This is a genomic window from Streptomyces sp. NPDC006529, assembly GCF_040611795.1.
Lineage (GTDB): Bacteria > Actinomycetota > Actinomycetes > Streptomycetales > Streptomycetaceae > Streptomyces.
In genome coordinates this window covers 57,672-113,793 of sequence record NZ_JBEXPB010000013.1, presented here as the reverse complement: position 1 = coordinate 113,793, position 56,122 = coordinate 57,672, and the positions used below count along the sequence as shown (strand labels likewise).

The window sequence follows — 56,122 nt, the reverse complement described above, 5'->3', positions numbered from 1 at the left end:
GCAAGAACCCGGAGTTCCGTGCGCGGGCCAGGGCCGTGGGGCGCAAGATCCGCAAGCAGGTGCTCAAGGACTACGTGATCCACCCGCTGCTGTCGGGCCCGTCGTTCCTCCCCACCCTCGCCGCCACCTTCACCGCGAACCTGGTCCGCAACATCTGGACCCACTCGGTGATCATGTGCGGGCACTTCCCCGAGGGCGTTCAGGTCTTCGAGCGCGGGTCGATCAAGGGCGAGACGCGCGGCCAGTGGTACCTGCGCCAGATGATGGGCTCGGCGAACATCAGCGGCAGCAAGGCCATGCACTTCATGACCGGCAACCTGTCGCACCAGATCGAGCACCACCTCTTCCCGGACCTGCCGAGCAACCGCTACGCCGAGGTCGCGGTGAAGGTGCGTGCCCTGTTCGAGAAGTACGAGCTGGAGTACGTCACCGGCCCGCTGCCCAAGCAGGTGTACTCCGCGTGGCACAAGGTCTTCCGGCTCTCGCTGCCGAACAAGAAGCCCAAGGTGGAAGCGCCGGACCGCGAGCGGGAGCTCGTCGCCGCCTGATTCCCGGTGCCGCAGAAGGCCGGAGCCGCCCGCGCCGGCCTTCTGCGGTTGACCATTCCCGCCGACCGGATCACGCCCTAGACTGCGACCGCTCCGCAACCTGGCGATCATCAGGAGGGCGTACGAAATGAACCGAGCACTGATCAGCGGATTAGCGGCCGTGACGTTGGCCGTGTCCGGGGCAGGCGCCGCCACCGCCGCCGACGGCGCTCCGCCGCGCACCACGCACGGCCCCTGCCAGTACACGCAGACCCCGGACGAGCCGCCCGCGCGCCGCGTCCCGCTACCGCCCGATCCGCGGCGCACGCCCAGCCGCGGCACGGTCGACGTGGCCGTTCCGACCAGCCAGGGCTCCCTCCCGCTGCACCTGAACCAGGCCCAGGCGCCGTGCACGGTCCAGAGCTTCCTGCACCTGGCGCGCCACGGATTCTACGACCGCACGGTGTGCCACCGCCTGACGGCGTATCCGACGCTGAAGGTACTGCAGTGCGGTGACCCGACCGGTACGGGTGAGGGCGGGCCCGGGTACAAGTACAAGGACGAGCTCCCGGTGGACCTGCCGCCCGCACCGACCGATCCCACCGGCGCGCGCCGCCTCTACGGGCGCGGCCTGCTGGCGATGGCCAACGCCGGGCCGAACACGAACGGTTCGCAGTTCTTCGTCGTCTACGGCGACTCCGCACTGCGGCCGAACTACACGGTGTTCGGCACGGTCGGCCCCGACGGCCTGGCCACACTGGACAAGGTCGCCGCCGGAGGAATCCAGCCCACCGCGGAGAACCCGGCCCCGGTCGACGGCGCCCCGGTGCTGCGGACCGAGCTGCTGCGCGTCCGGCAGTCCAGCCGGCACTGACCCCCGCTGCCGCGGCGCCGGGCGGTCCTACGGCGCGGCGCCGCCGGTGACGCTGCGCACGTGGTCCCGGCTCGGTCCGGCGAGGACCTCGTGCAGCCGCTGGAACACCTGCCGGGCCGCGACGGCGTTCCAGTCCGCGGGCAGCAGTTCCGCGGGCAGGCCCGGGTCGAGGTAGGGCAGGCGCCGCCAAGCGGTGAGCATCGGCACGTAGTGGCGGAACGCCTCGGCGCGGTCGATGTGGCACCCCTGCCGCGCGAGGCGCCCGGCGACCGGCGCGTAGGCGTCCGTGAAGTCGGCGTACTGCTCCTGGATCGCGGGGAAGTCCCACCAGGAGCTGACCGCCCCCGGCAGGTCGCTGAAAGCGGCGTAGTCGGCCGCGGCGAAGAGGTGGACGTACTCGCTCAGCCCCAGCCGTAGCAGCATGGCCCGGGCGTCCTCCAGTACCCGGCCCGGCGCCAGCCACACGCCGGAGGCGATGTTGCCGAAGCCGAGCCAGGTCAGCCGGGTCCGCAGCTGGTAGCGGTGGGAGCGCTCGGACTCCGGTACGGAGAAGACGGCCAGGGCCCAGCCGTCCGCCAGGTCCGCGGGCTCCAGGCTGGCGAAGATGCGCCGGTCGCCGGCGTCGAAGACGGGATGGACGGCCGGGCTGAGCCGGTAACCGGTGGCGCCGCGCCGCTCCGGTTCCAGGACGCCCTTCTTCTTCAGCCGGGAGATCGCCGAGCGGACGGCCTGGCTCTCGACGTCCAGCTCCGCCATCAGGGTGATCAGGTCGGCGATGGAGATCCATCCACCGCCGCCGCGCAGGAACGCCCCGTAGACCGTGTTGATCAACGAGCTGGGCCTGAGGGGGCTGTCCGACATGATCGCCTTCCGTTGGATGCGGTGGCGATCCTACCGAGCGGCGCGGCCGGGCACCGCGCCGCAGGTCACTCCCCGCTCGCCGCCCCCCGGCCCAGGGGCGCCAGCGCGTACGCCCCGGACAGCAGGTGCCCGGCCCCCGGCGCCACCGCCGGCAGGCCGAGGGCCCGCAGCATCTGGTGCGCCGTGCAGACGGCCGCCGAGACTACCGGCTTGCCGAGCAGCTGTTCCGCCTCCTCGATGGCCCCGAGCGACGGCATCTGCACACAGGCGGAGAGGACCACCGCGTCCGCGTCCGCGTGATCGAGGGCTTGGGCCAGGCCCGGGAGCTTCGCCGGGTCGTGGGCGGCCACGTCGAGGTTGTTCGGTATCTCCAGCGCGCGGTGGTCCAGCACCTCGATGCCCTCGTGCGTGAGGTAGTCGACGACCGTCCGGGTGAGCGGGCGCATGTAGGGGGCGAGCAGCGCGACCTTCCTCGCGCCCATGGTGTGCAGCCCCTGGACCAGGGCTCCGGCGCTGGTCACCACCGGAGCGGGAGCCCCGTTCTCCACGGTGCGCGTGTGCAGGCGTGCTTCCGACGCGCGGTGGTAGCCCAGACCGGTGCTCATGATGGCCACCAGACAGGCGTAGCCGAGGACGTCGACGTGCGCGTCGGACAGCTCGACGGCGCAGCGGTCGGAGTCGGCGTCCATGGCCCTGAGCTGCTCGGGCGTCACATGGGTCATCCGCATGCGGCTGGAGTGGAAGGTGAAGCGCTCCGGCGCGACGGTTTCCCGCGCGCGCAGGATGGCCGGCACCTCCGTCTCCATCGTGACGTTCGAACTCGGCACGATCTGGCCTATGCGGTAGGTCTGCTGCGGCACGGAATCTCCTCGGTGCGGGTCGGGGGCCGGTGGCTTCGGCATCAACGGGCGTCCACGACGGGGTTGGTGAGGGTGCCGATGCCCTCCACCGCGGCCTCGACGGTGTCGCCGGGGACGAGGAACTCGGGCGGGACCATGCCGGCTCCGACGCCGGAGGGGGAGCCGGTGGCGATCACGTCGCCGGGCTCCAGGGTCACGCCGGAGCTGATGTCGGCGATGAGCCGGGCGATCGGGAACAGCATGTGGCGGGTGTTGGACTTCTGCTTGGTGACGCCGTTGACGCGCAGTTCGAGGTCCAGGGCCATCGGGTCCGCGATCTCGTCGTCCGTGACGACGACCGGGCCGAAGGGGGCGTAGGAGTCCTGGCCCTTGGAGAAGAACCACTGGCCCGAGCGGCGCTGGTCGCGGGCGCTGATGTCGTTGACGATGCTGTAGCCGAAGACATGCCGGTACGCCTCCTGTTCGCTCACGCGGAAGGCGGTCCGGCCGATGACGACAGCGAGTTCACACTCCCAGTCCAGTCGGCTGGTGAGATCCGCGTTGTGCAGGATCGGCGCTCCGGGACCGGTCACGGCGGTGGACGGCTTGCTGAACAGGACCGGGCGGGGCGGCAGTTCCTTGTCGGTGTCCAGGGTTCGGCTCGACTCCGCCACGTGTTCCACGTAGTTGAGCCCGACTCCGATGATCTTGCCGGGCCGGAGCGGGGCGCACAGCCGGACGTCTTCGAGCCGGTGGACGGCGTGGCGCGGCCTCGCGCCGTGGAGCAGGGCGCGGACGGTGTCCAGGGCGGCGGGCCCGGCCTGGACGAGCGAGAGCAGGTCCGCCGGGATCGCCGCGCCCGCGTGGTCGGCGAGCGCGGCGAGGTCGTGGACGAAGCCGTCGCTCTCGGCGCCGAGGCGCGGCGGGGAGCCGGCCGCAGGGGAAGCGGTGGTGAAGGTCAGCAGGCGCATGGGGGTGTCTCCTGGTGGTCGCAGCGGTGGGAATCCGGCGGTGTGGTGCTCAAGGGGGTTCTCAACGGGCGTTCTGGTGACCGCCGTTGTCGACGTACGCCTCTTCGCGGTGGAAGCCGAGCGAGCGCATGACGGGGAAGTCGTTGAAGGAGAAGAGGCACGCGTCCTCGGCCGGATCGAGGTTGTGGTGCTCGTGCCAGGCCCAGGACGGAACGCAGAAGATGTCGCCCTCCCGCCACGCGAAGCGCCGCCCCGCGATCACCGAGACCCCGTGGCCCTTGGCCACGGTGTAGATCACCGATCCGGTGTGCCGGTGGGCCTTGGTGGCCTGAGCCGGGCGCAGCAGTTGCATGTGGGCGCCCATGGTGGGCATCACCGGACCGCCGGTCACCGGGTTGGTGTACTCCGCGATGATCCCGTCGTAGGGGGATCCCCCGGTGGCCTTCGCGAGGCCGAGCAGCGCCTCGTACGTCGCCTCCCACGGGTAGGCCAGCAGGGGGGAGTAGGGCCGGGTCCAGCGCTCGACGCCGTAGGGAAGCAGGTTCGCCGCGTAGGTCAGCACCGAGGAGTTGATCACCTTTCCGGGCTCCTGGTGGAGTCCGGGGTGGACCTCGTAGAACCCCGCGTCGAGGGCGTTGACGAGCGGGATGTCCAGGCCGTCCTGCCAGATCACCGGGGCGTCGTCCGCGTCGTTGCCGTGCTCGTGCCAGGTGCCGTTCGGCGTGATCGCGAAGTCGCGCGGGCCGACCTTCAGCTTCTGCCCGTCGACGATCGTCCAGGCACCCGTGCCCTCGTGGACGAAGCGCAGCGCCGCGGCCTGGTGGCGGTGCGCGGTCATGGCCTCGCCGGGGCCCATGATCTGCAGGCCCGTGTACAGCAGCCCGGCCGCCGCACTGACGTCCCTGCGGCCGGGGTTGACCAGCATCACCACCCGGCGGCCCGCGTCGTCGGCCGTGACCAGCCCCAGCGCCTTGTGCACGAGCGGGCGCAGCTCCTCGTACCGCCACAGCACGGGCACGGACCTGGGCTGCGGGTACCAGGGTTCGATGTCGTTGGCGACGGTCCACAGCGCGCCCGCGTCGCGCGCTTCGAGTTCGGCGTAGTAGGCGGTGAGTTCGGGGGTGTCGAGGACCCGTGCGCGGCCGAGCGCGGTGTCGTCCTGTCCGATGGTCATGCGTCCTCCTCGGGAAGCGGCGTGGTGCGGGGGGTGGAAAACGGTGCGGTGAAGGTCACGGGTGGACGGGGCCGGTTGTCGACTTCGAGGCGGAAGACGTCGAAGCGGTTGTAGTGGCCGGTGATGTCGTGCATCTGCTTGGGCTGGATGCACCGGCCCAGGTCGATCTCCGCGTAGACGATGCCCTCGTCATCCACGAGCGGCGGCGTGACCGGGCGGCCGTCGGGGCCGAAGATCCCGGACAGGGCGCTGCGCGGGCGGCCGAACAGGGCCCGCAGCTCGGCGTCGTCCCCCGCCATCAGGTCGACGATCTCCGGCGAGACGGTGGAACAGGCCACGACGGAGAAGACCTTGCCCTCGAAGCTGTGGGCCGCCGTACGCACCGCGATGGCGTCGGCCATGTCGTAGTCGGCGGGGGCCACGGGCAGGGCGATGTAGCAGGAAGCGTGGACGAGTTCGCCCTGCGCGAGGAGGGCGAACCGGGCCAGGGTGTTGGTGTTCTCCCCGCAGGCGAGGGCGCCGAGCGGGCCGACCGGGGTCCGGTGGACGCGCAGCGAACTGCCGTCGCCCCCGGTCCAGGTGAGCTTCTCGGCCCAGGTCGGCACCAATTTGCGGTGCACGCCCAGCAGTTGCCCGTCGGGTCCGATGGTCAGCAGGGTGTTGTAGAGGACGCCGAGACTGTGCGGAGCACGTTCGTTGACCCCGATGACGAGGGTGACGCCGTACTGCCGCGCCGCCGCGCGCAGCGTGTCCACGTACGGCCCGGGAACGTCGACGGAGGCCCGCTGGAGGCGCTCGAACCAGGGCGAACCCTGCACCGGGTTCATCGTCCAGTTCCAGTACGGGTAGCCGGGGACGAACACCTCCGGGAAGACGACGAGCGCAGCGCCGTTCCCGGCGGCCTCGGCGATGAGCGCGACGGCCTTGTCGACGGTGGCTCCGGGGTCGAGGTAGACCGGGGACGCCTGCACGGCCGCCGCCGTGAAGCGGGGCAGGTCGTACGGGGGAGGGGGTTCCATGAAATCTCCTGGATCTCCGCGGGTCAGCGGGTTGCGGCGGCGGTCACGGTCGGCGCCGGGACGGCGGGGGACGCGGCGGCGTGCGGACGCCAGCGCCGGTGCACCGCGGCCTCGGCCGGCCGCAGCAGTTCGAGGCGGGGCGGTACCCGGTCCGTGCGAGCCGCCGGCGGCCGCGCACTGCCCGCCACCCAGGAGCGGGCCCACGGCGCGGCGGGCCCGCGATACCCCTGGGCCGCCGCCGCGTGCAGGGTCCACAGCGGGTCGTGGAGCTGCGCGCGGCCGAGGGCGCACAGGTCGGCGCGGCCCGCCAGGATCACCGAGTTCACGTCGTCGTAGGTGGAGAGCGCGCCCACGGCGATCGTCGCCAGCCCCGTGGCGTTACGGATCAGATCGGCGTACGGCGTCTGGTAACTGCGGCCGTAGCGGGGCCGTTCGTGGGACACGACCTCGCCCGTCGAGACGTCGATCCCGTCCGCGCCCGCCGCCCCCAGGGCCCGGGCGATCTCCACCGCCTCGCCTTCGCCCAGGCCTCCCTCCGCCCAGTCCGCGGCGGAGATCCGCACCAGGAGCGCCTTCCCGGCGGGCCACACCGCCCGTACCGCGCCCAGTACTTCGAGCGGGAAGCGCAGCCTCCCGGCCGGGCCGTCTCCGTAGGCGTCGGCGCGCCGGTTGGTCAGCGGGGAAAGGAACCCGGACAGCAAGTGGCCGTGGCCGTATTGAAGTTCCAGTACATCGAACCCGGCCCGGTCGGCGCGCTCGGCCGCCCGTACGAAGTCCCGCACGACCAGGTCCATATCCGCCCGGGTCGCCTCCCGCGGCACCGCGCTGCGCTCGTCCCAGGCCAGCGCGGAGGCGGCCAGCGGCGCCCCGTCGGCCGCGCGGCGGCCCGCGTGCGTGAGCTGGATGCCCAGACAGGCGTCCGACTGGCCGTGGACGAAGCCGGTGATCCGGCGCCAGGCCTCCTCCTGCTCGTCGGTCCACAGGCCCGGGCAGCCCGCGTCGGTCCGCCCGCCCGCGCTGACGGCGGTCATCCCGGCCAGCACCAGGGCCGGACCGCCGAGGGCCTGGGTGGCGAGGTGCACCAGGTCGAAGTCGCCAGGAACCCCCTCGCGGGCCGTCGACAGGGAGACCGGGGCCGCCACCACCCGGTTGCGCAGCCGCAGTCCGCCGAGCCGCAGCGGCCGGAACATCGGCGGTACCGGCGCCGAGGCGTTCACCGCGGTGGTGAAGCCCTCGTCCCGGGCGCGCAGCCCGTCATAGGTGACCCGGCGGCTGCGGGTCAGCAGGTTGAAGGCGAACTGGTGCGGGTCCTGGCCGGTGTACCGGTCGATGTGCTCGAACCATTCGAGGCTGGCCTGCGCCGCCCGCTGGGTGGACTCCACGACCGGCCTGCGCTCGTCCTCGTACGCTGCCAGCGCGCTGGGCGCGTCGGGGTGCTCGTGCAGGCAGGCCGCCAGTGCGAGGGCGTCCTCCATCGCGAGCTTGGTGCCCGAGCCGATCGAGAAGTGCGCGGTGTGCGCGGCGTCCCCGAGCAGCACGGTGTTGCCGTGTCGCCAGGTGCGGTTGCGCACGGTGGTGAACCGCAGCCACTTGGAGTTGTTCGGCAGCAGCCGGTGGCCGTCCAAGTGGGGGGCGAGGATCTCCTCGCAGCGGCGGATGCCCGCCTCGTCACTGGCGCCGGGCGGCAGGTCCAGGGACTCGGAGCGGTCGAAGCCGCCGCGCCGCCAGGCGTCCTCGTTCATCTCGACGATGACGGTGGACCGGGTCGCGTCGTAGGGGTAGGCGTGCACCTGGAGGGTGCCGAACTCCCGCTCCTCGACGATGAAGGTGAAGGCCTCGAAGACCTTGTCCGTGCCGAGCCACATGTAGCGGCCGGACCGTTCGTCGAGGTCGGTGGCGAAGGTGTCGGCGTGGGCGGCGCGCGTGCCCGACCGTACGCCGTCGCAGGCGACCACCAGGTCGTATGCCGAGGCCAGTTGCTCCGGCGGCGGGGCCTGGGTGCGGTAGCGGACGTCGACCTCCAGCGCGGCGCAGCGTTCCTGGAGGATCTCCAGCAGCCGGCGGCGGCCCAGGGCGGCGAAGCCGTGTCCGCCGGAGGTCAGGGTCCGGCCGCGGTGGCGGACGTCGATGTCGCTCCAGCGGGCGAACTCCGCCGACATGGCGGCGTGCACCACCGGATCGGCCTGGGCGATGCCGTCGAGGGTCTCGTCGGAGAAGACGACACCGAAACCGAAGGTGCCGTCGGGAGCGTTGCGCTCCCAGACGGTGATCTCCCAGTGCGGGGACAGCTGCTTGGCCAGGGCGGCGAAGTACAGACCGCCGGGTCCGCCTCCGATGACTGCTACGCGCACGGGGCGCCTCCTCGGACGTTCTCGATCAGTTCGGGGGCCTGCGGACCCGCCTGGGTGAGGACCTCGCGGACCTCGGCCGGCCAGGGGGTGGCCCCGGTGGCACGGGCGGCGGAATGGGCGATGACCATGCGGCCCGCGGCCGCCTCCGCGCCCGCCTCCCCGCGCACGGTGAAGGCGTAGTGGAGCGAGCTGGCGCCGACCTTGGTGACGCGCAGCTCCGTGCGCACCGCCTCGCCGAACCAGAGCCGGGCCCGGTAGTCCGCCTCGAAGCGGACGCGGGGCGTACTGCCGAACAGGTGGGCCAGGCCCAGACGCCGCAGCAGGACCGCCTCCGCCGCCTCGACCCAGCGCACGACGGTGGAGTGGTGGTAGTGGCCGGCAGCGTCGGTGTCGGGCCACTCCACACGGCGCTCGATGACGACGCTGGGCAGCGATTCCACGATGGTGGCGCGCGGGACCGGCGCCGCGGGAACGGCCGGTTCCCTCGCCTGGGCCCGGAGTTGGCCGCGCCGGAGCTTGCCGGTCTCCGTGCGCGGGAGGTCGGTGACGAACTCCACCGCGCGCGGGTACTTGAAGGGGGCGATGACCGCTTTGACGTGGTCCTGGAGCTCCCGGGCCGTGGCCGGCGAGGCCGGGACCCCGGCGCGCAGCACGACGTACGCCTTGACGAGCATGCCCCGCCGCTCGTCCGGCACCCCGACGACCCCGCAGTCCGCGACGTACGGGTGGCCGGTCAGGGCCTTTTCGACCTCGGGCCCGGCGATGTTGTAGCCCGAGGAGACGATCATGTCGTCGCTGCGGGCCACGTACCAGAAGTAGCCGTCGGCGTCGCGGACGTAGGTGTCGCCGGTGATGTTCCAGCCGCCCCGGACGTAGGTGGACTGGCGCGGGTCGTCGAGGTAGCGGCAGCCGGTGGGCCCGGTGACGGCAAGCAGGCCGGGCTGCCCGTCGGGGACGGGTTCGCCGTGCTCGTCGACCACTGCGGCCCGGTAGCCGGGCACGGGCCTGCCCGTGGATCCGGGCCGGATGTCCTCGTCGGCCGCGGAGATGAAGACGTGCAGCATCTCCGTGGCGCCGATGCCGTCGATGATGCGCAGCCCCGTGGCCGCGTGGAACTCCTCCCACACGGCGGCGGGCAGCGGCTCGCCCGCGGACACGCAGCGGCGCAGGCCCGCGAGCCGGCCGGCCGCGCCCTGCGCCAGCATCGCCCGGTAGGCGGTCGGCGCCGTGAACAGGACGCTCACCGCGTGCGCGGCGATCAGGTCGGCCAGCTGCCCGGGCGTGGCCTGCTCGATCAGCAGGGTCGAGGCCCCGACGCGCAGCGGGAAGACCACCAGCCCGCCGAGGCCGAAGGTGAAGGCGAGGGGCGGGGTGCCGGTGAACACGTCGTCGTGCCGGGGCGCCAGGACGTGCCGGGAGAACGTGTCCGCGTTGGCCAGGACGTCCCGGTGGAAGTGCAGGGTTGCCTTCGGCCGTCCGGTCGTGCCGGAGGTGAAGGCGATCAGTGCGACGTCGTCGGCGGCGGTCGCGACGCTGGTGAAGTCCCCGTCCTGGGCGGCGCAGCGGACCGCGAGGTCGTCGTCACCGGGGCCGCCGTAGGCGATCACGCGGGGGGCGGAGCCGGTGGCGGAGCGGAGTTCGTCCAGGTAGCGGTGGTCGCAGAGGGCGATCGCGGGGCGGCTGATCCCGCACAGCTCGGCGAGTTCGGCGGCGCGCAGCAGCGGCACGGTGGTGACGGCCACCCCGCCCGCCTTCAGGACGCCGAACCAGGCGGCGACGAGCCACGGGTTGTTCGGTCCGCGCAGCAGGACGCGGTTTCCGGGCAGCAGGCCCAGCTCCTCGGTGAGCACTTGGGCGACCTGGTTGGCACGTCGCAGCAGGTCGCCGTACGTCCAGCGCTCGGTCGGGGTCAGCAGGCAGGGCCGGTCGGGTCCCCAGCGTTCGACGGCTTCGTCGAGCAGGCTGTGGGCGCAGTTGAGCCGGACGGGATAGTCCAGCTCCGGCAGGTCGAAGTGGAGCCGGGGCCAGAGGGAGAACGGGGGGAGCCGGTCGCGGCAGAAGGTATCGGGATGTGCCGAGGGGGAGAGCTCCATGGGGCGGCACCTCAATCAGGGAGCAGCGGGGGAGATGGGGCAAGTATCTCGATATTTTGGCGACCGTCAATCAGTCGTCATATTTTCTGCTCCCACAAGACCCTCACGCGACGGGGACGCGGACGGCGAAGTGGTGCCCGAACTCGCCTCCACCGCAAGTGAGTTCGCCTCCCGCTTCGGCCGCCATCAACTCCACGATCAGCAGGCCCCGCCCTGACTCGGCGTTCGGATCGACCGGGGGTCGGGGGAGGAGTGGCCGGGGTGGTGTGCGCGACTCATCGGCGACCTCCAGGTGGAGCCAGCCCTCCCGGAGGATGACCGCCACCCGCATGCGGCGCGGGGCGTAGGCGTGGAGCACGACGTTGCCCGCGAGTTCGCTCACGGCCAGCAGTAGGACGTCCGCGAGATCGGCGGTCACCCGCCAGTCGTCGAGCACCGCCCGGACGCGGGACCGGATGAGCGGGACGGTCGCCGCACCGGGCTCGGCCGTCCACCGCACGAAGGCGCGCGGGCGGGCGGTGGCGAGGGTGGGGGCGGGAGTGGCGGTGAGCATGGGGTGCTCCCTGGGGGACGGTGACGCAGTTCGCGCTGTGGCTCGTGTAACAAGTGCGGAAGTCGGCCCGGTCGTGGGCTTGTGGTCAGCGGAAATGCGTCGCTAGAGTCGTGATTACACGTGTAACACGCTATGCCTCCCGGGTGGGTCGCGCAAGCAATTCGGACATACGTTACGAAGCCTTGCCCCTACCGGGTCCGCGCTGATTGGAAGGGCCGCAATGACGCACTCCCCGCCCGCGATCGACATGACCGACATGACCTGGCCGCCCCCGCCCTACCAGACCCCCGTCCCGGCGCTCACGGACGAGAACGGCGTCCGTCACCACCACGGCGCCACCTACGCCACTACTCCCGGCTACCGCCCCCGGCTGCTCGACGTGCAAGTGCCCCCGGGGGAGGGCCCCTTCCCGGCGGTCGTATGGATCCACGGCGGCGGCTGGCTGGACGGCGACCGCCGCTACCCGCCGCCCACCGTGCCGGCGGCCCTGCTGCACGGAACGGTGCTGGGGGCCGGGCTCGCCCTGGTCTCCATCGACTACCGGCACAGCCTGGAGGCCCCCTTCCCGGCCCAGTTGCACGACGTGAAGGCCGCGATCCGCTACGTCCGCGCGTTCGCCGGGATCCTCGGCATCGACCCGGACCGCATCGGCGTCTGGGGCGAGTCCGCGGGCGGCCACCTCGCCGCCCTCGCGGGCCTCGTCGGCCCGGACAGCGCGGACGGCGAGGCGCTGGAGGCCGCGCACGGCGTGGGCACCGGCGACACCGCGGTGCGGGCCGTCGTCGACTGGTACGGGATCTCCGACCTGGTCTCCCTCTCGGCGCACCCGATGCCCGAGCTGCCGATGGCACCCGGCACGGAGTTCCCCGACCCGTACGTGGCGCTCCTCGGCGCGCCCGTCGCCGAGTGCCCGGAGCTGGCCAGGGCCGCCAGCCCGGTCACGCACGTGACCCCGGGCTCGAACCCGCCGCCGTTCCTGCTCGTCCACGGCCGCCAGGACGGGCTGGTTCCCTACAGCCAGAGCGAGTTGCTCGCCGCCGCCCTCGCACGGGCGGGCGGGGAGGTCACCCTCCAGCCCGTCGAAGGCGCCGACCACATCTTCCTCGGCTCGCCCGACGTCCCGCGGATCGTCGCGGACAGCGTCGCGTTCCTGGCCCGGCACCTCGGCGCGGGTGCCTGACCCGTCACCTCGGCGCGGGTCCGAGCTGGTCGTCAGCGAAGGAGACGGGGGCGCGGGCCGGACGGGCGGCGCCCCCGTTCCCGCACGGGCGGTGCCCCCGTCCCCCGCAAGGCCGGGCGCCCGCCACCCCCGGCCCCGTCCGGGCACGTCGATCCCGCCCGGGCACGCACGTCGATTCCCCGAACCACGCCGTGCCCCGTCACGGTCGCGAGAGGCAGTCATGTCCAGGAACCCGGTCGCTTCCCCGCCCGCCCGCGGCGCCCCCGCCGCCCCGCCGCCCCCGCAGCCGGCCGCCCACCATCGGCCCGACGTCCTCGGCGCGGGGGTCCTGCTGCTGGTCGTACCGGCGGTGCTCGCCCTCGCCGTCCGGCGGGACCCGGCGCGGCCGCCGTTCCAGGGCGCGGACGACCGCTGGCTGACCTGGATGGACGGCCCGCACGGGGGGCCGTACGGCATGGTCGCGGCGGTCCTGAACTGGTTCGGCGGCCCGCTCGGCGTCGTCGTGCCGCTCGCACTGCTGGTCTTCCTGCTCGTCCGCCGCAGACGGGTGTCGGCCGGCTTCCTGCTCGGCGCCTACCTCGTCGGCAACGTGCTCGTGGTCCAGGGGCTCAAGTACGCGGTGGACCGCCCGCGTCCGGCCCACCCGCTGGTCCGGGTCGACCACGGCTCGTTCCCCTCCGGGCACGCGGCGGGCGCGGCACTGCTCGTCGTACTCGTCGGCGTCCTGCTGGTGCCGGCCGCGCGGCGCCGGGCCTGGTGGGCCGGGGGGACGCTGTTCACCCTGGTCATGATGTGGAGCAGGACCTGGCTGCACGCGCACTGGCTCAGCGACACCGTCGCGGGCGCCGCCGCCGGAGCGGGGGCCGGGCTGCTGGCCTGGTGGCTCTGCGCCCCCGCGCTCGCGCGCGAGGCCGCCCGCGTCAGCAACCGCCGAGGGCCGGCCGGGGGTACGGGAGCCGCGCCCGCGGTGACCGTGACCCTCGCCGCGTCCGCACCTGCACCTGACGATCCGTCAGTGAAGTTTCTCTGAACGGCGGTACGTACTCCTATGAGGTCTGGCGGTGCACCAGCACCGCCTCTATCTCCGGCACGGGGGCGGTCGTGCCCGTCTCGATCAGCTCGTGCACGGCGTCCGCGACCCGAGCGGGGGACGCGAGGTCCAGCCGGATCGAGGTGAGGGCGGGCTGCTGGAGCGCCGCCAGCACCAGGTCGTCGCAGCCCACGACCGCCACGTCCTCCGGTACGGCGATCCCCTCGGCCCGCAGCGCGTGGAGCAGCAGCGCGGCGTATTCGTCGTTGTAGGCGAACACGGCGTCCAGGCCGAGGTCCGGCCAGCGCCGGGCCAGGGCGGTCGCGGACTCGCGGGTGTAGGACAGTTCCACCGGCGTCACGGTGGCCATGTGCCGGGCTGCGACGGACTCGGCTCCCGCCAGTCGGGGCGCGGCGAGCGTGGCGAGGCCGCGTTCCTGCGGCATCACCACGCCGATACGGGTCCGGCCGCGGGCGATGAGGTGCTCGGCTGCGGTCGCGCCGATGCGCGCGTGGTCGAAACCGATGGTGTGCACGCCCGCCACGGGGTGAGCGGCGAAGGCGAGCAGCCCGCGCACTCCGGCCCGGCTCAGCAGCTCGGCGGCCTGCGGGGTCAGCCGGTCGCCGTCGAGCGCGATGACGGCCGCCGGGCGCAACTCGGCCCAGGCGCGGGCGGCGTCGAGCGGATCGGTGAAGCGTCCCGCATGCAGGACGGCCGTGTAACCGTGCCGGTCCAGCTCGCTGTGCAGGTCGTCCACCCAGTCGCTGACCAGTCGGCCGACGGCGGAGATCGACGCGGGCATCAGGACGAGGTTGCTGCGCCCGGCGCGCAGCGAGCGCGCGGCCGCGTGCGGGACGTAACCGAGCTGCCGGGCGGCGTCGAGCACGCGCGCGCGGGTGGCCGCGCTGACGCGGTGCCCCTGGGTGTCGTTGAGCACGAAGGAAACGGTGGCGCGTGAGACCCCGGCCAGCCGGGCCACGTCGGCACTGGTGACCGAAGCGGGGACGGGAATGTCTTTCGCCATGACGTCCCTCGACGCTCGTTCTGATCGGCCCGGTGCCTTCTCTCCACAGGTTACACGAGTTAGATCACGGGAGCGGGGGTCCGCTCGGACGTACGTGCCCCGCCGGGCCCCCGCAGCGTGGTTCCGTGCGGCGCTACGAGGAGAGCCGGCGCAGCGCGCCCTCGTGCAGCCGCCGGGCGTGGCCGGCCAGGTCGTCGAGGGCGCCGACGACCGCGTCGAAGCGCATCGTGGTCCGGGTGCCTTCCTCGTACGGGCTCCACTGCGGCATGTCCGGGTGGTTCGGGTCGCCGGTGCGGACAAAGGCGATCCAGGCCCGGTGCATGGTCTGCGCCAGCCCGTCGCGCACGGCGAGGTCCAGGCCGGCGATGAAGGGGGCGTGTGCCCATTGCTCGAAGTTGTCGAAGGCGAAGGGGAGGTCCAGACAGTGCGCGGCGCCGAGCCGGCCCTCGTGGGCGGGGGAGGGGAGGTCGAACTGGTACGCCCACACCGGGCGCCCCATGGCCGCCCGCGCCTCGGCGAACCGCACGGCGGGCGCCCGGAACAGCTCGTCGGTGATGAGGTCCATCAGGACGTCCCCCGGGCGGGCCCCCGGCCGGGCGCGTTCGTACGCCGCGTACACGGCGGGAGCCGCGGCGGCTCCGAAGGTGTCCGCGATCCGGCCGGTCACCTGCTCCCGGTCCGCCCCCGCGTGGCCCTCGTCGAGGGCGAACCCGAAGTTGGCCTCCTCGCGCGTCCAACCGATCAGCACCTCGATCCCGGCCGCGGCCCCGTGCAGCAGGGCCTCGGCCGGATGATGGTGGAGGGTGACGCCGTCGATCACGGGGAGGAACGGGGTGGGCCAGTAGCCCCACCGCGCCGTCCGGGCGAAGAGGCCACCGCCGGCGCCGATCAGCTCGGGCCACGGGCGGTCGCGCAGCTCGGCCAGGTCCTCGGCCGCGGCGCATTCGACGTAGGCGGCGGTGCGCTCCAGGGAGGCCGCGGGTGTGGGGAAGTCGAGTCCGAAGGGCGGGCTCATCAGGATCACCCGCCGGATCAGGCCCGCGGCCTGGGGCGTGGCGGCGAGGGCGGCGGTGGACACCGCGCCGCCGGACTGGCCCGCGACGGTGACGGTCTCAGGGTCGCCGCCGAAGCGCGCGATGTTCTCGTGCACCCAGCGCAGCGCGGCGAGCTGATCGCTCAGCCAGTGGTTGCCGCCGCCCGCCGGGTCACTGCCCCGCGTGTCGTCCTCCGTGTCGGGGTGCAGGTAACCCAGTGGCCCCACGCGGTAGTTGACGCTGACCACGACGAGGTCACCGTCGCGTGCGAAGGTGGCGCCGGAGTAGATGGGCAGCGACCCGGAGCCGGATACGAAGCCGCCCCCGTGGATCCAGACGAGGACCGGTCTGCGGGCGTCGTCGGCCGCGGGCGTCCAGACGTTCAGGGTGAGGCAGTCCTCGTCGAAGGGCGGCTCGCCGTGGCCGCCGAGGACCGGGTCACCGCCCTCGCGGTACATCTGAGGAGCGCTCGGGCCGTCGGTGCGCGCGTCCCGGGTGCCGTTCCATCGGGGGTGCGGCTGCGCGGGCCGCCAGCGCAGGGCGCCGACCGGCGGGGCCGCATAGGGGAGGGCGCGGAAGACGGTGAGGCCCTCCTCGACCATGCCGCGCACGCGTCCCGTCGGCAGGTCGACGACGGTCTGGTCCGGGCGTGGGGTGTGAGCCATGAGCCGTTCCTTCCTCGGCCGTGCGCCGTGTGCGCGACGGCCCTTCGAGAGTATGGTGTCAAATCAACGATCGTCAATCATGCTCGATATCATGTGTCGTCGTCCGCTCAGAGCCAGAGGGTGTCGGCCGCCGCGCGCTCCGCCTCCGTCTTCAGGAGCCGCGCGAACGCCCGCCACAACAGGAGGCAGGCCCCCGCCCCGGCCAGGGCGCCGCCGAAGGTGTCGGTCAGCCACTGGGTGTGCAGCCACGTCCGGCTCCACATCATGGCCGCGCCGTACCCGGCGCCGAACAGCCACCACCAGCGCCGCGCGCGCGGCGGCATCGCCACCACCGCGACCGCGACGACCAGCGCCACCGCGCTGAAGACCTGCCCGGAAGGGTAGGAGCCGTCGTTCACCAGGACCCAGGTGTGCGGCGGCCGGGGCCGGCCGACGAGCTGCTTGAGGGGCAGCGCGACGAGGATGTTCGCCAGGACGGCGGTAGCGAGGACGAAGAGCGCCGAGCGCCAACGCCCGTACAGGCAGAGGCCGCAGGTCAGCAACAAGGGGAGGAGGAGCCCCAACGGGCCGCCGAGGTGGTCGAGCCAGAGGGCGAACTCGGTGGCGGGACCCGTGGACGAGCCGCGGGCCGCGTCGGCCCAGGAGTCGTCGAGGCCCTGGAAGAAAGGCCGTTCGCCCGTCCGCAGGAGGAGCCCGGCGAGCAGGGGTACGAGGAGCAGCGCAGCGCCCGTCGGGAGTGCGAGGCGGGGCGGAGGGGCGGGGAGGTGGTGCAAGGGCGGCGGCGCGGAGACGGGCAGGGGCGCGGGGGCGGGTGGCGGCGCGGGGGTGACGGAGTGCGGCATGGCGGGGCCTTTCGGGTCGGTGGCCGGGGCGGTGGGCGCCGGGTGCTTGAGTGCCGGGCGGCGATGCCGGGGGAGCGGTTGGGCGGATGGGGGCGGAGTCGTGGCGCGGAGGGGCCTTCGGGATGCCGCCTGCAGGTCCACGGGAGGGGTGTGCCGGGGCCCTCGGGGATCGGACCGGCGTGAGTCGCGCCGCCGGACCGGGGTCGGTGGCCGGGGCCGTGGGGGTGGTGCGGGGCGGGCGCGACAGTGACGGAGCGCGGGCCTGGTCCCCGGCGGCGCGGGGGAGACGCCGCACTGCGGCACGGAGTATCGCGGACAGGTGGCCGGGGCCACAAGGGCAAGGGGGTTCTCAGTCGTGATCGGCTTGTCAGGTGGCCGGGCTCTGGCGGTTACACGTGCCCCCTGCAAAAGGCGCCGCTTGTGTCACGATCCGCGCATTGCTGCGTGCCAACCCTTGGCGACGCCGGGGAAGTGGTGCTACACAGTGACCAGGCGCGGCAAGTGACACGTGTAACAACGTACGCGTACACCACGGAAATCGCGCCGAACGAGCCCGGCCCGCCGGGCTTTCGCGGACACCACGTGAACCAGCACGTCGACCGCACCCGCATGCGCCACCCGGCTCGCCGCCGGGCCACCCGCACCCGTAACCGGACCCCACCCGTATCCACAGCCCCCGGAGTCGGGCCCGGGTCCTGCACCCGGGACCCGAACCCGTGCCCCGGTCCCGCAACCCGGGGCCCGTACACGGACACGGCGTCCCGGTGACTCCGTTCCGCGCCGTCCACCCCCGCGAGCCCGCCGTACCGCGCCCCGCCGCGTACCCGCACCTCGGCGGCACACCACCCGCCACCCGCCACCCGCGCCCCCGCGCCCCACCTCCCCGCTCCGTCCCCGAGGAGTCGTCATGGTCACGAACGAACTCATCGATCCGCCCGTCCCGGCGGACCACCAACCTCCCCGCAGAAGCGGACTCCTGTTCCTGCTGCTGGTCGCCAACTCCGCGATGATGGCCGTCTACATGGGCGTCGGATCCATCCTGCTCCCCACCCAGATCGCCGAGATCGCCGGTGACGACAAGGTCGCCGTCCTCGGCCTGATCGGCGGCGTCAGCGCGATCTTCGCGACCGCCTTCAACCCCGTCGCCGGTGCCCTCTCGGACCGCAGCGGCCGTCGCAGTCCCTGGATCCTGGGCGGCGCCCTCGCCTCGCTCGCCGGCCTGGCCTTCCTGGGCAGCGTCTCCACGGCCCTGCTCGTCGGCATCGGGTGGTGCCTCATCCAGGCCACCATGAACGTCTACCAGGCCGCCGTCACCGCGATCGTGCCCGACCGGGTCGCGGTCGCCCGGCGCGGCACCGCGTCCGCGGTGGTGGGACTCGGGCTGCCGATCGGCGGCACGGTCGGCGTGCTCATCGCCTCCCAGACCGCGGACCACCTGCGCACCGGCTACCTCGTCTTCGGCGCGGTGATCGCCACGGCCGCGATGCTGCTCACGGCCTTCTGCCGTGACGAGCCGCGTTCCGCGGCCCCGGCATCGGCTGCGGCCGCGGGCGCCGACGACGGCCCGCGTGCCCCCAAGGGGGCGCAGGTCAAGGCGTTCCTCTCCGCCCTCGGCCACCACGACTTCCGGTGGGCCTTCATCGGGCGGGCCCTGATGGTCCTCGGCTACTTCTCGGTCGTCGGCTACCAGCTCTACATCCTGGACGATCACATATCACTGCCCGGGGGACTGACCCCGCCCGCCGCGATGGCGGTCCTCACCCCGGTCTCCATGGCCGCGATGGCGCTCTCCACGGTGGTCGGCGGCATGCTGTCCGACCGGTGGAACCGCCGCAAAGTGTTCGTGGGTCTCTCCGCGGCCCTCGCGGGGCTCGTCATGGCCGTGCCCGTCATCAGCCCGACGTGGACCGGGATGCTCGTCTTCAGCGCGCTCAACGGCCTCGCCTTCGGGTGCTTCATGGCCGTCGACACCGCGCTGGTCACCCTGGTCCTGCCCCGCGCCGAGGACGCGGCCCGCGACATGGGCGTCCTCAACATCGCGAACGCCGGACCGCAGATCATCGCCCCGTTCGTCGCCTCCGCCGTGGTCACCACCCTCGGCGGATACACCCCGCTGTTCCTGGTCGGCGGCGGCCTCTCGCTGATCGGCGCGCTCGCCATCCTCCCCATCCGCAACGTGCGCTGACCCGCCACCCGGTCCGTCGCCCCTCACCCACCACCGCATCACCCCTCACCCCGTCACCCCTCTCCCAAGGAGCTTTCCGTGCAACGCAAGCGAGTCCTGCCGCTGGCCACCCTGCTGCTGTGCGCCCCCGCCCTCGCCGGTACGGCGCCCGCCGCCGCGGCATCGCAGGCCGGACCGGCGCCCGTGCCGGCGCGCCCGTTGCGGATCCTGCTCACCAACGACGACGGTTACGGCGCGCCCGGCATCCGGCTCGCCTTCGCACGGCTGACCGCCGCCGGGCACGACGTGACGATCGTTGCTCCGCTCACCAATCAGAGCGGAGCGGGCACGAAGACCTCGAACGCCCCCTCGGTCACCGTGCGCCACCCCGAGCCGAAGGTGTGGGCCGTGGACGGGTCCCCCGGTGACGCGGTGGCCTTCGGTCTCTCCGAGGTGTTCGAGGGCCGCGCCCCCGACCTGGTGGTGTCCGGCACCAACTTCGGCCCGAACGTGGCGGGTCTGGCCACCCACTCCGGTACGGTTGGCGGCGCCGTCGCCGGGCTGGAGTCCGGCGTGCCCGCCATTGCCCTGAGCACCGGTGGCGTCGCCGCCCCCGACCCCGTGACCACCGTCAACGCGATGGGTCCGACCGTCGACTTCGCGGTCCGGCTGATCGACCGGCTCCGCTCGCGGGCCGGATCCGGACCGCTGCTCCCCGCGGGCGTCGGCCTCAACGTCAACCACCCCGTCGTAGGCGCCGACGGCAAGGGCGCCGCCGCCGGGGTGGCGACCACCTTCCAGGACCCGCAGACCCTGCTGAAGGCGGACTTCACCGACGCGGGCGACGGCACCTGGAAGGTGGGCGTACGGGTCGACCTGCGGACCCCGGCCCGTGGCGGCGACATCGAAGCCGTGAGCGCGGGGAAGATCGCGGTCAGCCCGATCAACGCCGACTGGAACACCGGCCCCGCCGACCTCGCCGTCACCCGGGCCCTGATGGCCGGACTGCGCCCGTAACACCCTCCGCCCCGTCCGGGGAGGTGCAGGCCTCCTCCCCGGACCCCTGGCTCGTCGGAGGTTGTCCTTTAGGGGGTGCCCAGCCGCGGCCCGTCGCCAACTCCCGCCAGGACCCACGAGTACGACCAGCCCACCTCGCCCCCTGGCGGGGCGCGGGTCCCCTGCCCGGGCGAGTCGCACGCGCACAGCGCTACACGGCTACACGACGTGCGTCTCTCCGAGCGAGGACGACTCACCCACCGCGGCGAGCAGTTGGAAAGGCAGCTCCGGATCCGCCTGACCGATAGCCAGTGCGAGCCATCGGCCGCAGGACGGTGGCTGCCACAGCCGCATGCTGCCGGCGACGGTGCACAGGAAGCCGAGCGGCTCTGGAGCCACGAACTCGGGGTCTGGATGGTCGAACCCGAGATACGGCCACAGATCCACCATCGTGGGACCGCCCCATAGAGCGGTCAGAGCGACTGTCAGTGCGACGAGAGCGTCTTCCAGCTCCTTCTCGGCTGCCTCGACGACCTCCTCACTGCGGTCATCCCAGAAGTCCCGGCTCTCCCGGAGCACGGCCACGTGGTATCCGGGCCCACCCCACCCACCGTCCGTCCCCGGCTTGCCCTCTTCCTCCGGGAACGGCAGGGCGGTCAGTTCATCGATGATCGACAGCTGGGCTTCGGTGAAGCCCGTCGAACGCTGCTGGCTGGCCATGAACGGAGCGTATCGGTGCTTCAGTTGCCGGCCGGTGTCTCCTGGGCTACGCGGCCCTCCGGATCGTCCGCAGCCTCCCAGTGCAGGAGGTCTCCCGGCTGGCAGTCGAGGACTTCGCAGAGCGCGGCGAGCGTCGCGAAGCGCACGGCCTTGGCGCGGCCGTTCTTGAGGACCGCCACATTGGCCGGCGTGATCCCGACGCGTTGGGCCAGCTCGCCCACGGACATCTTCCGTTTGGCCAGCATCACGTCGATGTCGACGACGATCGGCATCAGATCACCTCGTCCAGCTCGGCCTGCATCTGCGAGGCCTGCGCGTCGCGCGCGACGGCCTGGGCCAGCAGCATCCGCAGCACGAGCACGATGAGCGCAACCCCGAGGACTGCCACGCCGGCCGCGCCGATCAGGAGGACCATGCCGGGAGGGACGGCCTCACCCGGCGCCAGGACGACACCGAGCACCCACAACAGGAGCGCGGCTCCGGTGAAAGCACCGGTCACGAGGTCCACGTACCGGAAGGCGGGCTGGGAGAACACCGTTCCGTGGCGGGCCATCGTCACCAGCCGCCACACGCAGGCCAAGACGATCTCGGCGCACACGATGCCCACGATGATGATCAGCAGGACCGGAAGGCGCGGGAAGTCCACGGCGTCACCGTCCACTCGCCCCTCGTCGCGGACCAGCAGCAGCCCCATCACCACCTGTGCGAACAGGGAGCCGGCCAGCAGTGCCACGATCACCGCTCGCAGTGCGATCACTGCAATTTTCCCCATGAAAGCCTCCTTCTATCGTGAGGCGACAGTAATCTATCGTTTCTCGATAGGCAATGCTGATATTTTTTTGTGCAGCGGTGGCAACCTTCTGCGCAGCAGCGGCAACTGAGGCACTGACAGGACTCTCGTCTCTCACAAAGGAACGACATCACGTGTCTGCTTCATCGCACCGCCGCTCACCCGCCCGCAAGCGCCTGGCACTGGTCGGCGCAGCCTCCCTGGTGGCAGCCGGTCTCGCGGCCGTGCCGCTGGCCATGAGTGCGGGCGCTGCCCCCGTGGACCTCGCGCACGCGGTGCTGCCCGCCAACGACGGCTGGGCCGCCGACGGATCGGGCACCACGGGCGGGCACGCCGCGGACTCCGCGCACACCGTCACCGTCTCGACCCGCGCGGATCTGGCCAAAGCCCTCAAGGCCGGCCCCGAGGGAGCCCCGCGGATCATCCAGGTCAAGGGGGCGATCAATATGAACACCGACGATTCCGGCAAGCCCCTGACGTGCGCCGATTACGCGGCCGGGACGGGCTACTCGCTCAACGCGTACCTGAAGGCCTACGACCCCGCCACCTGGGGCCGCTCGAAGCTGCCCTCGGGCACACAGGAGTCGGCCCGTGCCGCCGCCCAGGCCCGGCAAGCCGCACGCGTCGTCGTGAGCGTTCCCTCCAAGACCACGGTCGTTGGCGTGCCCGGCTCCGGCGCGGCGATCGTCGGCGGCAGCCTCCAGGTGAGCAACGCGGACAACGTCATCATCCGCAACCTCAGCTTCAGCGACACTCGTGACTGCTTCCCCCAGTGGGATCCGACCGACGGATCGACGGGCAACTGGAACTCCCAGTACGACGCCGTCTCCGTGCGCCGCTCCACCCACGTCTGGGCCGACCACAACACGTTCGGCGACGGCCCGCACTACGACAGCTCGAACCCGTCGTACTTCGGCCGCGAATACCAGGTCCACGACGGCGCCCTCGACATCACCAACGCCTCCGACCTCGTGACCGTCGAGTACAACCGGTTCACCAACCACGACAAGACCATGCTCATCGGCAGCAGCGACAAGGACACCAAGCTCCGGGTGACCTTGCACCACAACCTCTTCCAGGGCATCGTCCAGCGCGCCCCGCTCGCCCGGGTCGGCCAGATACACCTGTACGACAACTACTACGAGACGGCCACGCTCAACGGCTACGCCCACAGCTACAGCATCAACTCCCGCGCCCACGCCCAGATCGTCGCCCAGAACAACTACTGGGCCCTCTCCGGCGGCCGGAAGGTCTCCCAACTGCTCAGCGGCGACGGCACCGGCGCGGTCGCCGGCAGCGGCAACCTGGTCAACGGCACCACGACCGACCTCGTCGGTGCGTACAACGCCGAACACTCCAGCAAGAAGATCGCAACGACCGTGAACTGGACGCCGAAGCTGAACGCGGGCCTGGAACCCGCGAGCGGGCTGCCCGCCAAGCTCACCAAGTCAGCGGGTGCGGGCGTACTGAACGGCGCCAACGGCAGCACGGGTTGATGCCATAAGTGGGACGTCGGGCCGCGGGCCCCCAGCCTCATTTCGTCTTGTGGCAAGATCGCGGAATGCTGCGACTCACGGATTTCATCATCGACTGCCCGGACACGATGGAGCTGGCAGGTTTCTACTCCGAGGTGACGGGCCTCGCCGTCAAGGAGGACAGTAACGCGCACTGGGCCGGTATCCGGTTCGGCGAGATCGAACTGGCCTTCATCCAGGTGGACGACTACCGAGCCCCGCAGTGGCCCGACAGCGAGCACCCCAAGCAGTTCCACCTCGACTTCGAAGTCGACGACATCGAGGCCGAACAGCGCCGCGTCCTGGCCCTCGGCGCGACCCTGCAACGGGACTGCATCGACCCCGACGGCTACGGCTTCCGCGTCTACACCGACCCCATTGGCCACCCCTTCTGCCTCTGCCGCAACAAGGGTGTCGTCTGGACCGATGGGGGCCCCGTCTGGCCCCAGCGCGAGTCCTGACCTCAAGGGGCGAGGTCTCCGGTAACGGTTCATCGAGCAGAAGGACCGGACACCGGAGGCCTCGCGGCCACTCCGGCTCCCGGGAGCCGGACCGGTCCTCGAAGCGGACGGAGCGGCAGCTCGCCGAGGGCATCTGAGGGCGAGGGCGGCGGTCGGCGGTCGGCGTCGGGTTTTGCCAAACGGTCGACCCGTTGTTTTCCCAGGTCACGTAGGTTTCAGGTCATCCATTGATCTTTATCCGTGGCCCTTCGGCACAACCGAACGGGTCCGTGTGGAGGGGTGTGCCATGAGTGCCATTGACCTTGCAGAAACGGCCGCCGGTCTGCCGGAGGCGTGGAGTTCTCGCAGTCTGGGCATGGTGGGAGCGGCCTGCGTGAAGGTGCTGCGCATGGACGAGTTGCCCGTCGGGGAAGAGAGCCATGCGGCTGCCGAGGCTTTGGTGGTCCTCGACGGCCGACTGGAGCTGGAGGTGGAGGGCGCGCCCGTTTCCGTGCGGGCCGGCGAGCTGTTCATGGTGCCGGCAGGAGCGGCGCACGCCGTCCGCCCCGGGAGCCGGGGCGCGTTGCTGATCGTGGAACTGCCGTAGGAGAAGACACAGCACTTCATGCCGCCTCGCCCGGTTGTTCAGAACGGGCTGGACTGGTGCGCGGTGGTCAGGGGCGGTCTCCATGAGACCGCCCCTGACCCTCTCTGCCAAGACCGCCCCGTACCCCGTCGCGATCTCGGTGGATCGGGCGGATCAGCGCTGGAGAGTCAGCAGCCCCGGCCGGTACGGCAGCTTCAGGTAGTCGGTCCCCGCCGGCGTGTTGGCGGGGAGACCCTGGTAGAGGAACTGCAGGTTGCAGGGATCGATGGTCATGGTCTGGTCGGGGTTGTTGCGGACCAGGTCGCCGTGGCTGACGCCCTTGGCCCAGGTGGAGCCGCTGTTGGCCTGGCCCGCGAAGGGGCTGCTCTCGCTGCCGGCCTGGACGGTCCACGGACCGTTCAAGCTGGGGGCGGTGAACGAGCGGAAGTAGCGGTTCGAACCCTGCGCCTCGACGATCATGAGGTACTGGTTCTGGCCCTGGACCTTGTAGACCTCCGGCGCCTCGAACAGGAGGTCCGTCGCGTCGCTCATGACCGTCGTGTACGAGGAGCCGAAGTTGCCCGGGAAGTTCCCGATCGGCATGCTCGCCCGGTAGATCTTGCCGTTGTCGGCGCCGAAGAACAGGTACATGTTCTGGTCGTCAGCGATCATGGTCGGGTCGATCGGAGCGTCCCGCCGGTCCCCGGGGCCCGTGGGAAGGCTGCCGGTGAACAGCGGCTGCGCCGCGGACCAGCCGTTGGGGTTGGTCGGGTCGCTGGACGTGCGGTAGTAGAGCGGCCACTGACTCCACTGGGACACCATCACCCAGACGTTCTTCGGTGCGAAGTAGAAGAGTTCGGGCGCCACCGCGGGCTCGTTCATCGCGGTCTGGGTGGCCGCTCCCATGTCCGACCAGTTCGTGAAGGGACTGAACCCCGTCGAGCCCCACGCCGTTCCGTTGGAGGTGGTCGCGTAGACCAGGTGCTTGCCGTTGTACGTGGTGGTGGAGAAGTCCTTCAGTGCGAGCTGCCCGTTCGCCGGCTGCGCCAGCGGATCGGTCGAGGTCCACCGGTAAGTGGAGGGGAGAGCGCACGCGTTGCTCGCCCCGGCCAGGCCGGTCCACTTCTGGTTGCTGCCGCCGTGGCACGACCAGACCTGCACCCCCGTGCCGTTGGTCGTACCCCAGCCGGACACCTCCAGGCACAGCCCGGACCGCACGCCGACGACCGTGCCGTCGGAGTTCACCCGCCACTGCTGGTTCTCACTGCCGGTGCAGGTCCAGATCTGCACCGGGGTCCCGGACGTGGTGCCGCCGCCACGGACATCCAGGCACTTGTTGCCGTACACGGTCAGCTGGCTGCTGCCGGTCAGCGTCCACTGCTGGTTGACTCCACCGTGGCAGTCCCAGATGTGCACGTTCGCGCCGTCGGTCTGGCTGAAGCCCGCCACATCGAGACAGCGGCCGGAAGCCGCACTGCGCAAGTCGCTGGTCGTGGCTGCCTGAGCCGGGCTGGCCACGAGCAGCGCCGCCAGCGCGACCAGGGCCGCAAACACGGCGGCGAGCACCGCGGAGGGGCGCCCGCGGCTGAAACTTCGTCTGCGCATTGAGATCTCCTTTGTGACCGGATGAGCTGTCACACGGTTCAGGCAGGGGCGACCTGTCCTCGGCGCCTGCGGATCCGGCTGGATCGGATGCGGCGCGTCGGAGCGGCGACAGGGTGTGGCCCCTGGGTGGTAGGGGGTGCCGGAGTATTGTTAGCGCTAACAATTCGCGGCTCGCGCAACGGCGTTGGAGCAGGAAACCAAGGGCCTGAGTGAGTGTCAAGATCTACTACAAGAATCCTCGGCGGTTCCGCAGCGACTTCGGATCACTGACCGGAGGGAGGCGTCCGATCAGCAGCCCAACCCGTCGAAGAGGCAACTGCGATCGGCGAGCAGGACCGCCGGCAACGGGGCCTCGAGCACCAGGGCCCGGGGGAGTGTCAGACCGAAGTACCGCTCCAGCACGCCCAGGACCGTCCGGTGCACCTCGCGACCCGCCCGCTCCTCGTCCGGCAGGCCTTCTGCGCGCAGCAACTTCTCCAGCTCGTCTCTGACTTCGGGGTCTCCGGCGACCTTGCCGTTGCCCCAGGAGTCGTCCAAGTGGAGATTGAACGAGCACACCGTCCGGCCGTCCCGGTGGTAGCGGAAAGTGGGCGGCACCGGCTTGCCGTTCTCCTCCTCGTACTCGATCAGGAAGACTTCGGCCCCGTCCTCGGAGATCGCCGGATCGTCCCGGAACTCCCCGAACCAGCCCCCGTACGCCACCGCGAAGGACCACCCGCCGCTCACCCCCAGCCGCAGCCCGATGCCGTCCCAGACGTCCCCGCACTCCGATTCCAACACCTCGACCAGCCCGTCCCCGGTCAGTTCCCCGACGGGGTGCGCCGTCCGCTGAGACCACTGGGACAACGCCGCGATCCGTGCTGCCAGCGCCTCCACCCCCAGGCCTCGGGCCAGCGTCACGCTGTAGCCGCCGAAGGCGATGCTCCGTGGCTCCGCGAGCCAGGTGATTCCGTCCATGAGGCGATCCTCCCGCACCCCACTGACACGCCCCCCAACCCCTGGAGGAGGTGGTTCCCAAGCGATCTCCGCCCTGCGGTACGGAGGTGTTCGCGGCGATCACGCGGCAGGCCCGTTCGCTGGGCGAGCGCACGGATATCGCGGCAGTCCGGGCTCCGGAGCATCTGGCCCGGGCGCTCACCGCTCTCACCGGCGGCGCCCCCATCCGAGCTGCGGGAACGCAACCCGCTGCCGGCCTCCGGACGGGAGGCCCTGGGCAGGGACGACTGGGCGGTCGCAAGGTCGGCGTGGCCCTGGAACCGGAGCCGTAGGCGTCACAGTCGCGGGCCCGGCGCGCCAAGCGGCCCGCAACTCTGGCGCTACCCGCCCGGTCCCACCCCCGGCCAGGCCGCCCCAACTTCCGGCGCGGGGCGTGACGCGTGGCGCAGGCCCGCGACCGCGCGCGTGCGAAGGCGGTGCGGCCGTAACCGAGCGCCTGCTGAATCGTTTATCCATATCGTCGCGGCAGATGCACAACCGCTCCCCCCTGCGGTGCCGCGACCGGCCCCGGGACACACCCCCCGTCCCGGGGCCCTTGTTCTCATCGCGCCGGTGGCGGTGGGCGTCGCCACTTGCTCCCATCCGAGCCGCCACATTCTCGCCGCTTCGTGGTTGGCCCCCGATTCGTCTCGTCAGACGACAGGTGGATCACCCCTCCTATCATGGGGACGTGAGTTCGAACGTGGATGCCGAGGCACGACCAGCGCTGAGTGCGGCGTTGAGCGGGGACGAGTTGTCCCGCTGGTACTGGACGCTGGCCGAGCTGACCCTGCTTGCCCGCGAACTCGGGGTGCCGCGGGGCGGTGGGAAGGCGGCACTGACAGAGCGGCTACGGGCCGCATTGGACGGCGTCGCCCCGCTTCCCGCGCCGCCCCGGCCGCGCAAGGCCGACCGCCAGCTCGCCGCGCCAGTGGACGGGCTCACCGTGATTCCCGAGGGGCAGCGGTGCAGTCAGGTGCTCCGCGAGTACTTCCGCCGCGAGATCGGAGCAGGTTTCCACTTTGACGCCTACATGCGGACATTCGTAGCCGAAGGTGCAGGGCGTACCCTGGCCGATGCCATCGACCATTGGCACGCCACGCGCCAAGACGCTGCCCAACCCCAGGAGATCGGCTCGCAGTTCGAGCTCAACCGGTTCCTGCGTGACTGGTACGCCGAGCATCCGGCCGGGAGCCGTGCCGAAGCACTCGCCGCCTGGCGCGCTCAGCGCGACCGGCCTCGTAACCCGGCCGTGGGGTGACCGGTCTGCGCTGATGTCCGGGAGCCGAGCGCCCGGGAACATCGCAGATGACCGACCGCGCGGGCTGCGACACGCGACCGGACGACAGCCTCCGGTCCGCCGGTCTCGCGCCGGGCCACCTCGCGCGGCGCGTCCAGCCGGTTCGCCAGATACGGGGTCGGCTGCCCGTCCCACAGACCCGCCCCGAAGACCGCACGCAGCCTGGAGGGCGGCCCCGAGGCACTGGGACGCGTCCTCGACCACTACATCGCCACGGGCATCGCGGCCGTGGCGGCGGCCGAGCCCGGCAACGAGGACTGCTTCCCGCTGCCGGCGGACTACCTGCCGCCCGTCGCCGTCCGGGAGTTCGGCGACCGGTCCGCCGCCGTGGCCTGGTACGCGGCCGAGCGGGACGACCTCGCACAGGCGGTGGCGGCCGCACACGCCGCCGGACTGCACGAGCGGACCTGGCGGATCGTCCTGACGATGTGGCCGCTGATCGTATGGCGCGTCCGGGACGGCTGGGCCCCGCTCCTGGAGACCGCGCTCGAAGCCGCCCGGTCCGCCGGCGACCAGTACGGCGAGGCACGGGTGCTGAACGTGCTCGGCTGGGTGCTGACCGAGGAAGGACGCGTCCCCGAGGCGCTCACCCACCTGGAGGCCGCCTCGACGCCGGCCTCCCGGGCGGGTGACGCGGCGGCCGAGGCGAACGCCCTGGTCGTCCCGGCCGTCGCGCAAGCCGCACACGGCAGCCTGGACGGGGCCGCGCAAGGCCGGCGACCGGACCACCGAGAGACCGGCAATGCAGCACCTGGCCCGCCACCGGGCCGACGCCGGGAAGTGGCGCCAGGCGCTCGACACCGCGACCGAGGCGCTGGCCTTCGACGACCGCTCGGACGCGGCCGACGTGCCGCGCCTCCTGCTCCTTACGGTACGGGGAGAGGCGCTGCTGGGGCTCGGGCAACTCGACCTGGCGGCGCGGGAAGCGGAATCCTGCTGCTACGACGACGGCGCCGTACGCGCGCTCGGCGCGCTGCTGCGGGCACCGGCCGATGCGGGCCTCCAGGCACGGTACGACACGGCTGTCGCCCGGCTCACGACCCGGACGGCCTCGGAAAGAGGGCGTTAAGGCCAAATTTTGCCCAGAAGATCTGCTTTGAGCTATTGGATCATTGTGTGAAGTTTGGGGTGGTGTGTTCTTGCGTAGGTTCAGGGTGTCGGCCGTGGAGCATCTGCGGTCGCGCACTTCGAGAGGCTTCCTCATGCGCTTCATGCGCACCACCACTCTCTCCCGGACCTTCCTGATCTCCGTGATCGCCGTGGCCGGTCTCACCGCCGCCCCGGCCCTGGCCTCCGCGTCGGCCCGTGCCGAGTTGGGCAGTGTCCGGGCCGCAAGTGGGTTTGGTCTGCTGGGACTTCCCGGCAGTAACGGGGCCAACGGCATCGGTACAGGTGGTGGGATCGGTGGCCTGGGCGGTACCGGTGGTGCGGCCGGTGCCAATGGGAACGGCGGCAACGGGGGTATCGGCGGCAACGCGAGCGGCAGCGCCAGCGCCGGTGGCGCGGGCGGTGCCGGCGGCGCCGGGGGCGCCAACGGCAACGGCGGTAGCGGTGGTTCCGGGGGTGGCGCCGCGCTGGGTGGCACCGGGGGCAAGGGCGGTGTGGGCGGCGTCGGCAACGCGGGTGTCGGTATCGGCGGCGGCAACGGCGGCAACGGCGGTGCGTCCACGGTCGGTGGCGGACACAAGGGCGGTACCGGCGGTGCGGGTGGCGCGGCAAGCCCCGTGTGTCCCGGCAAGCCCGGAGGCAACGGCACTGCCGCCACGTCCACTGCGGACGGCACCACCGGTGCGACCGGCGCCGCAGGGAACTCCACCCTTCCCTGCTGACCCCCCGCAGCGGTTGGCGAGCCGGCTCCCGTAGTACAACGAGCATCGCCCGGTGCCACCTCGCCCCAACAGCGTCTGCAGGGGCGAGGTGGCACCGGCCTGCCGCAGTGACCCGCACTCACCCGCGCTTCACCCGAGTCTGAGGAAATCCCGTCATGAACAGGAACCAGACTGCCGCTCTCCTCGCCCTGCCCACTTTCTTCGCCGGCGCAGCACTCTTCCTGGGTTCTCCCGCCGCGGCCTCCGCCCTCGCCTGCACCGCAGGCACCGCGGGCGTCGCAGGCGCCAATGGCAACCCCTCCCACCCCAGCGGATTCCCCGGCGCCGCGGGTGGCCCCGCGACCGGAACCGGGGACTGCGCCGGCGGTACGGGCGGCCCCGGCGGCAACGGTGTCCTGGGCGGCGTCGGCGGTGCGGGCGCCAACGGCGGTGCCGGCCTCGGCAGCGGATCCGGCGGAGCGGGTGCTCTCGGTGGCGACGCCGGCCCCAACGGCGCGGCAGGCGGCACCGGCGCGGCCGGCGGACTGACCGGCGCGGGCGGTGCGGGCGGTGCGGGCGGTCCGGGTACTCACGGGGGTGCGGGCGGCGTCGGCGGCTCCGGCGGCAACTCCGGGGCCGACGCAGGGGCAGGTGGCCGCGGCGGTCTCGGCGGCGCCGGGGGATCCAACGGCGGCGCGGGTGGCAACGCGGGCAGCGGCGGCACCGGCCACGGCGGTGGCGCGGGCGGGAACGGCGGTGCGGGCGGCATCAACAGCGCCGGGAACGGCGGTAAGGGCGGCAAGGCCGGCGACGGCGGCAATGGCAGCTCCGGTGGCGCCTACCCGGGTGGTGCCGCAGGCATCGGCGGGGAGGGGGGCCTGAGTTCCGGAGGCGTCCTCAACTCCGGGGGCAACGGCGGTGGCGGGGGCAACGGCGGCACCAAGTCGGGTGCCGGCACCGACGGAGCGTGTGGTGTCGGCGGCGCCGGCGGCAACGCCACCGGCGGCCTCCTCTTCCACGGCGGAACCGGAGGGGCGGGCGGGATCGTCGGCTTGGGCAGCCCCTGCGCCAGCGGAGCCAACGGAACGCCGTGACCCACCGCCATCGATGCGGAGATGTGGGTGTTGACCAAGGGCCCTGAGCGGACGACTGGTTGGCGTCCGGGGATCGCCGTCTCGCTCGTCCGGTCGATGACGTACGCTCCAGATGAGGGCGACGCGATCCGTGCGGTCGGCCCGGAGCCCGATGGCACAGGAGCGGATGACACACGAACGAGACGCCGGCCCGCCCGGCAGCGCTGCGGGTCGCACGGGCAGGCCCTGGGCCGGCGGTAGCTGGGACTCGGCGCTGTCGGTCGAGGAGTTCGCGGCGGTCCAGGGCGTGGGGTTCGAGCCGGTCGGGCAGGTGCTCGGTACGGCCGTCTTCACCATCGGCTACACCGGCCTCGGGGGCTGCCCAGGCGCATGGTCGGTCACGGGCGGCAAGAAGGTGCCGTCCTCGGCGTGGACCTCTTCCTTCTCGCCGTTGGTGAAGACGATGTACGAGGCGCGCAGGCTGGCGCTGGCCCGCGTGGTGGCCCAGTGCCGTGCGCTCGGCGGTGACGGGATCGTCGGGGTGGAGCTGCGGGTCCGCGCGGTCGAGTCCTCGCCGGGGGCAGTGGAGTTCACCGCGCTGGGCACCGCGGTGCGGGCCTCCTCGCGCGTCCGGCCGAGCGTGCCCTTCACCTCGCACGTCAGCGGCCAGGACTTCGCCAAGCTCCTGTCCGCCGGGTGGGTTCCCACCGGACTCGCCTTCGGCATCGCCCTCGAAGCCCGCCACGACGACTGGCGCACCTCCCGCCGGACCGGTTGGACCGCCGGGAACCAGGAGGTCGACGGCTACACCCAGCTGGTCCACCACGTGCGCAGCGACGCCCGGCGACAGCTGACCGTGCACGCCGCGAAGCACGGCGCCGACGGGGTGGTGCTGGACGACGTGGAGTTGCAGGTGCACGAGAGCGAATGCCCCAGCTTCGGGTACGCGCGCGACTTCAGCGCGGAGGCGGTCTTCGTCGGCACCGCCATCGCCCGGTTCAGCCGCTCCGGGCGGCCTGCCGGGCCGAGACCACTGACCATCATGAGACTGGAGCGCGAGGGCTGACATGACCGAGACAACGGGGCGGGAACCGGTCGGTGATGCCGCACGGCCGGCCGCCGAGGCAATACCCGAGGGGGCGATGCGGCGGCTCGCACAGCTGCAGCCCGGCGAGAAGGACTCGTTCTTCACCTCTGACCTGACCGTGAACGAGTTCCTGCTGGTGCGCGAAGCCGGCTTCCGCCCGCGCGGCCTGGTCCTCGGCTCCTCGGTCTACCACGTGGGCCTGCAACTCGGCAGGTGGTCGAAGAACCAGGAACTGACCAAACTGTCCCAGGCCATGTACCACGCGCGCGATCTGGCGATGAGCCGGATGGAAGCCGAAGCGAGCGCTCTGGGGGCGGACGGGGTCGTGGGAGTGCGACTGGACATCCGGTTCAAGGAGTTCGGCACGGACATCGCCGAGTTCATCGCGGTCGGCACGGCCGTGAAGGCGGACGGCGCGGACCCGGGACAGAGCGGCACCTGGCTCAACAACAAGGGCAAGCCGTTCACCTCGGACCTCTCCGGTCAGGACTTCTGGACGCTGCTCCGGGCCGGATACGCGCCCTTGGACATGGTCATGGGCTCGTGCGTCTACCACATCGCGCACCAGCGCTTCGCCCAAGCGCTGAGCACCACGGGCCGCAACGTCGAGATCGAGCCGTTCACCCAGGCGCTCTACGACGCGCGCGAGCTGGCGATGAGCCGCATGCAGGCCGAGGGCAAAGCCCTGGACGCCGATGGGATCGTGGCGGTGCAGCTGAGGCAGCACTCGCACAGCTGGGGATCGCACACCACCGAGTTCTTCGCCATAGGCACTGCGGTGCGCTCGCTGCGCGAAGACCACGTCATCGACCGGCCGACCATGGTGCTGGGCCTCGATGGCTGAGCGGGAAGTGGAACTGCTGGCCGCGGCGCTGCGCCGCGACAGCGCGGACCTGAACCTCTACGTCAACGTGCTTGCGGCGAACCTTGCGGACTTGCTGCCGCCCGGCGCCGTACGGGTCGAGCGCAGGCGTTCCGTCACGCAACGGCTGGCCGGTCGCGAGGGCGCGGTCGCCGAACTGGACGTCGCCCTCGGGGAGCAGGGGCTCTCGCTGTGGATGGACCGTGGCCGGGTGACCGGGGAGATCCGCCACGAGGTACGGGGCATCGTGCTCTCGCGGCGGCCCGTCGGTATGGACGAGTGGATCGATGCCCTCGCCCGGTCCCTGGCCGAAGCGGCGGCCTCGAACGCCCGCGCCCGCCAGGCCGTCGAGCGCTTCCTGGCCTGACGGTTGTCGGGGACGCCTGACCCGTAGTCAGAGCGATGCGCGCATACGTGTTGACACCCCGGTCCGGGCGCTCCACACTCCTGCATGGGAGCGCTCCCACACGATGACTCGCCCCACTGGCGGCGAGTTGAGTACCGGGTCTTCCCGGCGTTCCCTCAGCGCGGTCCTTTCCGTCCCCCGTCCAAGGCCGCGGCGCTGCCGGTGGTACGTGTCGATCGCACGCTTCGGGCGTTGCGGGCCGTACCGCCCGCGCTGCCGGCTGCTGAGAAGGAGACCATGCGTACGACACACAAGGCGGCCGCCTTGGCGGCGGTCGCGGTACTGCTGGCCGGGACCGGAGCGGCGCAGGCCGTCGGCACCGCGCCCGGGCGAGCGATGCCGGCGGCCGCTGCCGCCGCGGGCCCGGCGATCACCGTGGACGCCACCAGCGGGCGGCACTCCATCGACCCCCACATCTACGGCATGAACTTCCCCGACGAAGCCCTGGCCAAGGAACTTGGTCTGCCGATGGGCCGCTGGGGCGGCAACGCCACCAGCCGTTACAACTACAAGCTCGACGCCTACAACGCCGGGTCGGACTGGTACTTCGAGGACCTGCACTACGACAACGACCCCGCCGCACTGCCCGCCGGATCGCAGGCGGACAAGTTCGTCGAGCAGAACCGCAGGACCGGCACCGACACGCTGATGACGGTGCCGCTGATCGGCTGGACGGCGGCCGGCCGCGACAGCGGCTGCGGGTTCAGCGTCGCCAAGTACGGTCCGCAACAGGAGACCGACGCGCAGTGGCGCCCCGACTGCGGCAACGGCAGGAAGCCCGACGGCACCCTGATCACGGGCAATGCTCCGGCCGAGACCAGCACGCCCGCGGGCCCGGACTTCGTCAAGGGCTGGGTGCAGCACCTCGACAGTGCCCACGGCACCGCGAACAGCGGTGGTGTTCGCTTCTACAACCTGGACAACGAACCGGACCTGTGGTTCGGCACCCACCGCGATGTCCGCCCGGTCGGGGCCAGTTACGACGAAATGCGTGACAGTACCTACGCCGTCGCCGCAGCCGTCAAGGACGCCGACCCGGCGGCGCAGACCCTCGGCCCGGTCGGCTGGGGCTTCAACTCGCTGGTCTACTCCGGCCTGGACCAGCAGGTGTGCGGCCGGCAGGGAGGCAGTTGCTGGTCGAACCCGCCGGACGCCGCCGCGCACGGGGGCACGCAGTTCGCCCCGTGGTACTTGCAGAAGATGAAGGAGTACGAGCAGGCGCACGGGCGCCGGATCCTGGACTACTTCGACGAGCACATCTACCCGCAGCAGTCCGGTGTGTCCGGCAGCGCGGACGACGCGGCGACGCAGGCCCTGCGACTGCGCTCCACCCGCCAGTTGTGGGATCCCTCCTACGTCGACGAGAGCTGGATCAACCAGCCGATCCAGTTCGTCCCCCGCATGCGCTCGCTCGTCGACCAGAACTACCCCGGTACGAAACTGGCCATCTCGGAGTACAACTGGGGCGCGCTGGACCACATCGACGGCGGCCTGGCCCAGGCCGACGTGCTGGGGATCTTCGGACGTCAGGGGCTGGACCTGGCCACCCTGTGGTCACCGCCCAAGGCGACCGACCCCGGAGCGTACGCCTTCCGCATGTTCCTGAACTACGACGGCCAGGGCGGCGCCTTCGGCGACACCTCCGTCAAGGCCGCGAGCGCCGACCAGGACAAACTGTCGGTGTACGCGGCCGAGCGCAGCAGCGACCATGCCACCACGGTCATGGTGATCAACAAGAGCACCGGCGACCTGACCGCACCCGTATCCGTGACCGGTGGCGCCGCGCTCGCGGCAGCGGCGCAGGTCTACCGCTACGGCCAGGGCGACCCCACCACGATCCAGCACCTGGCCGGTCAGCCGCTGGGCGGCGGCTCCTTCACCGCGACCTTCCCGGCGTACTCCATCACCGAATACGTCATTCCCGCCGGCTCGGCCCAGACCACCCCGCCCTCGGCGCCCGGCGCTCCCACGGCCTCCGCAGTCGGCCCGGACCGCGTGACGCTGACCTGGCCGGCCGCCACACCCGGGGCCTCCCCCCTGGCGGACTACCGCGTGTACGCCGGCGACCCGGCCACCACGGCGCCGCTGGCCACCGTCCCCGCGCCGGCCACCACCGCCACTGTCACCGGCCTGACTCCAACCACCGCCTACACGTTCCGCGTGGTGGCCATCGACACCGGGGGCCGCAGCTCACCTCCGTCGGCTCCGCTACAAGTGTCCACCGGCCCGGCCACGACGAGCGGCTGCACCGTCACCTACCAGGTCGGCAACGACTGGGGCGCCGGCTTCACCGCCAGCGTGAAGTTCACCAACCTGGCGGCACCGGTCACCGGCTGGAACCTCGGATTCACCTTCGCCGGCAACCAGACGCTCACCCAGGGCTGGAACGGCACTTGGGCGCAGACCGGTGCCAAGGTCACCGTCAAGGACGCCGGCTGGAACGCGTCCCTGCCCACCGGTGGTTCCGCCACGATCGGCTTCAACGGCGCCTACTCCGGGGCCAACCCCACACCGGGCGACTTCACCCTCAACGGCGCCACCTGCGCCACTGCCGGCACCGCGCCGCACTGACCCACCCCGCTCACGCATGGCCGACCCACAACTAGGGTCGGCCATGCGCCGTCAAGACCGGCTGCACATGGACGCTCCAGGCGTTCAGGTGGGCCTGGCCGCGATTCCCGGTCGGACCGCGGGATGACCTTGCGCGTGACCTTGACGCACTACTCGGGCTGACACATAGTGATGGCCATCAAGCCGCCTTCATCCCACGCCTGACTTCACCGACTGATTTGTTAGCGCTAACATTCAGGCTCGCTCACACCGTCCCGCATGCCCGACGGGCGGGCCCCACGGAAGGGCAGCACCCCCCTGAGCAGGGACGCAACGTCTGCGACAACCCGCGGCGCCCGTTGCATTCCGTGGTCCGGGGTGCCTCGCTCAGCACCGCGACGGTGCATGCCGTGACCGCCGAGAACGGCCGCCCGCCCCCCACGCACCCTGGAGCGCACATGACCGCCACCACCGGCCCCGGCCCGCACCCGTCGCGCCGGCTGTTCCTCGGTATGGCCGCCACCGTCCCGCTGGCCCTGACCGGAACGCTGACGCTCGGCGCCCTGCCCGCCTACGCCGCCGACGCCGCGTACGTCATGGGCTACTTCACCGAGTCCGCGACCATGCTGGAAGCCGACTACGGCCTGCACCTGGCCGTCAGCACCGACGGCCTCCGCTGGATGCCGCTCAACCAGAACAACCCCGTGGTGACCCCGACCGCGGGCGCGGGCGGCCTGCGTGATCCGTTCATCATGCGCAAGCAGGACGGCACCTTCGTCGTACTCGCCACCGACCTCAAGGGCACCGACTGGGGCTACAACAGTCAGTACATCCACGTCTGGGACTCCGCGGACCTGCGCAGCCTCACGGGCTACCGGCGCCTCAAGCTGCACGACATGGTCACCCACAGCTGGGCGCCCGAGTCCTTCTGGGACGCCGGCAGGGGCCAGTACGGGATCATCTACTCCTCCGTCAATGCCAGCGGCCACGGCGTGATCATGGTGAACTACACCACCGACTTCCAGACGGTGTCGTCCCCGCAAGTCTTCTTCGATCCCGGCTACGACATCATCGACGGCACTTTGGCCGTGGGCGTCAACGGCGTCAACTACCTCTACTACAAGAGGGACCAGACCCTGGTCGGCGCGCGGTCGACCACCCTCGATCCGGGCAGCTTCACGCCCTTCAGCACGGCGGTCGCCCACGGCGGCACCGAGGCGCCGACCTTGGTGAAGTCCCTGACCTCCGGATCCTGGTACCTGTGGGGCGACACCTACACGCCGAACGGCGTCTACTACGCCTGGCAGAGCAACGACCTCGCCTCCGGCACCTGGTCCCCGCTCGACCAGCGCCTGTACACCCAGCCTCTCAATTCCAAGCACTGCACCATCGCGACGATCACCACGACCGAGTACAACAACCTCGTGGCGAAGTGGGGCAGCCCCGCCTGGAACCGGCTGAAGTCCTACAACTACCCCGACCGATACGTCCGTCATGCCAACTCCGTCGGCCGGATCGACCCCTACCCGTTCGACCCGTTCACCGACTCCCAGTGGAAGCTCGTGCCCGGCCTGGCCGACAGCGCGGGTGTGTCCTTCCAGTCGGTGAAGTTCCCGACCCGCTATCTGCGGCACTACGACTACGACCTGCGGCTGGAAGAGAACGACGGCACCGCGACCTTCGCCGCGGATGCCACGTTCCACAGGACCGCCGGACTGGCCGACTCCGCCTGGTCGTCGTTCCGTTCGCACAACTTCCCGACGCGCTACATCCGGCACACCGGCTACGTCCTGCGCATCGACCCGATATCCACCACCACGGAGAAGGCCGACGCCACCTTCCAGGTCGGCTACTGACGGGTCCGGCTCGGGCCGTTACCTTCACCGCCGCTGGCTTGACGGCCGGTGGGAAACGCGGGCCTGGTCCCTTCGAGTGGACCCGAAGGGCCACGCCCGCGGCGAACCGATGGAACGCATGAACGGTGATCAGCCCCGTTGAATCAGCGCCCACCACCGAAGAGGACGCCTTCATGAGGAAGTTTTGGGTTCCCTTCCTGCTCGCCCTCGTCGCTGCCACCCTCGGGGTGACGACAACAGGCGCGACCTCTGCCTCCGCCGCCTCCAGCACACCCTTGCGGGTCATGCCGATGGGCGACTCCATAACCTGGGGCGTGGGAAGCAGTACGGACAACGGCTACCGAAACGCCTTGTGGAGCAAGCTCGCCGCGGACGGCCATCCGCTGGACTTCGTCGGCACGCTGCGGGGCGGTTCGATGGCCGACCCCGACAACGAAGGTCACCAGGGATACAGGATCCACCAGGTCGCCGAACTCGCCGACGCCTCGCTGACCCGCTATCGGCCCAACGTCGTGACGCTGATGATCGGCACCAACGACCTGGCCGGGAGCTACCAGGTATCCACCGCTCCCGCCCGGCTGAAGTCGCTGGTCAACCAGATCACCGCCGACGTCCCCGACGCCACCGTCCTCGTGGCCTCCCTGGTCGTGTCCACCAGCGGCGCGGAGGAGCAGTTCCGTGCCGCGTACAACCAGGCCATCCCCCAGATCGTGAGCGAGGCACAGTCCGCGGGCAAGCACGTGGCGTACGTGGACATGAGCAGCCTGACCACGGCCGACCTTGCCGACGCCCTGCATCCCAACGACGCGGGCTACGAGAAGATGGCCGACGCCTTCCACCGCGGCATCCGAACCGCGGACAGCGCCGGGTGGCTGAGGAACCCCGCCCCCGTCCCCGCGCCCGTGCAGTCCGGCCTGGGCGGCAAGTGCCTGGATGTCAGCGGCTTCGGCACCGCCGACGGGACCGCCGTCCAGATCTGGAGCTGCGGCAACAGCACCAACCAGTTCTGGTCCGCCTACACCGACGGCACCCTGCGCTCCATGGGCAAGTGCCTCGAAGCCGCCGGCTTCGGGACGGCCAACGGCACCAAGATCCAGATCTGGGCCTGCCACGGCGGCTCCAACCAGATCTGGCAGCCCTACAACGGTGGCTACCGCAACCCCGTCTCCGGTCGCTGCCTCGACATCCCGGGCTACTCCACGACCGACGGAACGCAGCTCCAGCTGTGGGACTGCCATGGCGACTCCAACCAGAAGTGGACCACCCTGTCCGCCGGATGACGAGCAACGCAAGAGTGGTTCATGTAGCCGCGGGCGGGACAGGATGGGGCGATGCGGCTGGCGGAGGGGGACGGTGTGCGGCGGTGATGGGTCGGCAATTGCAACAGCGAGTGCATGGTGGATCGGCTGGAGGACCTGGATCCCCGGGAACGGGAGGGAACGCCGGTCGTCGCGGCGCGGATGGTGTGGCTGCTGCGCGACGGCGACGCCCTGGTGCTGCCGCAGCCGGTGGACCCGTCCTTCGTCGCCCATGTGGGTGCGCTGATGGGCTTCGATCCGGCACGTGTGGATCTGCTGACTCCCGGGGACAGCGACGTCCGGGTGTTGGGCCAGGAGGCGTTGCTGCGGCCCAAGTTCCTCGACCGGTTGCGCAAGGTCGTGGCGGTCCCCGAGGACTGGGCGATCCGGGCGTACATGTCGGACCGTGGAATCGCCCCCTGGCGTCGGAGATCGCTCTGCCCCAGGACGCGGTCTCCGCGTTCGATGCCTCCGGTGGCGCGGAGTTGTTCAACAGCAAGGTCGTCTTCCGCGCTCTGGCGGCCGGCCTCGATGTCCCCGTCCCGGACGGGGCGGTGTGCGCCCACCGCGGTGATCTGGAGCGCGCACTTGACCGGCTTGCCGCGCCGACCGGTGCGGTGATCGTCAAGGCCGACCGCATGGGCGGTGGCGCGGGCAATGTGCTGTGTCACACCGACCCCAACGTTCCGTCGGCCGGTGCTGCCTTCACGCTCCCCCTGGGCAGCGCCCAGGACCGGGAGGCGATCCTCGCCCACACGGGTCTCGCCGCCACCCATGCCCCGTGCGGGCAGTCGTCGCCGAGACCTACCACCCCCGCTGTCGATCCTTGTGCGTGGAAGTACTCTGCCCTTCACCGCAGTCGGGAGCCCCGCAGATCCTGAACGTCGGCGAAATGCTGATGGAGCCGATCTGGAACGGCTTCGTCATGCCGGCCCAGGATCTTTCCGCCCAGGTGCTCGAGACCATCTCCCTGCACGCGCTGCGGCTGGCCGGCGCCATGAGTTCCTTCGGCTACCGCGGATTGGTCAACATCGACGCCATCGTCGCGCCGAACGGGCGGGTGTGGTTCAACGAGGTAAACGCCCGGCTGGGCGGCTGCACCCACCTGCACCACCTCGCCACCGCACTCCTGGGTCCGCAATGGGAGCGCCACCATGTCCTGGTTGCCCACAACGACCTGTCCGTCACCAGCGTCCCCCGGCTGTTGGAGGCGCTGAACGAAAGTGGCTCGGCCTTCAATCCCGCCACCGGAACCGGGGTGGTGATCACTGCGGACGACACCCTCAACTGCGGCACCGTCGAGTATGCCGCCCTCGCCCCGGACCTGGACACCGCGCGAGCCTCGGAGCTCGACCTGCGGGCGCTGGCGCACCGAGCCGCGTAGCGCTGCCGAAGCAAGCGCCACCGGTGTGCGGCGCCCGGGGTGCCCGGCGGTGCCCGGGCCGGCGAGCCATGCCGGTGGCCACCGGCCCTTGTGCCCCGGGCCCGCGAGCTGCGGGTGGCGCCGTTACCTGGTGCGCAGGTAGGCCGCGGTGTACGCCACCAGGTCGGTGCGGTACCGGAAACCGCGGGTGCGGCCCCGGCACGCCGTGCTGGCGCACAAGCAGGTGCCGACGGCGATGCTCTCGTATTCGGTGGTCTCGTAGTCCCAGGTGATCTCTTCGGTGGCCCGGATCGTGGTCGGGGCCACGAAGTCGTAGCCCCCTTGGGCGTTGTCCACGACCCCGGTGTTGGGTGCGCAGGAGTGGTTGATGCTGCGGGCCACCTCGTCCAGTTCGACGTGAAGCTCCCAGTCCTTCTGGAAGGAATGCATCGTGCGATGTGGCTCGGTCCGAACCGGCACCCCGCGAACGACCCGCTCACCGACCGCGAAGTCCCTAGAAGTGCATTTCAGCCACCCATAGGGCGCAATCACCGCCGCAGCACGGTCACGGCCGCTGCCCGAATGCCCATACCGTTGCGGCCACCGGGGGGCTCGGGGCCGAGCGCGACGCCCCACGGTCCGCCCTGCAAAGATCCGGTGTACTTCCAGGAGGTGCAGCAGGCGGTCCGCGTTACGGGGGAGACGGAGTAGTCCCCTCGATGTCCTGCTACCACGCTCGGCGGTAGGGACGCCGTCGCGTTCGGGAGACCGCGAGCGGCAGGGCAGCGGAGTGGCTTTCTCCTGCTTGGGTTTTGCGTTCGGTGCGATCTGGTCAGGTTGTCGGTAGGCATGGACTACCGAAAGGCGCCGCTGTGAGCGAGTTCAACATCTGGGGTTACCACCCCAGTGCGGGATACCTGAAGGGCGCCGACATCGTCGGCTACAAGGTCGAGGCCACCGACGGGAGCATCGGCAAGATCAGTAAGCATTCCGAGGATGTCGGAGCCTCCTACCTGGTCGTGGACACCGGGACGTGGATCTTCGGCAAGCACGTGCTGCTGCCGGCCGGGACCATCGAGCGCATCGACATGATCGGGGAGAAGGTCTACGTCAACCGGACGAAGGACCAGATCAAGGACGCCCCCGAATACGACGAGGCCAAGCAGGCCGGCGAGTCCAATTATCTGGAGCGGTTCGGCCGGTACTACGGCCAGCCCCACGCGTAGGCGTGGCGGACAGGCGGGCTGAGAGGCGGGGCTCGGCGCCTCGCCCTGGTCCTTCGGGGTCGGTGGCGCGACCCGTGTGCGGTGGGTGAGGTCAACGGCAGCCGACCAGGAGCCCTCAGGCCGCCTTCGACGCGGAGGTGGAGTGGAAGGACCGGAAGGAGCGGACCAGGCTCCAGGTGAGGACGGGGCCAAGTAGGAGCATCGCGTAGAACGCCGCCTCCATGGCCCCGAGCGCGAGGGCGACGGTGAGCGGGATCGACAGCACATGGTCGGCAGGTGGCGAAGCCGCAGGGCGCCGACTTTGCACCGTCCGCGCCCACGCGACTCGATCAGCTGCTGCCACTCCTCCTGGACGCTGCCGCGCATGGCTGGGAGCGAAGGCCCGGCTGGCGCCGCCCAAGCCGCCGAGGTGTGGGGCTCACTTCCCCACTCGCCGCCACACAGGACCGTGGCCCGCCAGCGGGGCGTACCCATGGGGGCGGTAGGCAGCCGGGCTACGCGTTCGGCGCACTCAGTGGTGCGGAGGTGATGTGGGCCATGGGGGCGCAGCGGACCTGGTAGCGGCCGTTGGGGACGTGTTCGGCCGAGGCGACCCGCACGGTGAGCGGCCCGGCCCATTCGTAGCCCTCGCGCTCGCCGTGGCGCACCAATCGGTCGGTCAGATCCTGCCCCACGACGGCGAGATGTGGGCCGATCTCGGCGTACACGGGCGAAGGCAGCTCGACGATGTACACGTTCGGCACCACCGTGCGCTGGGAGCTGCACACGACGGCCTGCTCGTCGCACGTCCGCAGCAGCGCCTCGACCACCTCTGCCTCCATCGCATCACTCCCGAACAGCTTCGCCACCAGTGCCTGCCCGGCCCGCTCGATCGCCCGTTCCCAACCCTTCAGTGTGCCCATGAACTACACATGCCCGGGTTCGACGGCGCCACTCGCCCGCTCTGGAGCAGTAGCCGTCGCCTTGCGACATTTCAGACACGGTCGTCCGCCCGGTGGAGATGGCGGGCGGCCGTCGATGAGTGGTCGGTTCAGCCGTCCGACCGGCTGCCGCTGGGTCGCCTGCGGGCCGTCCAGTCGCTCGCGTCCCGGCCGTAGCGGGTGAGGAAGCGTGCGAACTGCAAGCGGTCCGCGGTGTCCCACTGCGCGGTGATCTCCTCGAAGGCACGGCGCTGCTCGGCTGCGTAGGCCCGACGCGCGGCCTCTCCCGCGTCGGTGAGTTCGAGCAGGCTGCTGCGCCCGTCCTGCTGGGAGGCGACTCGACGGAGCAGGCCCTCCGCGATGCATGCGGCAACGGCACGGCTGGCGACGGGCTGGGCGACGCCCATCTCTTCGGCCACTCCTCCCACCGTGATCCGGTCTGCTGCGTCGCCGACCACGTTCAGCACGATGTTGCGGGTCAGGTCTCCGCGACCGCCGCCGATGCGCCGACGCAGCCGGGACAGCGCCGGCCCCACGTTGTCGAGGAGGGAGTCGTCGTCGGGCGCACGATGTCCTTGGCTGGTCACACCCCTAATCTACGACACGGTTAATCAACATGCGTGCCGCATGTATATGACTCAAGGTATACAGTGAGGAGTCGGTCCACCAGAAACGAGGCACAGCCATGAGCACTACCGCCATCACCGGCGCCCGGGTCTTCGACGGGGAGAAGCCCCTGGGCGTCACCACCGTGGTGATCGAAGGAGGCAGGATCGTTCAGGTCGGCGGGGAGGCCCCGGCCGGAGCCGAGGTCGTCGACGGCTCCGGGGCTACGCTGCTGCCGGGGCTGATCGACGCGCACGTCCATACCGACCGTGACTCCCTCGCGCTGGCCCTGAAGTTCGGCGTCACCACCGAGCTGGAGATGCAGGGTGTGCACACCCGAGACCGGCGCGGAGCGATCAGCGAGGACGACTCGGTGGCCGATGTGCGCTCGTCCGGGTTCGCGCTGACCCCGCCCGGCGGACACCCCAGCGAGCTCTTCCCCGAAGGCTTCGACCCGGGCAGGCCCGTCGGTGGCGGACAGGGCGGCGGGCAGGGCGGCGGGCACCGGGGTGCGCCGCCCTACCGCCCCGACGCCACTGGTCCCGAGGCTGCGGCGGCTTCCGTTCCGCAGCTGATCGCGCACGGCTCGGACTACATAAAGTTCATGATCGACGACGGCAGCGTCGAGGGGCATCCGGGCCTTCCCATGCTCGACCAGGACACCTTGAACGCCGGCGTCGCCGCGGCGAAGAAGCTGGGTGTGCTGAGCGTCGCCCATGTGCTCACCATCGACGCCGCCCGCATGGCGGTCCAGGCCGGCATCGACGGCCTCGTCCACCTGTTCGTCGAGCCCCCCACCGACGAGATCATCACCATGATCAAGGACGCCGGGATGTTCGTCGTGCCCTGCACCGTGCTCAACGCCTCCATGATGGGCATCACCGGCAGCGAGCTGGCCGACGACCCTCGCGTGTCCTCCCGCCTGGACACCGACTGGGACACCACCTTGCGCTCCTGCTTCGGCCACTACCCCCAAGGCAAGCTCCAGGACGTCCTGGACAGCGTCAAGGCCCTCGTCGACGCAGGAGTGGACCTGCTCGTGGGCACCGACGCCTCCCTGCCCATGCCGTTCCTCGGCGGCCTCGCCCACGGCGCCAGCGTCCACCAGGAACTGCAGCACCTCGTCCAAGCCGGCCTGACCCCCGCGGCGGCACTGCGCGCAGCCACCGCCACCACCGCCCGGCGCTTCCGTCTCTCCGACCGCGGCCGCATCGCCGAGGGCTTGCGCGCCGACCTGCTCCTGGTCGACGGCGACCCCACCACCACCATCACCGACAGCCTCAACACCCGCTCCGTGTGGCGGCGCGGAACCCGACTGGCCTCCTGAAAACCCCCGCCAGATCGAGGGCCGGGCCGAAGGGCCCGGCCTTGCCCTTTCCTCTCCCCGCACCTGGGGCCGGCGCGGACACACCCCGTCATCCGCGTCCGCGACCGGTCCCGTCGGCAGCCCTCCGTCGCCGCCCCGACCAGGTTTGATGCCCCGCGGCAGCAATGGCTCAAGCGGGCCCACTGGCCGTTCGTCAGGTCCGCACGTCCCACGGGGCGTGCGCATCAACGTCGAAGATCCACTTCCGCAACAGGCCTTAGCGCTGCAGCGTTAGTACCCCCGGCCGGTACGGCAGGATGCCGTAGTCCATGCCATCCGTGCTGGGGTCGCGCCCCTGGTAGAGGAACTGGAGGTTGCAGGGGTCGACGGTCTTGGTCTGGTCGGGGTTGGTGCGCACCACATCGCCGTGGCTGATGTCGTTGGTCCAGGTCGCGCCGCTGTTGGCCTTGCCGGCGAAGGGGTTGCTCTGGGTGTCGGCCTGTGGTGTCCAGGTGCCGTCCAGGCTGGTGGCGGTGAACGAGCGGAAGAAGCGGCCGCGCCAGTCCTGCGCCTCGACGATCATGAGGTACTGGTTCTTGCCCTGGATCTTGTACACCTCCGGCGCCTCGAACAGGTTGGCCGCCGTGTCGCTCATGATCTTCGTGGACGACGAACCGAAGCTGCTCGGGAAGTTGCCGATGGGCATGCCGGCGCGGTAGATGCCGCCGTTGTCGTCGGCGAAGAACATGTACATGTTCTTGTCGTCGCCGATGAGGGTCACGTCGAGGGGGCCGCCGACCGGGAGGGTGCCCGAGAACAACTCCTGCTGCGCGGACCAGCCGTTGGGGTTGGTGGGGTCGCTAGAGGTGCGGTAGGAGAAGGTGTGCGGCCAACCCCCGTTATAGGCGAGCACCCAGAGGTTCTTCGGGGCGAAGTAGAACAGCGTCGGCGCGATGCCGTCGAAGGGAATCGTGTTCTGGGTGGCGGTGGCCATGTCGGACCAGTTCGTGAAGGGGCTGAAGCTCGTCAGTCCCCAGCGCCCCTGTTCCCCGGTGGCGGTGTTGTGCGTCGTGCCGTAGACGAGGTGCTTGCCGTTGTAGACGACGCTGGTGAAGTCCTTGAGTGCGACCCACCCCGACTTCGGCTGGGCCAGCGGGCCGGTCGATGTCCAGCGGTACGTCGAGGGAAGAGAGCACGTGCCGGTGTCGACGTCGGCGACGGGGACGAGCTGCCACTGCTGGTTGCCGCCGCCCCAGTCGGCGTACTGCACGATCTTGGCGCCGTCGGCGGTGGAGGCGCTCTGGACCTCAAGTGCCTTGCTGCTGTGGCGGTTCAGGAGGCGGACGTAGCCGTCGGCGGAGTCCGCGAGGCGGAACTGCTGGTTGGTCGCGTTGAGGTCGCTCCACTGGACGACGTCGGCGCCGTCGGCCGAGGACCAGCCGTAGTCGTCCAGGACCTTGCCGGAGTTACGGTTCTGCAGCCGGTAGTAGCCGCTGCCGGAGTCCAGGAAACGCCACTGCTGGGCTTGGTTGCCGGACCGGCTCCACTGGACGACGGGCGAACCGTCGGCGCTGGCGAAGTTGTAGTCGTCCAGCGCCTTGCCGCTGTTGCGGTTCACCAGCACGTACCACTTGCCGGTGTCGACGGAGGCCGCCAAGGCGGTCGACGGATTCACCATCACCAGGAAGCCGGCCACGAACACCATCGAGAGAAGGGCGGCCACCCGTGGACGCCATCCTCGCAGTGTCGAGGTTCGGGGAGCTGTAACTGGAACGTTCATCTGCACCCTCCTGGGGGCGACTTGGGCAGGGGTCGGGTTTCCTCGGTGCGTGCGGACCGGCACGGCAGGTCCGAGGCGGCGCCAAGACGTGACCCCTGCAGGTGAGACCCTGGTTCTCCGGCGTTTTGTTAGCGCTAACAATTTGAACGTCGAACATCCGGCGTGTTTCAGGGAGAAGACCATGACATGTCAGAGGGCGTCAAGGGCCTGGTCGCCACCCGTTCGTAACTGAAGGGCCATCAGGGCAGTTTTCCGTCACAGCCGTTGACGAGATCGATGTGAGCGCTCACACTCCTTCGGTGGCCCACTGGAGGCCTCGCTGCCACACCGGCGTCACATGCTGCCGGAGGGGCGCACCAGGGAACCCGCACGAGCGCGCCGGCGCGCGAGGGCCGCCAACAGAGCCGGCGCCCCTCAGGGCCCCGGCTCTCGGCACCTCTCCCGACGTATCAGGGCCCCTCCCAGCAGGCCCCGATACGCCCTCGTCGCCCCGGCGGGCCGCACCCCAGGCCGACGCCGGCCTGTGCACACCAGCCCCGACCCGCCCCGCCCTAGTCCCCGCCGCCGAGCACGCCGGCCGCGTTCAGCAGCAGCACGGTCGTCGAGACGGCGCCCATGAAGGCGACGGCGCCATGCCGGAACGCCTCGGTGCGCTTGGCGCTGTCCGCCTCGCCGATGACGCCGATGAGGCTGACGGCCAGCGCCGTGGTGACACCGACGAGGACCACTACGAGAACGAGAAGTCCCTTGTGGACCGAGCTGTCCATGTCCGATCTCCCTCCCACTCCACCAAGCCGCGCGGTGCACGGGGCCTGCGGATCACGACGGTAGGGAGGGGCGGCAGAGGGCGTAATCGACGTGCGGAGGACGTCCCCGCCGCTATGGACCCCCGGTCCATGGACGGCGAGGGGGTAGCTGTCGGAAGGATGACGCGGACCGCCCCGGCCCTGCCATGGTGAGGCATGACATCGCAACCCGCTCTGGAAACGGCGTTGGAACGGACAAATCGAATGCTCCTCCGTGCTCTGGCCTTTCTGCGGGCCGTTCAGTTCGCGCTCTGGCTGTGGGTGCCCTTCGTCGGTGACGGCCTCAGCGCCTACCCGCTCCAAGTCCCGGTCGGCTATGTGCTGGCCGCGCTGTTCTCGGCTGTCCTCTTCGGTACGGCGATCCGCCGTGACGCGCTGCCCGGCCGCTGGGTGGCCGCGGACGTGGTGCTGGCCGTCGCCTACGCCTTGGTGATCAGCCGCTCGTATCCGCCGGTCGAAGCGGCGTCCATCAGCAACTGGGTCATCCCACCCCTGTGCGGGGTGACGGTGACGGCGGCGATCTATGGCGGCCGCTACCGGAGCGCGGCGGTGGCCGCCGTCATAGCGGCCTGGGTGGTGGGGGCCTGGCCTGCGGTCGGTACGGACAGCAGGCTGGAGCTACTGACCAACAGCACGATGATGACGCTCTTCGCCGTAGTCGCGGGCTTCACCGGCAAGCTGCTGCTGGCCGGGGCGGTGGCCGCGGACGACGCCACGGCGCGCGCCGTGACCGCCGAAAACGCGAAGGCACGGGTGGAGGAGGAGAAACGGCAGAAGGGCCTGATGCACGACCACGCCCTGCAGACGCTCCAGGTGATCGCTCAGGGCGCTCACACGATGGGCGCCGACAAGGTCGAACGGCTGGCCAGGAAGGATCTGCAGTTCCTGCGCACGATGACCTACGTGGAATCCGGTACGTCCGCTCTCCAACTCGGCGAGTCTCTGGCCACGATGATCCGCGCGCACACGGCGCAGGTCGTACTCGACCGGGTGGAGAGCACCATCTCGACACTGCCGGCGGATCTGCCGGAGGAGGTGGTGGAGGCACTGACGTCGGCCACCTGCGAGGCGCTCAACAATGTCGTCGCACACGCGCGAACGGACTGGGTGCGGGTCACCGCGGCCAAGTACGCCCGGGGCGGGATACGCATCGCCGTCACCGACCGCGGCGCCGGGTTCGATCCGCAGACAGCGGACCGCCGGGGCCTGGAGCGCTCGGTCACCGCCCGACTCGAAGCGATCGGCGGCCTCGCCACCATCAGGAGCACGCCCGGCAGCGGAACGACCGTGGAGTTGAAATGGCCTCAGTGATCGACATCAGTGTGATCGACGACGACAGGATGTTCCGCAGCAGCATCGTCTCGTGGCTGGCAGCGGAGACCGAGATCCGCGCCACTGCCTTCCCTTCGCTGCCTGAATTCCTTGCCGCCAAGTCCGCGCCCGGCATCGTCACCCTTGATTTGCACCTGGGTGACAAATCCATGCCGGGGGAGAACGTTCGGGCGCTCACCGCGGCCGGGCACAAGGTGGTGGTCATGACGGTCGTACCTCCCAAGGAGTGGATCGGCGACGTCACCGCAGCGGGCGCAACGGCTTATCTCCTCAAGCCTGAGCACGGCCTGGACACCCTCGTCCAGGTCGTGCGCCAGATCGCGGCGGGTCAGGTGCCGACCACGGCCGACCACGCGTTCTGGCTCGCACAGGACGACAGTCCGCCGCCTTTATATCCGCGCGAGGAGGAGATCCTGCGGCTCGTCGGCGACGGTGTGTCCCACAAGGACATCGCGGCAGAATTCGACTGCGCGGTAAGCACCGTACGCACGCATCTGGCCAACGTCCGGCAGAAGTACCAGTCGTCTCAGCGGCCGTACAAACGACCCACCGACTACCGGGACTGGGCTCAGGAACGCATCCTGGACCGCGACCGGCTCGATCCCGGTGCGGGCGGCCCCGCCTGAAACCGTCGCTGGCTTCACGGGCTTCACTGGCAGCCGGCGCATCCCGGTCGCCTCGTCGTAGCGACTTCCGGCAGCCGGACCGTCCGGTGGCCGCCGGCTGGCCGGGGTCGCATGGGGACACCGCGGCGTGCCGTGGTCACTGGCTGCGTGCCCGAGCCGCAAGCGCGAACGGCTGAACGGTTGAACGGGTCCGGCCGGCGGTTCCGGATCTCCGGCCGGGTGGCGCGGCACTGCCTCCGCGGCCACGCCGGGCACCGTACCGACACTCACCCGAGCGCCGGACGTCACGTCGCCACCCCGACCGGACCCCCTTCGCCTGCGGACCCGGTCACGCCCGCTGAGCCGAGCCCGGCCACCACATCGGCCGCACCTGCCACCGAGGCTCCGAACGCGTACTACCGAAGGTGTGCCGACGCTCGCGCGGCCGGCGCCGCGCCGCTGCACCGCGGGGAGCCGGGCTACCGATCGGAACTCGACCGGGATGGCGACGGCGTAGCCTGCGAACCTTGGCGGTGATCAGCGGTGATCAGCGTGACAGCGATGATCAGCGGTGAACGGCCGGTACGAGCCACCACGAACCTCTGGGTGTGGACGGACCGCGTACGGGCGAGGGCGGGCGAGGCGGACCGGACGGACGTCCGTGCAGCAGCGCACCGGCCCCAGGACATCGCTGCTCCGCCTGCTCGTTCGGGGATTGTGCCGCGCCGCCAGGTCCGGCTGCGGCATCGTCATAGCCGGCGCCCTCCGCCGGGCGCCCGGGACTGACCACAGCTGGAGGGCTGTCATGGGCGCAGGTGAGCGGGAGACGTGGACGACGGACGAGTTCGGCCGGTCCCACCAAGGCGCGGTGGGCGTGCTCCAGGAAGACGGCACGGTGCCCGGTCCCGTGTACTTCGATGCGGGCTCCGGCGCGGGTGGCTCCACGGTGTCGCAGTGGAACGTCTACGACGGCCGCTCCCCGCGGGTGCCGCGTGCGGCCGCGCTGCGCGCGGTGTGTTCCTGCGGCTGGACGGGCCCGGAACACCGGCTGGACTGGGAGAGCATCGCAGGCAAGGCCCTGGCGGAGGCCGGCGCCGGCGAGGCGGATGCCTGCCTGCGGGACTGGGACGGGCACACCTCCCAGGTCGAGGCGTCGGCGATCCCCCTGCCCGAGGCGGTCACTACGCTGCTCGCGCGGCTGGAGGAGGAGATCGACAAGCTGACGAAGACCTCCCCGGCCGCCGCGGTCCGCGCTGCACGCCGCCTTGAGGTCACGGCCGAACGGGTGGGTTACTGGGCCGCTCACGGTTACCCGGACGGACCTTACGCTCGAGCAGGCGGCCGCGGCGTTCGGGCTGGACGAGCCGGCGGCGCGCCGCCTGCTGGCCCGCTTCGGCCGCTGGGACTTCTACCGGTGACCGACAGCGGGAAGGCGCACGTGGTGCCGCACCTTGTGCTGACCGAGCGGGCACGCAGCACGGCTGAGCGAGGATTGCGTGAAGGGCCGTCCCGTGTACCGGCCAGGCACCGGGCACCTCCCGCGTCGAGGAGTGGAAGTACACCTACCGGGCCGCCCACATCACCCCCCCCGGGCAGGCCCTCGGCGCCCAGGTCAGCATCGACGGCCGGACCGTCACCGTGCACGGCCCGTCCCCCCTCACCGCGGCCCGCGTCAACGGCCCAGACATCCGGGCCGCCGCCACCCTAGTGATCGCCGCTCTCGCAGCCGAAGCACTTCGACCCGCAACGGGCTTCTCAACTCAACTGCGGATACGGCGGTTTGTGGCCCAAGCGCGCGGCGCTCGGTGCCAGGTGGGGAACGTGAGTGCGTCACTCCAGGGAGTGCCGTGGGGCGGGGAGGGCAATCTCTCCCCGGCCGCTGGTCAGAGCAGTGCCGTACGGCCCCACACCCGCCCGCGGTCCTCTGGCCTCAGCTCGCCGGTCCCAGCCCCTCCGGGAGGGCGGCCACCACGAGAGCGACGGCTTCCTCCGGCGTCTCGGCGCGTGCGACCAGCCTGCCTCCGTGTCGCACCCCGTACAGCCCCTCGTCGTACGGGCAGATGGTGTATCCGACCCGCGTCTTCCAGAATTCCTCGACACTGGTGGAAAACCAGAGGTTGAAGTGACTGTTGACCGGCATCAACTGACGGAGCACCGGCCGGGCGTATGCCGCCACCAGAAGCGCGTGGGGGCGCGGATGACGGTCGTACGGCGGCATGTGGACGCGGTCGAGCTTGACGCGCCACGCCAACTCCACGACACCGAACGGTTCGCGCTCCTGGACGAGGGCCCAGGGTCTGAACCGGACGAACGGGGCACTTGCCCTGGTTTCTTCGAGGCCCAGTCCGCCCGTCCAGGCAGCCGTCGCCCTGACCACTTCGGCCAGGTCTGCGGTCTCCCCCCAGGCCAAGGGTGTGCGGTTGGCCTTGAGGAACACCTGGAAAGTTCGACGGCGCTCGCCGGGCGGATCGACTGCTCCTCGCGTCGAGGTACTCCGCGAGGCTGCCCCACTCCGTGCCCGACTCGGGGAGGTCAACCCCGAGCCGCTCAGCCGTGCGCCCCAGCGCGGCCCGGAGGGCTCCGTCATCGCCCCAGCCACCCTCGCCAAAGCCCGCCCCGAAGTTCATCGCACCAGTGTGGCCGAACGACTCCGGCCTGACGACCCCACCTTCCGATCATCGGTTGCCCGGGAGCGGGAGCGGCCTGGGTGCTGTCAGCGGTCGGCCAACTCGCGTAGGAAGCGCCGTTCCGCCGCTGGAAGCGGGTGCCGTCCTTCTCGTTCAACTCCAGTTTGCTGGTTGCCTTGCTGCGTGGATGTCTGCCGTCGCCGCCGGGGTAGGGGCGCTGCTCAGGCAGTGGTCGAGGAGTGCGTGCATGCGGGGAACGGACAGTGATGGGTTGGCGGCCGCGCCCTCCGCGGTGCGGGGGTCGGCGAGGAGAGCCTCCAGGGTTCCCGGTGCCAGACGCGGGTTGGCGGCGGCTGCCCGGCACACCGACTCATCAGGGTCGCTCAACGGGACTTCGGGCAGGCCGGGATCGGCTGCGGCCAGGGCCCGTACCTCGGGGTCCGGGTGGCCGATGAGTCGGGTGAGGCCGGTGCGGGGGAACGTGGGCAGGGTCAGCAGGTGTGGACGGTGGGGCGGGCGGGCGACGAAGACGTCCACGAGGAGGTGCTGCGGGGCCAGGGGGTGGCGGCAGGCCAGCTGGATCCGTACCTCCTCGTCGTCGTCATACGCGAGAGTGTCGACGAGTTCCGCGGGCAGGCTCGGCCAGCTCGCCGCGACACGGCGGAGCACCGGTTCCCCGGACGCCGCGCAGGCAGCGAACCAGTCGGGCGAAGGCTCCTCGGCCAACTCGGTGATCGAGCACGTGCAGTCCGGGCCGTGCCCAATGACCGCGTGGATCGCCGCGTGCTCGGCCCATGTGCGGGGGAAGGGGTGCAGGCGTGCGCGCATCCGCACATCCTCGTCCGGATCCTCCCTCAACCCAGCGACCAGGTGCGGTCCCAGGTCGGGCCGTGCGGCGACCATCGCACGGACCTTCGCCTCGGGGTGGCGGGCGAGCCGGGCGACGGCGTCGGCAGGGGTGTGGCGGTTCCAGGCCAGGGGGTACACCGCGTCGTCCGCGAAGCACTGCTCGACCAGCGCGGGAGACAGGGTGCACGTGCCGAGCACGAACGACTTGCTGTGCAAGCCGATGGACGGCAGCGTGGTCTCCACCGCTTCCGGGTCCAGCTCCCAGCTGCTCTTCGCCGCTTCCCGTACGGCGGGGTCGGGGTCGTTGAGCAGGGCCTGCTGCTGGGCAGGGGTGAGCGACTGTCACCTCCGGGCGGCGCATACGCGGAGCCCGGGGTGCTCGTGCCCGGCCATGGCGCGGTAGAAGGACAGAGGGATCTGCCGCGAGAAGCCGAGCGCCTGGACCATCTCGTGCTCGGTGACCACGCCGTCCTCGCCCCCGTCCTGGGCGGTCAGGAGGGTGGCGAGGATGTCGTCCGGCAGCGGTCGGACCCATCGGGGCCTGGGCCGGGGGCCCCCGGCGAGCCGATAGCGGACGATCCCGGACGGGCCCGTGGCCAAGGGAGTGAGCGAAGCGAGTCGGACACCGCGTCATCCTGCCACCTCGCGGCACCCCGACCGGGGCCACGTGGCGACAACGTCGTCAGCGCTTCTCTCCGGCCCCCGATGGGCAGAGCGCGGCGAACGGGGGCTTGCCCACGCCGCCCCGGTGGGCTGAGGTGGTGCCCGCGTGGCCGGACATCCCGGCCAGGTTCGCGAGGGAGGCACTCGGTGGAGACCTTCGAGGTGGGGGAGACGGTGGTGCGCCGTGATGTGCACCGCTCCGGGCGGGTGTGGAGCGAGCATGCGTTGCGTGTGATCGCCGACACCGGTGAGGCGTTGGTGACCGCCTGCGCACCCGGCGCACAAACGCTGTGGCCGGCCCTGTACGCCAAGGCCTGGGAAGAGGGTGACCGATCGGTGCGCTCGGAGGCGTTCGATGCGATGGCGACGGGGGAGTGGGAGCTCGCCCCCGGCGTGTGGCAGGAGACCGAGCTCCTGCTGTGGAAGCCGCCGACGGCGTGGTTCAGCATCAACGCCTTCTTCACCGCGGCCGGGCTGCGGAACTGGTACGTCAACTTCGAGCACCCCACCCGCCCCACCGAGACCGGCTTCGACACCTTCGACCTCACCGTCGACCTCGTCATCGACCCCGATCTGAGCACGTGGACGTGGAAGGACGAAGACGAATACGCCCACGTCCGGCGCCTGGGCATCGTCACCGACATCGAGCACCAAGCGGTGGAGGCCGCCCGCGCCCAGGTCATCGCGATGCTCGAGGAACGTGCCGGGCCGTTCATGGACGCCGACCGGTGGGCGTCCTGGCGCTGGGAGCCGGCGTGGCCCGCGCCGCGCCTGCCATGCAGCGGCGGCGAGCCCTTGGGACAGCGCTTTTGACCGAGGGACCCCACCCGCGGGACGGTCATCGTGCAACTATGCGCACCCCGACTCCACAGGGACGGCGGTCGGATGCCCCATGGGGGCAAGATGCTCGGCTGTCGGACGGGTTCCCCGAGCTCTCGGGATCCCGGTCGTGCCGGTGATGCGTTCCGGCGGAGGCCTGCTGTGCTGCGCGGAGTTGGGACGTTCGGCGCATCGGTGCATCGGCGCGGCGACGGGTGGACGTGGGTGCTGCGGGTAGGCGCGTCGGCCGGAGGCGGCCGGCAAAGCCGGGATCGCTACGGCCTGCTGCGCTTCGACCAGGTGATGAACCACGCCGGTCAACCCCGACCTGCGCATCGAGGTGGACGATGTCGACGCGGCCTACGCGGCCGTGCTGGAGGTCGTCGCGAAAGCGTTGAAGCCCGTCTGTACCGGCCCACCCGCTGGAAGCAAGCCCTCCAGGCTTTCGACATCGCCTTCGAAGGACGCCTCACCGTCAACCGAGCCTGACCTCAGCAACCAGACCGGTTGCACCGTCTACTGGGCAGACCCCCCACGGGGAGCCCGGTTGGCGTACCTCGCGCCGCATGCCCGTACAGTTCGGGCGCACATCGGAGCGAGGAGAGCAGGGCAAGATCGTGGGAACGCAGGGCCGGGGACGGGGACGCCGTCTTGGGGCGGCAGCGGTGGCACTCCTGGTGCTGGGCGGGGTTCTGAGCTGTGTCGGAGGGCTCGGTGGGTACTTCTTCATGCCGACCAGGGTTATGCCGTCTCACCATATGATGCCGTCCCTTCCGGCAGGCGGATCGATGGTCTTCAACCTGTTGGTCACCGGTGTGGACCGGGGCGACGTGGTGCTTTTCGACGCAGCGGCCTGGGGTGAAGACCACCTGGGTGTGGAGCGGGTGGTCGCGGTGGGCGGCGACCGTGTCGCCTACACCCCCGGGGACCGGACCCTGACCTTGAACGGGAGGCCGCTGGACGAGCCGTACGTCATGAACGGCGACCCGGTGGCAGGGACGCCCGCCGCGTTCCACGTCGAGGTGCCCGAGGGCCGGCTGTTCCTGCTGGGCGACAACCGCGGCAACTCCGCCGACTCCCGGTACCAGTACGCGGTGGCGGAGGGCGGCACCGTGCCGCTGTCGGCGGTCAAGGGCGCGCTCATCGACGAGGACGACCCGCTGGTCATCGGCCTGCGGTCGGCCGTGCCCGTCGGCGGGGGGCTGCTGTTCCTGGGCGCGGTGTCCAGCGTTGCCGCGCTGCGGTTGCGCCGCCGAGCGGTGACGGCCGCGGCACCGACGGCGGACACAGTGCCGGTACCCGCATCCTGAAAGCAGCGCACCACCTCGTCGTTGCGCGGCAGAGCGCCCAGCCCGCGGCGGCCGCCGCGTTGCCGGGCCTGCCGTGCGAGGACCGCGGCCAGGAGCAGACCGCCGGGCAGTACGAAGTACTCGTCAACGTCCGGGAGACGCTCCGGGTCGCGGTCCGAAAGGCGGTGAACGGCTTTCTGGGTTCGACGGCGCCGGGCGAGTTGCATGCGGACCCACCGAGCACGGCGTCCGTGCTGCCGTTCGGTGCGCTCCCGGCCGTGCAGGACGCGGCCCCGGAGCGCCGCCGCCAAGCGCGGGAGATGCTGGTCCGGACCGAGGGGGCCGAGGCCCCGCCGGCGTACCGGACCGAGCAGGGACGGCGCTGGTTCCGGCACAACCCCCTGGGCGACCGCCTACGGACGCCTCTGCCTCCGGCGGGACGCCGGTGTGTTCACCACCCTGCCGGAAGGCCAGATGGCTGTGGCGGCCCGGACGGGGAGGGGAACTTGTCGCTGGTCAACGTGGACTCCACCACGGTGCACGCCCATCACGACGCGGCGGGGCTCCGCGTCAGCAACCACCTCATGTCGGCTCTGGAGGGAGCCGTGCAGGAGCAGAAACAGCCCGGCAAGAGAGGGCTGTTCGGAGGAACAGAAGGGACAGGCCGAGCGCCGTCGCATCCCACGCCTACGCAACCTCCGCCTGAGGGAAGCCCTGCTCGGCCGGTTCCGGGGCGGACTCATCATCAAGATTCACGTTGGCGCGGGCCAATGGCGCCTATGCGAAGAGCTGCTGAGATGAGGAAGTTGCCATGACCGCGGGAAGTTGGCTGTGGGTCTGTCTACGGCGCTACGTCATGACCGC

At 71.1% G+C, this 56,122-nt stretch carries 53 protein-coding genes and 3 pseudogenes (2 of these 56 only partly in view); 30 read left to right on the top strand and 26 right to left on the bottom strand.

Annotated features, from left to right (window positions below; all coding sequences use genetic code 11):
* Together ABZY31_RS13115 and ABZY31_RS13110 are read left to right on the top strand one after the other, a co-directional pair.
* Positions 1-548: the final stretch of an acyl-CoA desaturase gene (locus ABZY31_RS13115; protein ID WP_356408630.1), read on the top strand. Its footprint begins 571 nt before the window's first position; 548 of the gene's 1,119 nt are visible here — the last part of the coding sequence; its start codon lies off the left edge, out of view; the stop codon is at positions 546-548.
* 127 nt (positions 549-675) lie between these two features.
* Positions 676-1,401, top strand: a complete 726-nt coding sequence (locus ABZY31_RS13110; protein ID WP_356408627.1) for a peptidylprolyl isomerase — start codon at positions 676-678, stop codon at positions 1,399-1,401.
* Positions 1,402-1,428: 27 nt separating this feature from the next.
* Here ABZY31_RS13110 and ABZY31_RS13105 read toward each other — a convergent pair whose 3' ends face one another.
* The 9 genes and pseudogenes from ABZY31_RS13105 to ABZY31_RS13065 all read right to left on the bottom strand — a co-directional run bounded on the left by ABZY31_RS13105 (position 1,429) and on the right by ABZY31_RS13065 (position 11,262).
* A complete protein-coding gene (locus tag ABZY31_RS13105; RefSeq protein WP_356408624.1) occupies positions 1,429-2,262 on the bottom strand; it encodes a PaaX family transcriptional regulator C-terminal domain-containing protein in 834 nt (277 codons plus the stop codon).
* A gap of 65 nt (positions 2,263-2,327) precedes the next feature.
* Positions 2,328-3,122 (bottom strand): Asp/Glu racemase, encoded by a 795-nt coding sequence (locus ABZY31_RS13100; RefSeq protein WP_356408621.1) that lies wholly within the window; start codon positions 3,120-3,122, stop codon positions 2,328-2,330.
* 41 nt (positions 3,123-3,163) lie between these two features.
* Positions 3,164-4,072 carry a fumarylacetoacetate hydrolase family protein gene (locus ABZY31_RS13095; protein WP_356408618.1) on the bottom strand — a complete coding sequence of 303 codons (909 nt, stop codon included), beginning with the start codon at positions 4,070-4,072 and terminating at the stop codon, positions 3,164-3,166.
* Positions 4,073-4,133: 61 nt separating this feature from the next.
* Positions 4,134-5,246 carry a cupin domain-containing protein gene (locus ABZY31_RS13090; protein WP_356408615.1) on the bottom strand — a complete coding sequence of 371 codons (1,113 nt, stop codon included), beginning with the start codon at positions 5,244-5,246 and terminating at the stop codon, positions 4,134-4,136.
* Positions 5,243-6,265, bottom strand: a complete 1,023-nt coding sequence (locus tag ABZY31_RS13085; RefSeq protein WP_356408612.1) for a carbon-nitrogen hydrolase family protein — start codon at positions 6,263-6,265, stop codon at positions 5,243-5,245. The genes ABZY31_RS13090 and ABZY31_RS13085 overlap by 4 nt, the downstream gene beginning before the upstream one ends.
* Before the next feature lie 23 nt (positions 6,266-6,288).
* Positions 6,289-8,616 carry an FAD-dependent monooxygenase gene (locus ABZY31_RS13080; RefSeq protein WP_356408609.1) on the bottom strand — a complete coding sequence of 776 codons (2,328 nt, stop codon included), beginning with the start codon at positions 8,614-8,616 and terminating at the stop codon, positions 6,289-6,291.
* Positions 8,607-8,981 (bottom strand): annotated as a pseudogene (locus ABZY31_RS13075) (thioesterase family protein); the annotation flags it as partial. The gene ABZY31_RS13080 and the pseudogene ABZY31_RS13075, both read right to left, overlap by 10 nt.
* Positions 8,982-9,107: 126 nt before the next feature.
* A pseudogene (locus ABZY31_RS13070) lies at positions 9,108-10,709 on the bottom strand (AMP-binding protein); the annotation flags it as partial.
* 103 nt (positions 10,710-10,812) lie between these two features.
* Positions 10,813-11,262, bottom strand: a complete 450-nt coding sequence (locus tag ABZY31_RS13065) for an ATP-binding protein (protein ID WP_356408607.1) — start codon at positions 11,260-11,262, stop codon at positions 10,813-10,815.
* 220 nt (positions 11,263-11,482) lie between these two features.
* Here ABZY31_RS13065 and ABZY31_RS13060 point away from each other — a divergent pair, with 220 nt between their 5' ends.
* Positions 11,483-12,442, top strand: coding sequence for an alpha/beta hydrolase (locus ABZY31_RS13060; RefSeq protein WP_356408604.1), 960 nt, complete (start codon positions 11,483-11,485; stop codon positions 12,440-12,442).
* A 220-nt stretch (positions 12,443-12,662) separates the two neighbouring features.
* Positions 12,663-13,472 carry a phosphatase PAP2 family protein gene (locus ABZY31_RS13055; RefSeq protein WP_356408601.1) on the top strand — a complete coding sequence of 270 codons (810 nt, stop codon included), beginning with the start codon at positions 12,663-12,665 and terminating at the stop codon, positions 13,470-13,472.
* 16 nt (positions 13,473-13,488) lie between these two features.
* Here the strand turns inward: ABZY31_RS13055 and ABZY31_RS13050 are convergent, their stop codons facing one another.
* From ABZY31_RS13050 to ABZY31_RS13040, 3 genes are all read right to left on the bottom strand, one after another.
* Positions 13,489-14,496 carry a LacI family DNA-binding transcriptional regulator gene (locus tag ABZY31_RS13050; RefSeq protein WP_356408598.1) on the bottom strand — a complete coding sequence of 336 codons (1,008 nt, stop codon included), beginning with the start codon at positions 14,494-14,496 and terminating at the stop codon, positions 13,489-13,491.
* Between the two features lie 133 nt (positions 14,497-14,629).
* A complete protein-coding gene (locus tag ABZY31_RS13045; RefSeq protein WP_356408595.1) occupies positions 14,630-16,195 on the bottom strand; it encodes a carboxylesterase family protein in 1,566 nt (521 codons plus the stop codon).
* 107 nt (positions 16,196-16,302) lie between these two features.
* Positions 16,303-17,037 carry a phosphatase PAP2 family protein gene (locus ABZY31_RS13040; protein ID WP_356408592.1) on the bottom strand — a complete coding sequence of 245 codons (735 nt, stop codon included), beginning with the start codon at positions 17,035-17,037 and terminating at the stop codon, positions 16,303-16,305.
* 907 nt (positions 17,038-17,944) lie between these two features.
* Between ABZY31_RS13040 and ABZY31_RS13035 the strand changes: the two genes are divergently transcribed.
* Positions 17,945-19,222 (top strand): MFS transporter, encoded by a 1,278-nt coding sequence (locus ABZY31_RS13035; protein WP_356408589.1) that lies wholly within the window; start codon positions 17,945-17,947, stop codon positions 19,220-19,222.
* 78 nt (positions 19,223-19,300) lie between these two features.
* Entirely contained in the window at positions 19,301-20,218 is a 918-nt protein-coding gene (locus ABZY31_RS13030) for a 5'/3'-nucleotidase SurE (protein ID WP_356408586.1), read from the top strand.
* A 198-nt stretch (positions 20,219-20,416) separates the two neighbouring features.
* On the opposite strand, the gene ABZY31_RS13025 is transcribed toward ABZY31_RS13030, so the two are convergent.
* From ABZY31_RS13025 to ABZY31_RS13015, 3 genes are read right to left on the bottom strand one after another with little or no spacing between them, the layout of a single operon-like run.
* A complete protein-coding gene (locus ABZY31_RS13025) occupies positions 20,417-20,917 on the bottom strand; it encodes a hypothetical protein (protein ID WP_356408583.1) in 501 nt (166 codons plus the stop codon).
* Between the two features lie 20 nt (positions 20,918-20,937).
* Positions 20,938-21,189: a helix-turn-helix transcriptional regulator gene (locus ABZY31_RS13020; RefSeq protein WP_356408580.1), complete on the bottom strand. Its 252-nt coding sequence runs from the start codon at positions 21,187-21,189 to the stop codon at positions 20,938-20,940.
* Positions 21,189-21,689 carry a DUF2975 domain-containing protein gene (locus ABZY31_RS13015; RefSeq protein ID WP_356408577.1) on the bottom strand — a complete coding sequence of 167 codons (501 nt, stop codon included), beginning with the start codon at positions 21,687-21,689 and terminating at the stop codon, positions 21,189-21,191. Before ABZY31_RS13015 ends, ABZY31_RS13020 begins: the two co-directional genes overlap by 1 nt.
* Before the next feature lie 152 nt (positions 21,690-21,841).
* Here ABZY31_RS13015 and ABZY31_RS13010 point away from each other — a divergent pair, with 152 nt between their 5' ends.
* From ABZY31_RS13010 to ABZY31_RS13000, 3 genes are all read left to right on the top strand, one after another.
* On the top strand, positions 21,842-23,203 hold the full coding sequence (locus tag ABZY31_RS13010; RefSeq protein ID WP_356408575.1) for a polysaccharide lyase family 1 protein: 1,362 nt from the start codon (positions 21,842-21,844) through the stop codon (positions 23,201-23,203).
* A gap of 65 nt (positions 23,204-23,268) precedes the next feature.
* Positions 23,269-23,682, top strand: coding sequence for a VOC family protein (locus ABZY31_RS13005; RefSeq protein WP_356408572.1), 414 nt, complete (start codon positions 23,269-23,271; stop codon positions 23,680-23,682).
* Between the two features lie 286 nt (positions 23,683-23,968).
* Positions 23,969-24,268 carry a cupin domain-containing protein gene (locus ABZY31_RS13000; protein ID WP_356408569.1) on the top strand — a complete coding sequence of 100 codons (300 nt, stop codon included), beginning with the start codon at positions 23,969-23,971 and terminating at the stop codon, positions 24,266-24,268.
* A 153-nt stretch (positions 24,269-24,421) separates the two neighbouring features.
* Here ABZY31_RS13000 and ABZY31_RS12995 read toward each other — a convergent pair whose 3' ends face one another.
* The gene (locus ABZY31_RS12995) at positions 24,422-25,852 is read right to left on the bottom strand and encodes a non-reducing end alpha-L-arabinofuranosidase family hydrolase (protein ID WP_356408566.1); all 1,431 of its coding nucleotides are present in this window, start codon (positions 25,850-25,852) and stop codon (positions 24,422-24,424) included.
* 288 nt (positions 25,853-26,140) lie between these two features.
* The gene (locus ABZY31_RS12990; protein ID WP_356408563.1) at positions 26,141-26,809 is read right to left on the bottom strand and encodes a hypothetical protein; all 669 of its coding nucleotides are present in this window, start codon (positions 26,807-26,809) and stop codon (positions 26,141-26,143) included.
* Positions 26,810-27,518: 709 nt separating this feature from the next.
* On the opposite strand from ABZY31_RS12990, the gene ABZY31_RS12985 reads away from it, so the two are divergent.
* From ABZY31_RS12985 to ABZY31_RS12930, 12 genes are all read left to right on the top strand, one after another.
* Complete coding sequence (locus ABZY31_RS12985) at positions 27,519-28,088, top strand: DUF6434 domain-containing protein (RefSeq protein WP_356408551.1); 570 nt, start codon at positions 27,519-27,521, stop codon at positions 28,086-28,088.
* A 781-nt stretch (positions 28,089-28,869) separates the two neighbouring features.
* Complete coding sequence (locus ABZY31_RS12980) at positions 28,870-29,196, top strand: hypothetical protein (protein ID WP_356408548.1); 327 nt, start codon at positions 28,870-28,872, stop codon at positions 29,194-29,196.
* Between the two features lie 142 nt (positions 29,197-29,338).
* The gene (locus tag ABZY31_RS12975; RefSeq protein WP_356408545.1) at positions 29,339-29,956 is read left to right on the top strand and encodes a hypothetical protein; all 618 of its coding nucleotides are present in this window, start codon (positions 29,339-29,341) and stop codon (positions 29,954-29,956) included.
* A gap of 155 nt (positions 29,957-30,111) precedes the next feature.
* Complete coding sequence (locus ABZY31_RS12970; RefSeq protein WP_356408543.1) at positions 30,112-31,029, top strand: hypothetical protein; 918 nt, start codon at positions 30,112-30,114, stop codon at positions 31,027-31,029.
* Between the two features lie 166 nt (positions 31,030-31,195).
* Positions 31,196-32,074 (top strand): heavy metal-binding domain-containing protein, encoded by an 879-nt coding sequence (locus ABZY31_RS12965; protein ID WP_356408541.1) that lies wholly within the window; start codon positions 31,196-31,198, stop codon positions 32,072-32,074.
* Between the two features lies 1 nt (position 32,075).
* Positions 32,076-32,939, top strand: a complete 864-nt coding sequence (locus ABZY31_RS12960; protein ID WP_356408539.1) for a heavy metal-binding domain-containing protein — start codon at positions 32,076-32,078, stop codon at positions 32,937-32,939.
* Positions 32,932-33,324 (top strand): hypothetical protein, encoded by a 393-nt coding sequence (locus ABZY31_RS12955; protein WP_356408538.1) that lies wholly within the window; start codon positions 32,932-32,934, stop codon positions 33,322-33,324. Before ABZY31_RS12960 ends, ABZY31_RS12955 begins: the two co-directional genes overlap by 8 nt.
* A gap of 276 nt (positions 33,325-33,600) precedes the next feature.
* Positions 33,601-35,934, top strand: coding sequence for a glycoside hydrolase family 44 protein (locus ABZY31_RS12950; RefSeq protein ID WP_356408535.1), 2,334 nt, complete (start codon positions 33,601-33,603; stop codon positions 35,932-35,934).
* A gap of 437 nt (positions 35,935-36,371) precedes the next feature.
* Positions 36,372-37,769 (top strand): glycoside hydrolase family 43 protein, encoded by a 1,398-nt coding sequence (locus ABZY31_RS12945; RefSeq protein ID WP_356408532.1) that lies wholly within the window; start codon positions 36,372-36,374, stop codon positions 37,767-37,769.
* 173 nt (positions 37,770-37,942) lie between these two features.
* A complete protein-coding gene (locus ABZY31_RS12940; RefSeq protein WP_356408530.1) occupies positions 37,943-39,049 on the top strand; it encodes a ricin-type beta-trefoil lectin domain protein in 1,107 nt (368 codons plus the stop codon).
* A 114-nt stretch (positions 39,050-39,163) separates the two neighbouring features.
* Positions 39,164-39,688, top strand: a complete 525-nt coding sequence (locus ABZY31_RS12935) for a hypothetical protein (protein ID WP_356408527.1) — start codon at positions 39,164-39,166, stop codon at positions 39,686-39,688.
* A 271-nt stretch (positions 39,689-39,959) separates the two neighbouring features.
* On the top strand, positions 39,960-40,451 hold the full coding sequence (locus ABZY31_RS12930; protein ID WP_356408524.1) for a peptide ligase PGM1-related protein: 492 nt from the start codon (positions 39,960-39,962) through the stop codon (positions 40,449-40,451).
* A gap of 123 nt (positions 40,452-40,574) precedes the next feature.
* Here the strand turns inward: ABZY31_RS12930 and ABZY31_RS12925 are convergent, their stop codons facing one another.
* Entirely contained in the window at positions 40,575-40,880 is a 306-nt protein-coding gene (locus tag ABZY31_RS12925) for an SET domain-containing protein-lysine N-methyltransferase (RefSeq protein WP_356408521.1), read from the bottom strand.
* A 422-nt stretch (positions 40,881-41,302) separates the two neighbouring features.
* On the opposite strand from ABZY31_RS12925, the gene ABZY31_RS12920 reads away from it, so the two are divergent.
* Positions 41,303-41,656 carry a PRC-barrel domain-containing protein gene (locus tag ABZY31_RS12920; protein ID WP_356408518.1) on the top strand — a complete coding sequence of 118 codons (354 nt, stop codon included), beginning with the start codon at positions 41,303-41,305 and terminating at the stop codon, positions 41,654-41,656.
* Positions 41,657-41,771: 115 nt separating this feature from the next.
* On the opposite strand, the gene ABZY31_RS12915 is transcribed toward ABZY31_RS12920, so the two are convergent.
* The 3 genes from ABZY31_RS12915 to ABZY31_RS12905 all read right to left on the bottom strand — a co-directional run bounded on the left by ABZY31_RS12915 (position 41,772) and on the right by ABZY31_RS12905 (position 43,172).
* The gene (locus tag ABZY31_RS12915) at positions 41,772-41,921 is read right to left on the bottom strand and encodes a hypothetical protein (protein ID WP_356408515.1); all 150 of its coding nucleotides are present in this window, start codon (positions 41,919-41,921) and stop codon (positions 41,772-41,774) included.
* Between the two features lie 229 nt (positions 41,922-42,150).
* Positions 42,151-42,558 (bottom strand): DUF3662 domain-containing protein, encoded by a 408-nt coding sequence (locus ABZY31_RS12910; protein ID WP_356408512.1) that lies wholly within the window; start codon positions 42,556-42,558, stop codon positions 42,151-42,153.
* A 128-nt stretch (positions 42,559-42,686) separates the two neighbouring features.
* Complete coding sequence (locus ABZY31_RS12905) at positions 42,687-43,172, bottom strand: MarR family winged helix-turn-helix transcriptional regulator (RefSeq protein ID WP_356408673.1); 486 nt, start codon at positions 43,170-43,172, stop codon at positions 42,687-42,689.
* Between the two features lie 89 nt (positions 43,173-43,261).
* Here ABZY31_RS12905 and ABZY31_RS12900 point away from each other — a divergent pair, with 89 nt between their 5' ends.
* Positions 43,262-44,509 (top strand): amidohydrolase family protein, encoded by a 1,248-nt coding sequence (locus ABZY31_RS12900; protein WP_356408509.1) that lies wholly within the window; start codon positions 43,262-43,264, stop codon positions 44,507-44,509.
* A 256-nt stretch (positions 44,510-44,765) separates the two neighbouring features.
* Here the strand turns inward: ABZY31_RS12900 and ABZY31_RS12895 are convergent, their stop codons facing one another.
* Together ABZY31_RS12895 and ABZY31_RS12890 are read right to left on the bottom strand one after the other, a co-directional pair.
* On the bottom strand, positions 44,766-46,268 hold the full coding sequence (locus tag ABZY31_RS12895) for a non-reducing end alpha-L-arabinofuranosidase family hydrolase (protein WP_356408506.1): 1,503 nt from the start codon (positions 46,266-46,268) through the stop codon (positions 44,766-44,768).
* 551 nt (positions 46,269-46,819) lie between these two features.
* Complete coding sequence (locus ABZY31_RS12890) at positions 46,820-47,035, bottom strand: hypothetical protein (protein WP_356408503.1); 216 nt, start codon at positions 47,033-47,035, stop codon at positions 46,820-46,822.
* Between the two features lie 243 nt (positions 47,036-47,278).
* Here ABZY31_RS12890 and ABZY31_RS12885 point away from each other — a divergent pair, with 243 nt between their 5' ends.
* The 3 genes from ABZY31_RS12885 (at position 47,279) to ABZY31_RS12875 (ending at position 49,548) form a co-directional block, all read left to right on the top strand.
* Positions 47,279-48,385, top strand: coding sequence for an ATP-binding protein (locus ABZY31_RS12885; RefSeq protein WP_356408500.1), 1,107 nt, complete (start codon positions 47,279-47,281; stop codon positions 48,383-48,385).
* Positions 48,382-49,032, top strand: a complete 651-nt coding sequence (locus ABZY31_RS12880; protein ID WP_356408497.1) for a response regulator transcription factor — start codon at positions 48,382-48,384, stop codon at positions 49,030-49,032. The genes ABZY31_RS12885 and ABZY31_RS12880 overlap by 4 nt, the downstream gene beginning before the upstream one ends.
* Before the next feature lie 111 nt (positions 49,033-49,143).
* Complete coding sequence (locus ABZY31_RS12875; RefSeq protein ID WP_356408494.1) at positions 49,144-49,548, top strand: excalibur calcium-binding domain-containing protein; 405 nt, start codon at positions 49,144-49,146, stop codon at positions 49,546-49,548.
* Between the two features lie 1,393 nt (positions 49,549-50,941).
* On the opposite strand, the gene ABZY31_RS12870 is transcribed toward ABZY31_RS12875, so the two are convergent.
* The 3 genes from ABZY31_RS12870 to ABZY31_RS12860 form a co-directional block, all read right to left on the bottom strand.
* The gene (locus ABZY31_RS12870) at positions 50,942-51,448 is read right to left on the bottom strand and encodes a DUF6193 family natural product biosynthesis protein (RefSeq protein ID WP_356408491.1); all 507 of its coding nucleotides are present in this window, start codon (positions 51,446-51,448) and stop codon (positions 50,942-50,944) included.
* 343 nt (positions 51,449-51,791) lie between these two features.
* A complete protein-coding gene (locus ABZY31_RS12865; RefSeq protein WP_356408488.1) occupies positions 51,792-52,730 on the bottom strand; it encodes a hypothetical protein in 939 nt (312 codons plus the stop codon).
* Positions 52,731-52,829: 99 nt separating this feature from the next.
* Positions 52,830-53,087 (bottom strand): hypothetical protein, encoded by a 258-nt coding sequence (locus tag ABZY31_RS12860; protein ID WP_356408485.1) that lies wholly within the window; start codon positions 53,085-53,087, stop codon positions 52,830-52,832.
* 210 nt (positions 53,088-53,297) lie between these two features.
* On the opposite strand from ABZY31_RS12860, the gene ABZY31_RS12855 reads away from it, so the two are divergent.
* The 4 genes and pseudogenes from ABZY31_RS12855 to ABZY31_RS12840 all read left to right on the top strand — a co-directional run.
* Complete coding sequence (locus tag ABZY31_RS12855) at positions 53,298-53,963, top strand: DUF402 domain-containing protein (RefSeq protein ID WP_356408482.1); 666 nt, start codon at positions 53,298-53,300, stop codon at positions 53,961-53,963.
* 572 nt (positions 53,964-54,535) lie between these two features.
* The gene (gene lepB / locus ABZY31_RS12850) at positions 54,536-55,279 is read left to right on the top strand and encodes a signal peptidase I (protein WP_356408479.1); all 744 of its coding nucleotides are present in this window, start codon (positions 54,536-54,538) and stop codon (positions 55,277-55,279) included.
* A gap of 378 nt (positions 55,280-55,657) precedes the next feature.
* Positions 55,658-56,023, top strand: a pseudogene (locus tag ABZY31_RS12845) (hypothetical protein); the annotation flags it as partial.
* Positions 56,024-56,069: 46 nt separating this feature from the next.
* Positions 56,070-56,122, top strand: partial view of a hypothetical protein gene (locus ABZY31_RS12840; RefSeq protein ID WP_356408476.1) — the 5' portion only. Its footprint extends 610 nt past the window's final position; 53 of the gene's 663 nt are visible here — the first part of the coding sequence; its start codon is at positions 56,070-56,072; its stop codon lies off the right edge, out of view.

Bases quoted from the DNA above. Each gene is read 5' to 3' on its own strand.
- ABZY31_RS13110 (WP_356408627.1), top strand. From the start codon at position 676: ATGAACCGAGCACTGATCAGCGGATTAGCGGCCGTGACGTTGGCCGTG.
- ABZY31_RS13105 (WP_356408624.1), bottom strand. From the start codon at position 2,262: ATGTCGGACAGCCCCCTCAGGCCCAGCTCGTTGATCAACACGGTCTAC.
- ABZY31_RS13095 (WP_356408618.1), bottom strand. From the start codon at position 4,072: ATGCGCCTGCTGACCTTCACCACCGCTTCCCCTGCGGCCGGCTCCCCG.
- ABZY31_RS13090 (WP_356408615.1), bottom strand. From the start codon at position 5,246: ATGACCATCGGACAGGACGACACCGCGCTCGGCCGCGCACGGGTCCTC.
- ABZY31_RS13085 (WP_356408612.1), bottom strand. From the start codon at position 6,265: ATGGAACCCCCTCCCCCGTACGACCTGCCCCGCTTCACGGCGGCGGCC.
- ABZY31_RS13065 (WP_356408607.1), bottom strand. From the start codon at position 11,262: ATGCTCACCGCCACTCCCGCCCCCACCCTCGCCACCGCCCGCCCGCGC.
- ABZY31_RS13060 (WP_356408604.1), top strand. From the start codon at position 11,483: ATGACGCACTCCCCGCCCGCGATCGACATGACCGACATGACCTGGCCG.
- ABZY31_RS13055 (WP_356408601.1), top strand. From the start codon at position 12,663: ATGTCCAGGAACCCGGTCGCTTCCCCGCCCGCCCGCGGCGCCCCCGCC.
- ABZY31_RS13050 (WP_356408598.1), bottom strand. From the start codon at position 14,496: ATGGCGAAAGACATTCCCGTCCCCGCTTCGGTCACCAGTGCCGACGTG.
- ABZY31_RS13045 (WP_356408595.1), bottom strand. From the start codon at position 16,195: ATGGCTCACACCCCACGCCCGGACCAGACCGTCGTCGACCTGCCGACG.
- ABZY31_RS13040 (WP_356408592.1), bottom strand. From the start codon at position 17,037: ATGCCGCACTCCGTCACCCCCGCGCCGCCACCCGCCCCCGCGCCCCTG.
- ABZY31_RS13035 (WP_356408589.1), top strand. From the start codon at position 17,945: ATGGTCACGAACGAACTCATCGATCCGCCCGTCCCGGCGGACCACCAA.
- ABZY31_RS13025 (WP_356408583.1), bottom strand. From the start codon at position 20,917: ATGGCCAGCCAGCAGCGTTCGACGGGCTTCACCGAAGCCCAGCTGTCG.
- ABZY31_RS13020 (WP_356408580.1), bottom strand. From the start codon at position 21,189: ATGCCGATCGTCGTCGACATCGACGTGATGCTGGCCAAACGGAAGATG.
- ABZY31_RS13015 (WP_356408577.1), bottom strand. From the start codon at position 21,689: ATGGGGAAAATTGCAGTGATCGCACTGCGAGCGGTGATCGTGGCACTG.
- ABZY31_RS13005 (WP_356408572.1), top strand. From the start codon at position 23,269: ATGCTGCGACTCACGGATTTCATCATCGACTGCCCGGACACGATGGAG.
- ABZY31_RS13000 (WP_356408569.1), top strand. From the start codon at position 23,969: ATGAGTGCCATTGACCTTGCAGAAACGGCCGCCGGTCTGCCGGAGGCG.
- ABZY31_RS12995 (WP_356408566.1), bottom strand. From the start codon at position 25,852: ATGCGCAGACGAAGTTTCAGCCGCGGGCGCCCCTCCGCGGTGCTCGCC.
- ABZY31_RS12990 (WP_356408563.1), bottom strand. From the start codon at position 26,809: ATGGACGGAATCACCTGGCTCGCGGAGCCACGGAGCATCGCCTTCGGC.
- ABZY31_RS12980 (WP_356408548.1), top strand. From the start codon at position 28,870: ATGCAGCACCTGGCCCGCCACCGGGCCGACGCCGGGAAGTGGCGCCAG.
- ABZY31_RS12975 (WP_356408545.1), top strand. From the start codon at position 29,339: ATGCGCACCACCACTCTCTCCCGGACCTTCCTGATCTCCGTGATCGCC.
- ABZY31_RS12970 (WP_356408543.1), top strand. From the start codon at position 30,112: ATGAACAGGAACCAGACTGCCGCTCTCCTCGCCCTGCCCACTTTCTTC.
- ABZY31_RS12965 (WP_356408541.1), top strand. From the start codon at position 31,196: ATGACACACGAACGAGACGCCGGCCCGCCCGGCAGCGCTGCGGGTCGC.
- ABZY31_RS12960 (WP_356408539.1), top strand. From the start codon at position 32,076: ATGACCGAGACAACGGGGCGGGAACCGGTCGGTGATGCCGCACGGCCG.
- ABZY31_RS12955 (WP_356408538.1), top strand. From the start codon at position 32,932: ATGGCTGAGCGGGAAGTGGAACTGCTGGCCGCGGCGCTGCGCCGCGAC.
- ABZY31_RS12950 (WP_356408535.1), top strand. From the start codon at position 33,601: ATGCGTACGACACACAAGGCGGCCGCCTTGGCGGCGGTCGCGGTACTG.
- ABZY31_RS12945 (WP_356408532.1), top strand. From the start codon at position 36,372: ATGACCGCCACCACCGGCCCCGGCCCGCACCCGTCGCGCCGGCTGTTC.
- ABZY31_RS12940 (WP_356408530.1), top strand. From the start codon at position 37,943: ATGAGGAAGTTTTGGGTTCCCTTCCTGCTCGCCCTCGTCGCTGCCACC.
- ABZY31_RS12935 (WP_356408527.1), top strand. From the start codon at position 39,164: ATGGTGGATCGGCTGGAGGACCTGGATCCCCGGGAACGGGAGGGAACG.
- ABZY31_RS12930 (WP_356408524.1), top strand. From the start codon at position 39,960: ATGCTGATGGAGCCGATCTGGAACGGCTTCGTCATGCCGGCCCAGGAT.
- ABZY31_RS12925 (WP_356408521.1), bottom strand. From the start codon at position 40,880: ATGCATTCCTTCCAGAAGGACTGGGAGCTTCACGTCGAACTGGACGAG.
- ABZY31_RS12910 (WP_356408512.1), bottom strand. From the start codon at position 42,558: ATGGGCACACTGAAGGGTTGGGAACGGGCGATCGAGCGGGCCGGGCAG.
- ABZY31_RS12900 (WP_356408509.1), top strand. From the start codon at position 43,262: ATGAGCACTACCGCCATCACCGGCGCCCGGGTCTTCGACGGGGAGAAG.
- ABZY31_RS12895 (WP_356408506.1), bottom strand. From the start codon at position 46,268: ATGAACGTTCCAGTTACAGCTCCCCGAACCTCGACACTGCGAGGATGG.
- ABZY31_RS12890 (WP_356408503.1), bottom strand. From the start codon at position 47,035: ATGGACAGCTCGGTCCACAAGGGACTTCTCGTTCTCGTAGTGGTCCTC.
- ABZY31_RS12885 (WP_356408500.1), top strand. From the start codon at position 47,279: ATGCTCCTCCGTGCTCTGGCCTTTCTGCGGGCCGTTCAGTTCGCGCTC.
- ABZY31_RS12875 (WP_356408494.1), top strand. From the start codon at position 49,144: ATGGGGACACCGCGGCGTGCCGTGGTCACTGGCTGCGTGCCCGAGCCG.
- lepB (WP_356408479.1), top strand. From the start codon at position 54,536: ATGCCCGTACAGTTCGGGCGCACATCGGAGCGAGGAGAGCAGGGCAAG.